We start from the raw sequence: 57671 nt of genomic DNA, 5'->3' as shown, positions 1-57671 counted from the left end.
TATTGAAATTGCCTAGGTTTTCAAGACGGCCCGGAGAGTTGATCGTGACGGTAGGCGCCGTAAAGGAAGCACTGGACCCATTACGAAGCAGCCCGTTCAGCGCCACGCCTTGCTCCAGAATGAGCGTACCTAGGTTGTTGATGGTGATACTGTTTAGATTCAGATTAACAGCTCTGGTCGTTGCGCCTGCACCATTATAGAGCGAGGAGTTATTGTTAGCATTCAGCGAGTTAACGGTTAAGCTGCTGTAGTTGAAGATCCGCGCATCCGGACCATTCAGGTTCAGATTTTCAAATGTGGCAACGGCATTATTATAAATAGTGCCCCGCGTAGGCACGTTCACACTGGCATTGGTAATAGTGCCACTGTTACAGATGATGCCATCCGCATCGTTCCAGGTGATGTTGCCCGTAACGGTAGTGCCCGCGGGGATACAAACGGTTTCACCTGCGCCCACCGCAAGGTTTGAAATTGTGCCTGGCGGAAGTATGCGCGTACAAGTGGAGCATTGTGCCTGTGCGACGGCCACGAAGCCGATCCAGCTCAGCCAGAAAAGGAATACTGGGCGCCACAGCAGATAGATGGAGGTAGAACGGGCAGCTAAGATGGCTTTCATAACTACTAATTGATTTAGAAGAACTTACCTGAGAAGCATCTGAACCAAATGTAGTAGTAATCTTAAGAGACTTGCATCTCTTCACTGTAAAATAATATAAGTTATAATTAAAATAATTATAAAAATATGTAATAATCATACTTAGCTCACAAACCTGAGGACACACTGCAGAACACGCCAAATCAACGTAGGCTAGCCGACAGCTTTCCGAAAGCAAAAAGCCGGATAGTGCATCCGGCTTTTGAAGAACAGTAGGAAAGCTAGGGTTAGCACCAATACGTTTCACCGTACCAAGGCTTGCACCTGCGTGGTCAGCTCGGCCTGCGTAAATTCCTTTTCGAAAGCTAGGTACTTCTTTTTCTGATTGTTGACCATGAGCGTGAACGGGATGGCGCCCGACCACTTACGGTCAACTTTGGTAATCCACGAATTCGGATCGGGCTCATTGAGCAGTACCACTTCCGATTTCAGACCCCGCTTGGCGACAAAGGGCTTCACTTTCTTGTCGAGCAGCGCGGCGTTGTCGATGCTCACCAGGAGCACTTTCACCTTCTGCTTGGCGTAAGTCGTGTTTAGCTGCTCAAAGCTAGGTAGCTCCTTAATACAAGGTGCGCACCAGGTAGCCCAAAAGTTCACCACGTAGGTCGTGTCGCTAGGGCGGGCGAGGCGCTTTTGAAGATCGGGGAGCTTGATAACAGCCACTTGTTGGGCGTGAGCGGCACCAGCACCAAGCAGGCAGCCGCCCAAGGCGAGCATTTTCAAATAGTTCATGCTTGCTAAACGCGACCCTAGGTGCTTTGTTATTGGTTTGGGGCAGCCGGAGTGCGTATAAAATGGTGACATTGCCACCGGCCAAACCTAGCTTACTGTCCGTGCTTGCAAACAGACTGCCCAACAGTAAAGCGCTCAAAGCCAAAAGCCCCGCTGCCATTTAAGAGCCTTCAGGCCATAAAAACGGCAAATCTTGAAACAAAACGAATGCTTAGCGGCTTTCCTTGCTGCTGCCAATCTGTTGGGCGGGCGTTTGCATAGTCTGCAAAAAGCAGCGTTAATTTGAGAAAGACTTACGCCAGCCCACTGGTATAAGCTGCGAAACTTCAACAACCCAAGTCCCCATCTTTATGAGCCAAGATCAGAATCAGAATGGCGCTGCCCAGCCCGCCTCGGGCGACGGCACCGGCACGGCCGTGACGGGCGCCGGTACCTCCCAGGACCAGCGTACGGCTTCCGGCGAGAATGCTCAGACCCTGACCACCCGCCAAGGGCACCCCGTATCGAACAACCAGAACCTGCGCACCGTAGGTAACCGCGGTCCGGCCACGCTGGAAAACTACCAGTTCATTGAGAAAATCAGCCACTTCGACCGGGAGCGAATTCCGGAGCGTGTGGTACACGCCCGTGGCGCCGGCGCGCACGGCGTATTCGAAGCTTACGGTACCGTAGGCGGCGAGCCGATTGAGAAATATACCCGCGCGAAGCTGTTCAACACCAAGGGCAAGCAAACGCCAGTGTTCGTGCGCTTCTCCACGGTGGGCCACGGTGGCCACTCGCCCGAAACCCTGCGTGACCCACGCGGTTTCGCGGTGAAGTTCTACACCGAAGACGGCAACTGGGACCTGGTAGGTAACAACCTGAAGGTGTTCTTCATCCGCGACGCCATCAAGTTCCCCGACCTGATCCACTCGCAGAAGCCCGACCCGGTGTTCAACCGCCAGACCGGCCAGCGCATCTTCGATTTTATTGCGAACACCCCGGAAGCCATGCACATGGTGAGCTTCCTGTTCTCGCCCTGGGGCATTCCGGCTAACTACCGCCAGATGCAGGGCTCGGGCGTGAACACCTATAAGTGGGTGAACGCGCAAGGCGAAGCCGTGCTGGTGAAATACCACTGGGAGCCGCAGCAAGGCATCAAAAACCTGACTGCCCCCGAAGCCGAAGCTATTCAGGCCAAAAACTTCAACCACGCCACCCAGGACCTGTTCGACAACATCAAAAAGGGCAACTTCCCCAAGTGGGAGCTGTGCGTGCAGATTATGTCGGACGACGAGCACCCCGAGTTGGACTTCGATCCGCTCGACGACACCAAAATCTGGCCCGAAGATCAGTTCCCCTTCCTGCCCGTGGGCATGATGACGCTGAACAAGAACCCCGAAAACTACTTCGCTGAGGTAGAGCAGGCAGCGTTCGGTACCGGCGTACTGGTAGACGGCCTCGATTTCTCGGACGACAAGATGCTGCAAGGCCGCACCTTCTCGTACTCGGATACGCAGCGCTACCGCGTAGGCCCCAACTACTTGCAGCTGCCCATTAACGCGCCCAAAAAGCACGTAGCTACGAACCAGCGCGACGGTCAGATGACCTACCACGTAGACGCGGCGCCCAGCCAGAACCCGCACGTAAACTACGAGCCCAGCAGCCTCAATGGCCTGAAGGAGTCGCCTTCGCAGGGGCCTGATCACCAGCCTATGTACACGGGCCGCCTGATCCGTCAGACCATCGACCGCACCAACAACTTCGGCCAGGCCGGCGACCGGTACCGCAAGCACGAAGATTGGGAGCGTGACGACCTCATCAACAACATGGTGGGTGCCCTCGCCGATGCCGAGAAGGTGATTCAGGACAAGATGATTGAACTGTGCACCAACTGCGACGCCGATTGGGGTCGTCGTCTGGCTGAAGGCCTCAAAGCTGCTACCAATGCCGATGGTGGCAACCAGTACAACGATCAGCAAGCCGGCCAAGCCGTGCAGCAAGCCGAAGAAATGGCGCACGACGCTAAGCCTTACTAAGGCCCTTGCCTGACTTGGAAGCTAGATGCTTCTGGTAAATAAACAACCCCGTATCTACCTCCTAGGAGTGTAGGTATGGGGTTGTTTATTTAGGATGAGGCAAGCTGAGTTTTGCCTTTGATGCATAAAAGATCTTACGGAATGAGAAGTGTTGCGAAGCAGACCTAGGTTTTGCTGTCCCGAGAATGAACCGCTTCTTTCGGATACAGATGGTAAAAGCTACCGAATACCTATCCTTAAAAATTGGCACCCATTATCCGGCGCTCCGTTGCAAGCCAGGGACTTGCGCTGCTTCGTAATCAGTTTGTAGAAGGTTAGTGCTAACAGAGTAGTATTAGAATAAAAATGAATGGAAAGCAGGAGTAAAACAGAAGTGGCCGTCAAGGGTATTATCGCGATACAACTTAAGCTTTGCTTTATCAACGAAAGAACTTGTCATGCAAGGCATTGCGAATATCTGCTGGCATCGGTTTTCCTTGTTCGTACGCCTGAAGGAGTGCCTTTTCCTTCGCTCGGTTAAACGATGTTTTTAGAACAATGGCAGGTATCACTGTCCCTATCCCCACAACAACTCCGGCTCCTACGTAGCCAGTATTATCTACTTTGGGGGGCGCTTGGTTTGTCAAGGGATAGCCGAAGTTAACCACAGAAGAAACCGCAGAGGTTGCAGCATAGAGGATGGCGATAGTCGCACCGGCAATCGTTCCTCCCACAATAAACCAGGTTCCCGTTCTGCGCCGGACATGGAACAAGCGCTGGACAGCCCGGATGCTGTCTTGTCGGGTATGGGTCACTGTGGGCGCCAGACGAGCAGCCCTGTTGATGGAGTCGGTAGCGGTCTGAGCTTGGATAGGAAGTGCCAGCAGGCTATTCAACAGCCAACAGACAAGCATAGCATAGCGCATTGTAGTAGGATTTAGCGGACAGGATAATCGTTCAGTTAATATAACGACTTTGTGGTTTTAATCTCAATTTCGTATTGAAAATCAGTTGCTTACCTATAGAAAATATTCTGACCTAGCCTTCAGAAGAGGAAACGACGGTAATCCGGCCAGCGCAAGGGAAGTCCGAACGAAGCCACAGGGCAAGTCTGCGCCATCATTTAAGCACAACGGTGGCGGCATTCAGATGATCGACGGCGCTACGGGCCAGCACCTAGGTGAGTGAGTGGGAGCGGGGCGAGCCGTACATAATCCTGAGCCGCAACACCTACGCCAACAATCGCAAAATCATCGACGAGCTGCTGGTGAGCAACCGGCAATTCATCTAAGAAAATCTTTTTTTACATAAAAATGACCTAAAAACAAAAAGGCCCTTTCTACATTAGAAAGGGCCTTTTTATCGAGGTCAGTGGTCGCGCTAGGAATCGAACCTAGATCAAGAGCTTCGGAAACTCTTATACTATCCGTTGTACGACGCGACCGAAGTGGGGCAAAAGTAGAGAGAAAAAAGTCGGTTGCCAAACCCGAAACGCATTTGGCGCAAACTTATGCTGAGCGCTAGTCCTGAAAGAACAGGTAACCTAAATGGCCTAAAGCTAGTTAAGCTAATCAGAAAATTACTTCTGATTCTATCACCACCTACACCATGAAAAAGAATCTGTATACGGCCGACGCTACGGCCATTGGCGGCCGCAGCGGCCACGTACGCTCATCTACCGGCGTTATTGACATGGATATGTCGGTGCCGGAAGGGCTAGGCGGGAAGAAAGGTGCTACCAACCCTGAGGAACTGTTTGCCGCTGGCTATTCGTCGTGCTTCCAGCAAGCGTTGCTCGTGATTGCCCAGCGGGGCGGCGACAAGCTCGACCCCCAAACTACAGTGCAGTGTTCTGTAACCCTGTTCCAGGAAGGCGAAGGCTATGGCCTCTCGGCTGTGCTGGATATAGACCTAAAGTCATTCGACCACGACAAAACGGTGGATATGGTGCGTCAGGCGCATAAGATCTGTCCGTATTCGGTAGGTACGCGTGGCAACATGGAAGTGGAGTTACGCGTGCAAGGCCAAGCTATACCAGTTGAAGCCGAAGAAAATGCAGGCGTAGCAGAAAAGGGTGGAGTGCAGTAAAAGCATTACCTGGCTTTAGCAACTCTTCGCTAGATGGCTTCAAATTGAGTACAAACAAAAGCCCGTCTGATACGTCAGACGGGCTTTCTGTTAAGCTAGCTTTTCAGAGACTAAGCAGCCTGACCAGCCAGCACTTCTTTCACTTTCTGAGCGGCATCTTTCAGCAACACGGCCGAGAATACTTTCAGGCCCGATTCGTCGATGATGCGGGCGCCTTCTTCGGCGTTGGTGCCTTGCAGACGCACGATGATCGGCACGCGGATGTCGCCGATGTTCTTGTAGGCTTCTACCACACCGTTGGCAACCCGGTCGCAACGCACGATACCACCGAAGATGTTGATCAGGATGGCCTTCACGTTCGGGTCCTTCAGGATGATGCGGAAACCAGCTTCTACGGTTTGTGCGTTGGCCCCACCGCCTACGTCGAGGAAGTTGGCAGGCTCACCGCCCGATAGCTTAATGATGTCCATGGTCGCCATTGCCAGGCCAGCGCCGTTTACCATGCAGCCCACGTTGCCGTCGAGCTTCACGTAGTTCAGGTGCGACTCCGAAGCTTCCACTTCCAAGGGGTCTTCCTCGTTGGTGTCGCGCAGGTCGGCGAAAGCCTTGTGGCGGTAGAGGGCATTGTCGTCGAGGTTCACCTTCGCGTCAACGGCTAGAATCTTGTTGTCCGACGTTTTCAACACGGGGTTGATTTCGAACATTGCCGAGTCGGTTTCGTCGTAAGCCTTATAAAGAGCCGTTACGAACTTCACCATCTCCTTGAACGCCTCACCCGACAAACCTAGGTTGAAGGCAATCTTGCGGGCCTGGAATGCTTGCAGACCTACGCGTGGGTCAACGTGCTCGTGGTGGATTTTCTCGGGATGCGCCTCAGCCACTTCCTCGATGTCCATGCCACCTTCCGTGGTGTAGATGATAACGTTCTGACCCGTTGCGCGGTCGAGCAGCACGCTCATATAGAATTCTTGTGTCTCCGACTCGCCGGGGTAGTACACGTCCTGGGCGACCAGCACTTTATGCACCTTACGACCTTCAGCGCCGGTTTGCTTGGTCACCAGCTGCATGCCAATGATCTGATCAGCAATGTCTTTTACTTGCTCCAGGTTTTTAGCCAGCTTCACGCCGCCCCCTTTGCCGCGGCCACCGGCGTGGATTTGGGCTTTAATTACGTACCAGCTCGTGCCCGTTTCTTCGGTCAGGCGCTTGGCAGCTGCTACGGCTTCTTCCGGCGTATCGGCCACGATGCCTTCCTGCACCCGGACGCCGTAGCTTTTTAAAATGTCTTTACCCTGATACTCGTGAATGTTCATAGGGGGTCAATCAGTGGAAAGTGGTAACTAGGCACGAAAGTAGGTAATAATCCCTGAGCATGGAAGTGTAAAAGTAGGGGCGGGGTTGAACCTAGGTTGTGGCGCCAGCTTAGCGTTGGGCTAAAGGCCGAAACTTCAGCCGCACAATTATCCCGCAACTCCTACCCCCACAACCACCTACAATCCGTAGATTTGTCCTCGACCCGTTCCTTAACGCTGACCTACCTTGTTGCAGGCCATTAACATTCGCAAGCGCTACAATACGCTGGAAGTACTCAAAGGCATCGACCTGACCATTGAAAAGTCCGAAATTGTCTCTATTGTAGGCTCGTCGGGTGCGGGCAAAAGCACGCTGCTCCACATCCTAGGTACCCTCGATAACCCCGATTCGGGCGAGGTATTATTTGATGGTGAGTCGGTTAGCTCGCTGAAGCGCTCCGACTTAGCTAGGTTTCGCAACCGCCATATTGGCTTCATCTTTCAGTTTCATAACCTGTTGCCCGAGTTTACGGCCCTCGAAAACGTGTGCTTGCCGGCCTATTTAGCAGGCCGCTCCGAAAAGGAAACCCGCGTTCGGGCCCGCGAGTTGCTCGGCATGCTGAACCTGGAACGCCGCGCCGACCACAAGCCCAGCGAGATGAGTGGAGGCGAGCAGCAGCGCACCGCCGTGGCCCGCGCCCTGATCAACTCGCCCGAAATTATCTTTGCCGACGAGCCCAGCGGCAACCTCGACTCGCAGAACGCCCAGGAGTTGCACCAGATATTCTTTCTGTTGCGCAAAGAGCTAGGTCAGACCTTCGTGATTGTGACCCACAACGATCAGCTGGCCGAAATGGCCGACCGTAAGATCATTATGAAAGACGGCTACATCTCGGAGTAACCCGCTGAGCTGAAACACGTTAAAAAGGCTGTCAGGACCTAGGCTCTGACAGCCTTTTTCTTTCCCGGAACGCGTCCGAAGCTGCGACGGAACGTTGCTACAGCTGACTGTCTGGGTGCGCACCTAGGTAGTCAGCTGTTATTTTGCTGACTGACAGGTGTGTAGTATGCTGCTGAGCCAAACTTCTTAGCTGAGCATACCTACTCTGATGTTTGTCTAATTCAATTAGTAAAAAGTTTTAAAAATTACTTTGTAAGTACTTGATTTACAATGACAAAAAATGCTAAAAAACAGGTGGGTTTTTGCACCTTTATAGAGTATCTTTAGTTCTATATCTGAACATCACAACGTACTACAGGACACTTATGGAAACCGCCATGAACGAAGCTACCAAAATCACCAAGGAGCCAGCTCGCAAGAACAAAGTTGAGAGCTACGACATCTCCCGTTCCGACGAGACGCTGCACTTGGCTACGGACCTAGCCAAGTTCATCAAGGATAACAAGCTCTCGACGACGGTGCAAGGCAAAGAGTTTGTAAACGTGGAAGGCTGGCAGTATGCCGGCTCGCGCCTCGGCATCGTGCCGATCGTCGACCACGTCATCAACGTCAGCACCGAAACGGAGTTGAAATACCAGGCCAAAGTCACGCTGTTCGATCTGCGCTCAGGGCACACGGTAGGCGCTGGCTTTGCCGTCTGCTCGAACAAGGAGAACGGTAAGAAATTCTACCAGGAGTTTGCCATCATGAGCATGGCGCAGACGCGTGCCATTGGCAAAGCCTACCGCAATATCCTAGCCTGGATCATTCGGGCTGCTGGCTACGAGCCTACGCCTGCCGAAGAAATGGATTACGCTGGTAATACGTCGGAGGTGAAGCCTGCATTGGCGGTTGCACCCGAGGCTACTCCGGTGGCCGTAGCAGCTGAAGCGCCGGCTCCGATGAAAGCCGTGCCCGCCGAACCAGCGCTAGTAGAAACGCCGGCTGTTTCTTACGCCACGGCTTCGCAGAAGGAAGAGATTATCCGCCTGCTGAACCATCCGGTGATTACGCGTCAGGAGAAGACTAAGATGCTGCTCAACATCAACCGCTTGGATGAGGAGCGTGCCACGCAGGCCATCGCCAAGCTGCGCAAAGCCATCGACGACCGTGAAAACGGTGAGTCGGCGGCGGCTTAAAAGCTAGGTTGACTTTATATAAAACGAAAAGCCCGGTTCCAGTTGGAGCCGGGCTTTTTTGTGTTTAGACTTAATTATAATTCTTTAAGACACGCTTCCGCCCAAAGACAGAATCCGGTTCTTTAAATCTGTCATGATTTGGGTAACGCTTTGGATCGGCGTTAGCATCACCGGCGACTTGAACTTGACGCCGCTCAACCAGTCGTAGGCCGATGCCATGTCATCGAAGAGGGCTACTACGGGCGCGGAAAGCTTTTCCAAAGCTACTTCGGTGTCGTTCTGCACCTCCATGCTAGGCGAGTACACCCAGGCCACATACTCGATGCCTACCATGCGCATGTACGGCAAAAACTCCTTTGCCAGCCAAGGAGCTACATCGGGCGTAATCTTCATGATGTTGGTATTGTCGTTGAGGATGCGTTTATAGCGTTTTGTCAGGAAACAACGCGCTACCTGTAGGCAATTTGTGCGGATTAGCTCTAGATCTAGCTCACCATGCCAATCCAGGTAAAGCCAGTCGTTAACGGCATCATAGTAAGCAGTAACGTTTGGGGCGGTAAGCAGTATTTTATCTTCCATAATTGATACTTTGCAAATAGTAGGTGGGTGCGGTGAAGGAGGAGGGAGTAAAAAATGAAATGTGCTGCACAGGTATAGTGCAATTGAGACCCTGTCTTGTATTGGTAAGCTAAAACAAATGTATATATAATACTATATAATGTGAATAGGATTTAGTTTGATCTTGTAAATAGTTATTATAATTTTTTAAAGAATGTTGTTGGGAAGGGTTGAACCTGTCTACCAGAACAATGCCGCAAGTCGGACCTGGTAAAAAGGGAGCGACTCTGGGTAAGCCGTTTAGTTTCCGAGGCTACGGTCTTATCTTCGTTGTTCTGCCAATACGCTTACTGCCTTGCTCGCACCTACCGACGACATTCTGCACTTGCTTCGCCAGCATTGGGGCCATAAGGCGTTCCGACCATTGCAAGAGGATATCATTCGCTCGGTACTAGCGGGGCAGGATACCCTAGCTTTGCTGCCGACGGGTGGCGGCAAAAGCATCTGCTTTCAGGTGCCTGCACTGGCCCGCGACGGCATTTGCGTGGTAGTGTCGCCGCTGATTGCGCTGATGAAGGACCAAGTAGAGCGCCTGCGCCAGCAAGGTATTCGGGCTGAAGCCATCTACGCGGGCATGAGCCACCAGGAAATTGATCAGACCCTCGATAACTGCGTGTATGGGCCGGTGAAGTTCCTGTACGTGTCGCCCGAGCGACTCCTAACGGATCTGTTTCGGGCCCGCGTGGCTCGTATGCGCGTCAACTTGCTCGCTATTGATGAGGCACACTGCCTCTCGCAATGGGGCTACGATTTTCGGCCGCCATATCTCCAGATTGCTGCCTTGCGTGAGCTGCTGCCGAAGGTGCCCGTGATTGCCCTGACCGCCACGGCCACGGCGCAGGTGAAGCAGGATATTGTGGAAAAGCTAGGCTTTCGGCTGGGCTATCAGGTTTTCCAACAAAGCTTTGCCCGGCCCAATCTGTCGTACTCGGTTTTTCAGACGGAAGATAAAATGCGGCGGCTTCTGGAAATCGTGCGCGGGGTGGGGCCAGGCAAAACGGCCATTATCTACGCTCGCACGCGCCGGCAGACGGAGGATACGGCGGCTTTTTTGCAACAATACCAATTGCCCGCCGCCGCTTACCATGCCGGCCTACCCGCCGAGCAGCGCCACCGCACGCAGCAGGATTGGATGCAGGATCGTACGCGCATTATGGTGGCTACCAACGCCTTCGGCATGGGCATCGACAAGCCCGATGTGCGTCTGGTAGTGCACCTCGACGCGCCCGACAACCTGGAAGCATACTACCAGGAAGCCGGTCGGGCCGGTCGGGATGAGAAGTATGCTTTTGCGGTGCTGCTTACCGGGCCCAATGATGCTGAGGATTTGCAGCGCCGCACCGAGCTAGCTCATCCGCCGCTTGATACGGTACGGCGTGTGTATCAGGCACTGGCCAACTTCTCGCGTACGGCCGTGGGTGGGGGTGAGTTAGTAGCTTTTGACTTTGATATTCAGCAATTTGCCGAAACGTACCGTATTAAAGCCTTGGATGCGCACAATGCGTTGCGGACGCTGGAGCGGGAAGGCTTTGTGCAGGTAAATGAAGCGGTGAACAATCCGGCGCGCGTACATATCCCAATTGACCATAATGACTTATACCGCTTCCAGGTCGCGAATGCTCAGCACGATAAGCTGATAAAATCGTTGCTGCGGCTAAATGGAGGCGAGATATTCACCAGCTTTCAGCGTATTTCTGAGAACAGCCTGGCACAGTACCTGCGCCTCAGTGTGGTAGATGTACGCAAGATGCTGCTGTTTCTGCATCGTTCGGGCATTATCCAATACCAGCCCCGCCACGATTCACCGCAGGCGCTGTTCACCACGCCGCGCTACGACGCTGATAAATTGCCCTTGGATCAGAAGCATTTGCGCGCCACGCGGGAGCTGGCTCAGCAAAAGACCGCGGCCGTGGTGCGCTACGCCGCTGGCGGGCGCTGTCGGCAACAACTGCTTCTCGAATACTTTGGCGAGCTAAACGCGCCGGTCTGCAAGGTGTGCGACTATTGCCTGGCGAAGAAAAAACAGCAAAACCCAGCGCCAGCCGCTCCGGAGCTACGGCAGTATCTGCTGACGTTGGTGCGCGCTAACCCGCAGACGCCGCGTGCCATTGTGGGCCAGTTTGCTCCTGCACAAGCGGCGGCAGTTACGGAACTGCTGCGGGAGCTAGTAGATTTGGGCGAGCTGCGCTACGCTGCCGATGGTAGATTGACCTAGGTTTCTGGGTATAAAGCAATTGCCAAAAAGCGGCGTGGATTTCAGTAAGCTGAAATCCACGCCGCTTTTTGGCAGACCTAGCTTACGCCGGGTTCGTGGTGGTGCTCAGCGTCACGTCGATGTTGCCGCGGGTGGCACGCGAGTAGGGACAGATGCCGTGCGCGGCTTCTACCAACTGCTCCGCCTGGGCTTGCTCTACGCCGGGAATGTTCACGTGCAGATCAGCCGAAATGCCGTAGCCGCCATCCTCGGCCTTGCCGAAGCCGATAAATGCTTCTACCGTCACGCCTTCCAGCTTCACGTTGGCCTGGCGAGCGGCTACGCCCAATGCACCTTCGAAGCAGGCTGCATAGCCAGCGGCAAACAGCTGCTCAGGATTGGTAGCACCCGGCTTACCAGGGCCACCCATTTCTTTGGGCGTGCTCAAAGCTAGGTCCAGCACTTGGTTGTTGGAGGTAACATGGCCGTCGCGGCCTCCTTTGGCAAGCGCCTGCGCGGTAAAGACTTTCTCGATTTTCATAACGAAAAGGGAAGGTGTGGGTGAAAGGGAAAAAGGAACAATTAGCGTAGCACGGCCAGCAGCTTGTGCAGCTGAGCACGCAGGTTTTCAAACTCGGTTGGGGTAAGCAGGAGTTTTTCTGCCAGCTGCATGGGAATCTGGCAGGCCGGTGCCTGGAGTGCTTGTCCGGCGGGCAGCAGCTTGATAAGCACAGAGCGCTCGTCGCTGGGGTCGCGGCGGCGACTGAGCCACTGACGCTGCTCCATGCGCTTGAGCAGGGGCGTGAGCGTACCGGAATCGAGCAGTAGCTTTTCGCCTAACTCTTTCACCGTTAGCTCCTGGTGCTCCCACAGTAGCATCAGCACCAAGTACTGCGGGTACGTCATGTCCAAGGCTTGCAGATAAGGCTGGTACGCCTTGGTAAACATGCGCGACAAGGCATAAAGCGGAAAACACAATTGGTTGTCCAGCTTCAGGAGTTCGTTGGCGTCGTTGGCAGCAGGCTGGTTCATGATTTTCGGTGGACAAAGCTAGGTTTAGTTTTGTGAAATTTGATTGTATACAACCGAATAGGGGTAAATAGTTTGCAACTAGCTGATAGAGAAGTATAAAGAATAAGCATGAAAAAGCCCGGTAGCTGTGCACTGCACAATTACCGGGCTCATCAACGCTGATTACTCCGAGGATTACGACTGCTGGTAGGCAGAGAAGCCGCCAATCAGGTTGCGCACGTTGGTGAAGCCTTGCTGGGCCAGAAATGCCTTGGCTGAAGCCGAGCGGCCGCCACCTTTGCAGTGCACAATCACCTCCTGATCTTTCAGCTCTTCCAGCTCATCGAGCTTGGTGGGCAGGGCACCCAGCGGAATATTCTGGCTGCCTTCAATACGCCCTTCGGCGTTTTCCCACGGCTCACGCACGTCGATAATGTTAAGTTCTTCACCAGCTTGCTGACGTTGTTTGAGTTCAGCGGGAGTAATGTCGGACATGGAATTGAAGGAAAGGGAAAGGAATGTAGTGGAGCGTAAAAGGCGCAATTTCGGAAAAATCGGAAGAATGCGGCCACAACTACCGGGCTTATTCCGTCAGAATTAGTCGTTTGGTAACCGTCGAACCGTTAGGTAAGGCTAGCTGCACCACGTACACGCCAGCCCGTAACGCGCTAAGATCCAGCTCTTCCTGGCCTATTTGGCTTGCGGGTTGCACCCAGGCCACACGACCTAGCCCATCGAGCACGGTGGCGTGCGTATAGTGTCCCTGCACGCGCACAATACCGGAGCTAGGGTTCGGATATACGCTAAAGTTAGCCGCCGTAGCTGCATCAGCTATGCCCGTCACGACGCCATTGGTCAGGGCAGGGCGCATCATCACGGCGCCGGGCAGCGGGCTGGTTGGAGCCGCCCAGTTGTCGCTGGTGGCCGTGACGGGGCCGTTCGAAATCAGAAGGTAATTGTCGGGAACGGGGCTGTTATAATCTAGACCCGTTTGCAGAAAGTTGCCGCTGGCTGCGTAGCCGATGTAAAACGTGCCATTCACAGCTACCGGCGAAGGAAAATTCACGTCGACGTAGTTTGCTGCCGGCGAAGTCGGCACAGCGTACGACTGCGTTGCTTTGGGCAGCCCTGCTGGTTTTCCGCTTTTGTCGTCCCAAATGCCAATAGTAAGCGTTCGGCTGGAAGCGGTAGGCGAGGGCAGCATGTACAAGCGCAGGCCGCGCACGTAGTCAGATTTGTTGAGGTCGAAACGGTAAACCAGGTAGCTAAAGGCACTGGTAGTCACCATGGCCTCGGGCGTGCCGTCGTCGTAGGCGTAGTAATCCGTCAGCTCCGTGACGCGGCTGATGGTGTCGTTAGGCAGCGTTTGCGGATTGGTTTCGTTGGTGAGCAGCGTGATGGTGTGACGCACGCGTTTGCCTTCGGCCGACGTGGACAGCGGCGTGTTGCGCACGTTGCCTTCCACGGCGAGTTGCTGCTGGCTAGGTTGCAGGGAGCGGTTGCCGGTGACAAAGGTAGAAGTACCGCCGGCTGGTAGCACCTGCAAAGTGCCCGTCCAAGCCACGGGCGTGTTAGCCGGGCCTACGTCGAAGTTGTTGAGCGTCGTGAACGTGCGGTCGTTCAGCTCGTTAGCCGGGTTGGAGCTAGCATTGTATTGCCAGACCGGGATAGCGGTGTAGCGCTTGAGCAAGCTGGTAAGCGGCGCGCTGGTGGCAATGTCGCGGTAAGAATTGCTGGTCGCCGACCGGTCGCGGTTCAGGTACACATAGTCGATGCTCCAGGTGTCGTTGGTATTGGCCTGATTGCCAGAAGTATGAAAACGGAACTGGAAAGCACTGTGCAGGTAACGCGCATCTGTGACAGCCACGAACTGCTGCTGAAACGCGGTTTGCACGCCTGTGCTCCGCTGCACCCACACCTGGCGCCACACGCCGGTATTATCCAGAAAATCAGCCTCTAAGAATACGGGCCGGCTGCTGCTGTTGCTCGAAGGTGCCCCCACAATGCTGCCAGCCTGCCAGAAGAAGCTCAGGTACACCTGCGCGCTTGCCGTGAGACCACCTAGGTCGATGGGTTGGGAAGTAAGCGTATCGGTGTCGCTGACGGCCGAGCCGTAGGGTTGGCCATTCGCGTTAAGTCCGTCGAAGGTGGCTACGCCCCGCGAGGGGGCCGCTACCGCAAAGCGGTTATTCACCAGAGTGCCGCCCCGCGCAGCCCACACTTGCGAATTGGGCTGCCCTTCGCGCCCCGAAAAATCGTCGAACACGGGCAATGATAGCGCCGTGCCTCGCGCCCCAACGGAAGCAGAAGCAGTTTGTTGAGTTGTACGGCTAAGGTCGGTGGCCAGGGGAGCTACCGTCTGGGCGCGGGTGGCCAGCGGCAACAAACTCAGGAGCAGCAAGAAAGCGTGGTGTAAGTGTTTGGGGTAGGTCATAAGCTCATCGTTAAGCGACTTCCAGTGATTACGCTATGGGTGCAGGCAAGGTAGTAACAGGCTAACCGAAAAGAGTTTTAGTTTAGTATGATACCTAGGTTTGCTACGCATAATTTCAACAAAGAAGCCGTGCTGGAAGGCACGGCTTCTGTTAAATCATACTGTCATTCCGAGCCAAGCGAGGAATCTGGGTTACGAACCTAGGTATCTAATCCAGATTCCTCGCGCTGCTCGGAATGACGAACAAGCTTACTGCACTGGCTTCACCGGTTCCTGGCCCGCTACCCACAAATCGACCAGTTGGCCCATGCGAATAGTGGCGCCGGGGCCGGCTACCGGCCGTTGCTTCACTACGGTGCCATCGGCCTGTCCTTCCTGGGCGGGCTGGTAGAAAATTTCACCCACCTGTAAGCCCTGGCCCACGAGCAGGGTAGTGGCCTCATCAGCCGGCATATTCACGACGTTCGGCACCGGAAACTCCTGATTGCCCAGCCCGTCGCCTACTTCCAGGTCCACGCGGGTGCCTTTGGCAATGGGTGCGCCGGGCGCGATTTCCTTGCCATTCACCAGTTGCTTGAGCACGGCGTTCTGCTCCAGGTTCGGCACCAGCTTGATTTCGCCTACTACCAGGTCGTAGCTGCGCAAAATCATTTGGGCGTTCTTCATCGAGCCGCCGGTAAGGGTCGGCATCTTAATCACCGGTGGGTGTTTCATGCTCACCGAGATGTAGATTTTGCGGTCTTCTTTCACTCGCTCACCCGGTGCAGGGTCCTGGGTCAGCACCGTGAAAGGCTGAATCCTAGGGTTATAGCTGGAGTCGTCGACGAAGTAGCGCAGATCGTGGTCGTCGAGGTAATCTTCCAACGCTTCGAGCCGCATACCGGTCACTTTCGGCACCACAATGGTTTCACCGTGGTGGGTGGTAATGGGTAGGTAGATGAAAAAAAAGGTGAACAACAGCAACGCCCCCACCGCTAGCATCACCAGCAGGTGCTTCGCAACGTCGAGCGGGGTGTCGGATTTAAGAAAAGCCATTTTTTAGGGGAGGAGCTAGGAGCTGGGAGTTAGAAGCCAGGAGGGCGAAATTAGCGTTAAAAGCTAGAAACCTAGGTTGTCATGCTGAGCTTGTCGAAGCATCTGGCGTGCGGTAGTAATTATACACCAATGCACGCCAGATGCTTCGACAAGCTCAGCATGACGGTCATTTACAATCAATTCGGCGCTGAAACCTAGCTTTTCGTTTCCAATTGCAAACGGCTGGTGCGCTCTTTCCCGAACTCCAGAATCCGGTCGATGAAATCGTAGGGCGTGTAGCCGTTCAGGGCCGTTTGGTGGAAGATGCAGGTGGCGGGCGTCATGCCGGGCAGGGAGTTTACCTCGATGATGATGACCTCCACTGCGCCCGTTTCGCGCACGCGCACAAACGCGTCGATGCGGGCGTAGCCTTGGATGTTCAGCACTTCGGCCACGCGGCGCAGTTCGTGCTTCACTTCCTCCGAAATGCGCTGCCGCTCCTGCACATCAGCGGCGTAGCGGGCCGGCGTAATGTTCTGACCTTCACCAGCCAAGAACTTCTCTTCCAGGCTCAGCACCTCGCCGGTAGCTAGGGCTTCCGAAGCTTCAAACACTTCCACGTCGTAGGTGCCATCGGGGCGCCAGTGGGTGAGCAAGCCACCGGTGATTTCGAGGAAGTGCTGGGCGCCGTCGCGCTCAATCAGCGTTTCGACCAGGAAAGCATCTTTGCGCGGGAATTCTTCCTTGAAACCTAGGTGCAGCGTGTTGGCGGCCGTCGTTTCCAGGTCTTCCTGGTCGCGGAACATGAGGTGGCAGAACGCTTCCAACTCCGCCCGGTTCTTGATTTTTTTCACCGCCGAAGAGCAGCCGTCGTCGGCCGGCTTGGCAATGAAAGGGTAGGGGAACTGGGTTTCGAGGCTGCGGTAGAAGCTTTCCGCGTCGGCTTCCCACTCCAGGCGGTTGGCCATGCGGTGCTCCGCCACACGTAAACCTGCTTCACGCAGCCGCTTGTTCGTTTCGAACTTATTGATAGTGACGCTGCTAGATACTACACCCGAACCATTGTACGGCAAGCCGTATTGTTCCAACTGGCGCTGCAATGCGCCGTCCTCGCCCGGCCGACCGTGCAGGGCAATGAACACTTCATCCACCAGTTCGGCTAGCTCCTCGAACAAGATGCGCCGCGGCTGCGCCGTGGGCTGACCAGCGTAGGTGCTAGTAATCGGCTCAGCCTCGCGGCGGATGCGTTGCAAAATCGGGTGCAAATCGTGGCCAGCTTCGGCGTACTCAATCTTCTCGCGAATATCATCCGCGTTGTCCTTGAGCATCACGTTGATAGGCAGCAGATAGAGCTTGTGCTCTTGCGCGGAGCCGGTCAGGAATACCGGCAGCGGCTCGTACTTCACCGAGGAGCTCAGCTTCTCGTAGATGTTGCGCCCGCTTTCCACCGAAATATGGCGCTCCGACGAGTAGCCGCCCATAATCACGGCTACTTTGGTACGCTGTTTCTCTTCGTGCTGACGCGAGGCCACGGCTTCGTCTAGCTGCTGTAGCAGCGAAGCTAGCTTCACGGGGCGCATGCCGGCCCGGCGCCGCGCCGCCAGCGAGGTGCGAATCAGGTAAGTCAGGAACTGCGACGGGTTCAGGCCAATTTCGGCGGCTTGGTGGAAGAAGAACGAGGCTGGCAGCATTCCCGACGTAGTATTGGGGTCGTTGAGGAATAGCTGGTTGTCTTTGCCTAGGAAGCCATCCAGACGCGCATACACCTGGAAGCCAAACGTCGTGAACATCTCCTGGCAAGCTTCGCGAATCCGCTGAATCTCCGCTTCGGGCAGGTCAATAGGCGTCACTTTACGGCTCAGGCCGGGCAGGTATTTCGAGCGGTAGTCGAACAGCTCTTCGCCTTTCACAATCTCCGTGGGCGGCAAAGCAAGCGGCTCGCCGTTCGGGTCTTCCACCACGATGCACGAAAACTCGCGCCCAGCCACGAAGCTCTCCACCAGCACCTGCGTCTCCCCGTCGACGTTGGTCAGGCGTACGGCTTCAACGGTTTGGAATAGCTCGTTGAGCTTGTTGAGCAATGCTTCGGGGTGATAGAGAAGGGTTGAGTTTTGAGTGTCGAGTGTTGAATTTTCGTCTGTTAACTGGTCACTGATAACTGTTAACTGAACCGGTAGGCCGATGCCTTCGCGAATGTCGGTGAGCTGCTGCAACCAGGCTAGCTGTCCTTGCTGACCTAGGCCTTGCCACTCTTCGCGAATCATCGTTTTGCGAAACAGACTACGCTCAATAGCTGCTTCGAACTTGGCCACATCCTGCTCGCGCAGAATGCTCACGCCGATGCTGGAGCCTTGGCGCGGCGCCTTGAACACCAGCGGCAAACCTAGCTCGCGCACCAAATAACCTAGGGTGGCCTCCGGGTCGGCCACGTCCCATTCAGCAGCGGTTATCACGCGGAAATCAGGCGTGGGGCGACCTAGGGCTTTGAGTAGTTTTTTCTGCGCAATCTTATCAATGCCAAACGCCGAGGGCAGAATGCCGGAGCCGGAGTAAGGAATGCCGTACCATTCGAGCAAGCCCTGAATAGCGCCATCTTCGCCGCCGGGGCCGTGCAGAGCCAGGAAGGCAAAGTCCATCAGCAAACCTAGTTCCTGAGGCAGCACGCGCCGCCCAACTTGACTGATAATCTGGTCCTGCTCCGCTACGCTTAGCTCGCCGAGGCTCTCCAGATACACTTGCAGCTTGTGCTCGGAAGCGGGCAGCGCTGCCACCGGCGGGTAGAAGTCGCGGATGGTGCCTTTGTAGATGTACTGCCAATCGAGCAGAATAAAATTGCCGAGGCTGTCCACGAAGATTGGAACGGCCTGGAAGAGCGACTTGTCGAGGTTGTCGTATACGGTGCGGCCACCCGCGAAGGAAATTTCCCGCTCGCGCGACGGGCCGCCGAAGAAGATGCCTATTTTCATACGTAGCGTAAAGGTAGGAAGTAGCGCGGCTACTCCGATTGTAACGCGGAAATCTAGATTTCTGCCCTATAACACAATCGAACCCGAATGGATTTCCACGCTACTGGTACATTGCGGCCGGAAACCCGTATACAGACTTCCTAAAAATCTATTCCTGATTCCATGAGAACCCTCGATCAGTACAACTTCGCCGGCAAGAAAGCCGTGGTACGCGTGGATTTCAACGTACCGCTCGACGAAGAGCTGCGCATCACCGACTACACCCGCATCCATGCGGCGACGCCCACGGTCAAAAAGATTCTGGCCGATGGCGGCAGCGTGGTGCTGCTGTCGCACCTAGGTCGGCCCAAAGGCGGACCCGACAAGAAAAATTCGCTGCGCAACCTAGTGCTGGCGCTGCAACACGAATATGGCCAGGAGGTTAAGTTCGGCGGCGACGTCATTGGCGAAGAAGCCACGGCTGCGGCTGCCGCGCTGAAACCCGGTGAGATTCTGCTGCTCGATAACCTGCGCTTTCACCCCGAAGAGGAAAAAGGCGACCCGGCCTTCGCCCAAAAGCTAGCTCGCCTCGGCGACGTGTACGTGAACGATGCCTTCGGTGCCGCGCACCGTAGCCATGCTTCTACGGCCGTCATGGCGCAGTATTTCGCCCCCGAAAACCGTGTGGCTGGCTACGTGATGCAGAGCGAGCTGGAAAACGCACACCGCGTGCTCACAGATGCTCAGCGCCCCTTCACCGCAATTATGGGCGGCGCCAAGATTTCGGATAAGATTTTGATCATCGAGAAGCTGCTCGATAAGGTTGATAATCTGCTGATTGGTGGTGGTATGGCCTACACCTTTGCCGTGGCGCAAGGTGGCTCGGTTGGCGGTTCCCTGCTCGAAGCCGACAAGGTAGACTTGGCTAAGAGCCTGATTCAGAAAGCGAAAGATAAAGGCGTGAACCTGGTGCTGCCGGTTGATAGCGTGATTGCCAACCGCTTCGCCAACGACGCCGACGTAGACATTGCCGGCAACCTCGACATTCCGTTCGGCTGGATGGGCCTCGACATCGGGCCAAATTCGCGCGAGCAGTTTGCCGCTATCATCCGCGACTCGCGCACCATCCTCTGGAACGGCCCGATGGGCGTATTCGAGATGTCGAACTTCTCGGTAGGCACGGAGTTCGTAGCCCAAGCCATTGCCGAAGCCACTCAGAACGGCGCCTTCTCCCTCATCGGCGGCGGCGACTCGGCAGCGGCTGTGAATCAGCTAGGTTACACCAGCAAAGTGTCGTACATCTCGACCGGCGGCGGCGCGCTTCTGGAGTACATGGAAGGCAAAACGCTGCCCGGCGTAGCCGCCCTGGAAGGCTAGGAGAACCTAGCTTTCGGTCTTCAACAACAGAATGTCATGCTGAGCTGGTCGAAGCATCTCTACTGTGGTAGAGACGCTTCGACCAGCTCAGCATGACGTTCTTTTTATATGGAGGACGTGGCCTAGGTTCTACACCGGCAGCCCATCCTCGCCATCCGGGCGGCTGTACAGATTGATCCAGACGAGCTGGCGGAAGAAGTTGAAGGTGGTGCACTCGGCCGGGTCTTCGGGCGTGGCTTTGCCGCGGGCGTGACGCGCAAACAGGTCGCGGGCTTCGTGGTCGGCGAGCAGTGTGAGGCTGCGCAGATAGGTGACTTCCGGCTTGGGCAAATCACCTAGCTCCAGCAAATCATCGCAGGTCGTCGATTCGTTGATGTCGCGGTGGCTCAGGCCGGCACTGATCATTTCGCTAGCAATACGAGCAGCTAGGTTCCAGCGGTATTCGGGCGTGTTGCGGTCGGGAGAGGACATGAGCTAATATGTTGATTTGCTGATGAGGGTTGATGTGCTGATGTGCAGATTTGCCGGTGTGCTGATAGCAAATTCAATTACCTAGGTCGATTACCGAATCAGCACATCAACAAATCTGCACATCAACAAACCTAGCCGAACGGGGAAGGCGTGAAGCACAGCACAAAAATCGCCAGCATCACCCAGCCCAGCACTTTACGGCCAAAACTCAACGGACGTTCATCAGGTGCGGAAGGGTGAAAAATACCCGTCACCCGGCCCAGCAGCAAGCCGAACACCAGCCACCCCGGATTACCCTGAATGCCCGGCACGGCTACCGCCACCGCCAGCTGCGCCGACCACACGCCAAGCGCCAGAAACAAGCTCCGCTGCTTGGTAGGCATAGCGCGCTGAAACACCACGAATAAGTACAGCAGATACGGCACCCCCCAATAAAGCCAGGTTTCACGGCTCGTATGCAGCGAGAACAAACCTAGGCCTGCATAGAAAATAAACGCAATGAACAGCCCCAGCGAAAGCCGGTTGAACCGCCGGTATCCTAGCAGTCCGTACAAGATATGCCCGCCATCAAGCTGACCAATCGGCATCAGATTAAGGGCAGTGAAGAACAACGCCAGTACACCCGCCAGCAGCACCGGATAGTGCATCAGCTCATTGGGGTGCGGTAAGCGCGCTGGGTCAGCCAACCACGTTTCTAAGATGCGGTAAAGCAGCGGTTTAGCTAAGGCAAGCGCCTCTCCGTCGCGGTATACGTAGCGGGCATAATCGGCACCGTAGAAGCGGTATTCGGGGTGAATCTGGAAGAGGTAATCCAGCGGTGGCAGGTGCGTGAACCCGTACACCAGCACGGGCACAGCCACCAGAAAGCCCGCCAGTGGACCCGCCAAGCCAATATCGAAAAACTCCTTACGCGAGAAAATTCGGTCTTTGATGCGAATAACCGCCCCGAATGTACCGATGGTGTTGAACACGCCCGTGAAAAACGGAATGTAAAACGGCAGCGTGGCCCGCACCCGGTAGTGGCGCGCCGTGAAGTAGTGCCCAAACTCATGCACCGTGAGTACGCCCAAAAACGGCAGCGAAAACCACAAGCCGCGCAGAATTTCAGGCCTGGTAAGCTGTACGGTAAACGGCAGCGAGCTGACCTGCCCAAAAAACGTCTTACCCGTTATCCACTCGGCGCCGGCCAGGGTCGTAGTAACAAGCGTGATGACAAACAGCAGCAGATGAAGCGCATAGGTGCGCCAGCGCGGCGGTCGGTCGGAGGAAGCTAGGTAGAAGTCGGCGTCGTCGGGTGTGAACTCGGGCGCCTCAGGAAGCGGTAGGGGGGAAGGCACGGATGGCGGCAGGAAGGGCTTCGGTAAGAGTAAGCGGCGGCGCCAGGAAGAGCGTGTGTAGTCCTACGCGCCGCGCCGTTTCGATGTGTTGAATACTATCTTCAATGAAAAGAGTTTCCTCCGCCTTCCAGTTCATTTCGCGCAGTACGTGCCGGAAAATCTCCTCGCCCGGCTTGCGCAACCCTACTTCCTGCGAGTAAAACACCCGGTCGAGCGCATCGGCAATGCCATTCGCGAAGCCGTACTGCGTTTTGAGCTGCTGGTTGATGACGTTGATGTGCATGTGGTTGGTGTTGCTGAGCAGGGCCGTTTCGTGGCCTTGCTCGCGCAGCTCGGCAATGAGCGCCAGGCGCTCGGCGGGCACATCCAGCAGCATCGCATTCCAGGCCGCATCGAGCTCGTCGTCGGTGGCTTGCAGGCCGTAGCCGCTGCGCAAGCCGGTGCGAAAATCCTCGCTGGTAAGCTTGCCGGTTTCCAGTAAATCAAACAGTTCCGATTGCGAGGCTTGGGTGAATGCAATCGTGTTGCCCTCACCGCTGAGCAGGCGCATGGCATCCAAAGTGCGCTGGTAATCGATGTTGATGATAACACCGCCGAAATCGAAGAGCAGGTTAGGAAGTTTCTTGGGCATGAGAAAGAGTAACTGAGTAGCTGAATAACGACGGTCAACGATTTACTCAGTTGCTCTGTTACTCAGCCACTCTTTTGGAAATTCGCCGACAAACTTCGTAGTTTGCAGCGCCGAAACCAACCACCTAGGTTTGTTTTGCGCCGGGCCCATAGCTCAATCGGTTAGAGCAACTGACTCATAATCAGTAGGTCCTTGGTTCGATTCCAAGTGGGCCCACTAAAAAACCCTGTTTCTGATTAAGGAACAGGGTTTTTTGTTTTTATAAGGTACACGCTTCAGAAGTTTCAGCCAAGTATTCCTAGGTCTTGTAAAGCATAAAAGGACTGAGCATGACTAGGTGTAAAGTCCTAGGTGTGAGAAACCGTGTTTTAGGTTGTGCAGGAGCCAGATTCTACTTAGGTGCTGGGCGACTCGACCATTGGGCCCTGAAGAGGCTAGGTTAGGTGACAGAAGAAGGATGGATATTTCTTCTTTTATGCCCGTCAGTAAACGCAAAAGAGAACGGGATGGCTCCCGGCACACGGTGCCAGTACGGGCTTAAGGCTTGATGACGAACGCCGTTAACTCGGCCATCTTACCGTCGCGAAAACGCCAGATATCGCAATACGCATGATCGGCTTCTGTGCCCTCTTCATCAGGTAGCGTAATCGTGCCGAGTGCCGTAACGAAGTCGTCTTCGGCGATGAAGTGCTTGACCAGAAACGTAGGCGGCTTTTCGTAGGCCGTTGCCATCCAGTTCCGAACAGCTTCCTTTCCGTGCAGGGTTTGTTGACCTACAAAGGTCCATTCTGTGTCGTCGGTGCAGAACGACAAGAATCCCTCATAATCACCGGCCTTGATGGCCACGTTCGCCTTTTTTAAGATCGTCTTGTTGCTTTTCCGCATAGTAAGGATCAATGATGTTGGTAGGCTGAGAAGGTATAATATGGAAATGGAACAGCTTATGTACCAAACTATTATCACACGGTAAGTCAGTGCAACGCGCTTTTGCCGCCTTGTTCCAACTGCGCGTTGAGGCAACCTTATAAGGCGAAGCGAAAGTTGATATAATTCGATATATAATAATGCTAAAATCATTACTTCTAATTCGTATCTTACTCGCTACACGCTATTATTTGCTAATCAAGGCCTTCTCATGAATCAAAGTATACGCATAGCCGGAGTCACCGGGAGCAAATTGGTCTTATTAGGGCTAGGACTGAACTGGCTAGCCCTGAGCATGGCTCAGGCTCAAGCGCCTTTCGTGACTACCACCACGCCGCCGCGTAATGCAGTGCGTGTAGAACCTTCGGCTTCGATCAATCTCACGTTTTCGCAAGCTCTGAATGCGGCAACGGCAGCCACGATTACGGTCCACTCGGCCAGGGCAGGCGGCTTGAAGCCGGCTACTCATACCGTAGCAGGTACCGTCGTTACAGTGAAGCCTCAGGTTAGTTTTTTGCCGGGTGAAACCGTGACCGTTACCGCACCAGCAACCCTTCGGAGCACGACTGGGAACGCCGCTATGCCGTATCTGTACCAGTTTACGACAGCGGTGACCGGCACAGGCAGCGGCATCTTTGCGCCTGTATCTACCATGCCCGATGTGGCGGTGAGTAATGGCGGGAGTAGTATTGCTTTGGGGGACGTAGATGGGGACGGCGACCTAGATATTGTGTCTTCGAATTACGACAATCTGGGAGCCAGCAACTCCTCTCCACTGAATGTGCGGCTCAACAAAGGGTTGAATTCAGGGAATTTTGTTGCGGCTGCTACTGCGCCTAACCCAGCGGCGGGCACGCGGCCGGGCAACGTGGCGCTTGGCGATGTAGACGGCGACGGCGACCTTGATCTTTTAGCTATCAACTCCGCCGGAGCCAGTAGCAATGCGGTCGTGAACGTGCGGCTGAATAATGGCACAGGTACGTTCACAGCACCTGCCACTAACCCGAACCCGTCCGTGGGGCCCTATACTTGGTTCCTGGTAACTGGCGACCTAGATGGGGACGGCGACCTAGATATCCTAACGGCCGGCAACTCGGCTAGTAATCCTTCCCTAGGCGTGGTGCACATCCTGCTGAACCAAGGATTGAACAGTGGTAACTTTGTGCCGCCCACCAGCGACCCCACTGTGAGCATGGGGGCCAACTCCTTGGGTACAATAGCTGTAGGCGACGTGGACGGCGATGGTGACCTCGACTTTGCAGCGGGCAGCTACACCACCGTGTTGCTGTTTCTGAATAATGGCGCTGGCCGCTTTGCCGCACCAGCTAGCAACGCTACCTTTTCCGTAACAGGTGGTGGTGGGATAATCAGCGTGGCGCTAGGTGACGTAGATGCTGACGGGGACTTGGACCTGCTTACGGCCAATGCTACGGTGGGCAGCAACGGAAGGGCTACCGGCCTCGTGAACGTACGGCTAAATAGTGGCCTGCATACCGGCCACTTTGTGGCTCCCTCTACCCAAGCGGAGGTACCAATTGATAATGTGCCCCGCAACCTGGTGCTGGGTGATGTGGATAGCGATGGTGACCTAGACTTAGTGACGGCCAACGAGGGATATTCGCCCTTCGCTACAACCATGAGCGTACGGCTGAACGACGGAATAGGCCACTTCATGGCGCCCGCTACCAATGCTGACCCCACTGTGGGCGGCAGCCCCCGGTGCGTAATGCTGGGCGACGTAGATGGCGATGGCGACCTGGATGCCGTCACCATCAACACTGTGCTCAATGGAGCCCAAAGCACCCTCAGCATTCGGCGGAACGAGCCGGCTGCTTTGTATAGCGCGACTGTTGCGCCGGCAACAGGTACGTCAGGCAGCAAAATACTGTTGACGGGGACCAACTTTACAGGGGCAACAGCCGTCAGCTTCAATGGCGCGCTGGCCCCAGCCGGCACGTTCACCGTGACATCGGACAATAGCATTAGCGCGACGGTGCCCCAGGACGCGCGTAGTGGCCCCGTGTACGTGACGACCCCACATGGCGTGCTCACCACTGCCACCCCCTTTGGCGTGACGGTACTGGGCGCCTCCTCCGCTATGGCTATGAATGTTGCGCTTTATCCTAATCCCACCCGCACGTTCTTTACCGTAGAGGTGCCCGCACTAGCCGGCGCCACTCAGGTGCAGGCTACCTTGCTAAATGCGCTGGGTCAACCCGTAGCCACGCACACTAGTGCACTGCCTGCAGCGGGAACTCGGTTCACGCTGCCCGTAGCGACCATGAGTAAAGGGATCTATCTGTTACGCCTACAAGCCGGACTGGTCACGATCATCAAACGAGTGGTAGTGGAGTAGCTCGTGCGTCAGGACACCCGAAGTGGGGCGTTTCCAAATCTGGAAGCTGCTTTGCTGCCGCGTGTGCTCCAGCAGACCTCTGGTAGTATGAACCTGAGCACGGTTGGCCGCTACCTGCTCCAGAGTAGCTTGGTGGAGCTTCGGCAAGCATAGGGCATGCTCGTAGGTCACTGCATGGATAATACCGCGACCTCCAGCAAACGGACCAGTGCGGGACTATGATTGATGATGGTGCTGGCCTCGTTGGACTCTGTGAGTAGCTCCATTACCTCGTCGCTATTGCTGGATCGAAGGGTGAATACTGCTCAGAACCTACTCGAAAGATGGCTTTTAACATCGTTCTAATTCCATCTTAACATCACTTTAATAAGAGGGTCTCACCTTTGTCCTGCTGGAAGAAGGAGTAAAGAGAGTCAGCGTGTATAGGGTTTAGCGGAGTACCCTCATGCTACTATGGCTGAGGGTACCCTATAGCGAGGCTTTCGCAAGGGAGTGGGTTGTTATCAGCAAAAGAAAAGCATGCTCCACAACCTGCTTCGTAAAGCAGATAGCCGTTCGCAAGCTATTACTCTGACGCTCTCGCCTATTCCTTTGACCGCATATTCCACTCTATTACCTAGCCCTCCACTCCTCATTTGACTTATGTTATTAAAGACGAGAATCCCTCTTTCCTACGTGTTCGGCAAGATAAAATGGGAAACCCTGTTTGTGTTTGTCTATGCTTCCTTAATTGCCTTGGAGGATAAGTTCTTGCACGTAATGGAAGTTTCGCTGCCCTTGAGTGTACCCATGGTACTCGGCACGATTCTGTCGCTGCTGTTAGCGTTCAAGTCAAATCAAGCCTATGACCGGTGGTGGGAAGCCCGCATTGCCTGGGGCTCCATTGTCAACGATTCCCGCTCCTTAATCCGACAAGTGCTCTGCTTTACGGAGGCGCCGTATAGTTCTGAAGAAGCCCGGGATTGGGGAAAGCGGCTGACTTACCGGCAGATTGCGTGGGCTTATAGTGTGGGAATGTCGTTGCGCAAGCAAATGAACCTAGATAAAGTCCGTCGGTTTCTGTCGCCGGAAGAGGTGGCTTTTGTGACCAAGCACGATAATGTTCCGAACGCACTGTTGCAACTGCACGGCCAGGACCTGCGGTATGCGCTGCAGCAAGGATGGGTTAATCCTTATCAGCAGGTAGAGATGGAGGGCATCCTGACGCGACTAACAGACTCGATGGGTCGGTGTGAGCGAATCAAAAACACGGTGTTTCCGGCTACTTACACCTTGTACATCCACTTCTGCCTCTTCTTTTTTGTGCTGCTACTGCCTTTTGCTCTGTTGGAAGCATTTGGTATGTTGGAGGTCCTGATGGTAGTAGCTATTTCCTCCGCCTTTTTCCTGATTGAGAAGATGGCCATTCACCTGCAAGACCCCTTTGAAGGCAAGCCAACGGACACGCCTGTTACTGCTATTGCCCGAACCATTGAAGTAAACCTAAAACAGATGATCGGCGACAAACGTGGGGAAGGGGAGCCCGCGCCAGCAGAAAGCACCTTCTACGTGCTGTAGCATCCTAAATAAAGCCAGCGTTTTATCTGCCTGGCCTGAGCTACGGGAAGTACAGCAAGTGGCAACTCTCGATTGGGGAGTTGCCACTTTGCTTAGTAATGAGCCGGTCCTGCTTGCTGCCAATCAGAAGGCGTGCATTGCTCACTACCCCGGCGAAGCAGCAACGGAGCTATGGCTGGTGTTATCAGATGGGTTTAGTACGCTAGTGGCAGTAACCCAGCCTAGCGTTGATAATAGCCCCATGGCCTAACTGACCTAGAGTACTGACTGGGTTAAATCCTGCGCTTCAGCTGCAAGGAAGTGCTAAACAACTCCCCATCTTCCCGCCGCACAACCAGGAGAATATTCCGACCATCCTGGGAGTGGAAAAGTTGGCTGATCTGGGCCAGCGTGAGGCCCTCAGCCGGCATCACGCCAACCAGTACCAGCTTGTCGTTCTGGCGTAAACCGGCCGCCGCGGCCGAGGAGTTGGGCTCGATACTCGCAATCGTATACTCCCGGTAGTCGGGGCCGGAAGCCAGCAGACGCACGCCACTCATATCGTGTTCGAAAGGTTGACGTTGCAGGCCGTTCGGGCGCAGCAGGAGCTGGTTATGTGGGTAGTCAATAACTATATCGAAGCGGCGCAGCGTTTCGAAGCCCAGGGTGCCGTTGCGGGGCACCTGAATGCGGTGGGCCAGGTTGCTCGAATCCGGAAACGAGGTCAGGAGCGAGCGTACTTGGTAGCAGCCTAGCTGCAAGGCCTGCACCCGGCCTAGGTAGCCCATGATGGGGCCGCTCAGGCTGCGCCCCAGCTCCGAGCGCACCCGGTTGGCGGGTAGTTGCAACCTAGGATCGGAGGCGGTTTCCAGGGAAAGCGCATGGCCGGCACCCGTATCCACCACCAGCTTGAGCGGAACCGTCTGAGAGTCGCCTAAAACAACGTTGGTCGTGATATACGGCTTGGCATCCTCCAGCCGTAAGGGCAGGCTGGTCCAGCGCTTGCCTTTGGGAGGCTGCGCCAGGGCCGGATCGGTGAAGGTGACGCGAGACAACCTAGGTTGAATCGTCACCACAAAGCTGCGAAACAGGTCGTAGCCCAGAATGCCGTGCACGGGCGTACCCATCAGGCTTGCCAGATCGAGCACGTTTTCCGTGACGGTAATAAATGTGAAAGCCGGCGCCTCAATACCCGCCAGATCCACGCGGACGGGCTTGGTGCGGTATGCCGTTACGGGCGCCTTCGTGCCCACGCCCGCCAAGCTATACGAGTTTTTCGATTGCAGCCCCAGCGCCTGACCTAGCTTTGGGTCGGTGATAATAGAAGAGGCTGCGCCAGTATCGAGCAGGAAGTTGAAAGGACCTTGGCCATTCAGCTTGGCCGAAACGATGATCAGGTCATTCTGCGCTTTGTACGGGATGGAAACCTGTTGCAGCTTCGCGCGCTTGAACCGGAAAGGCATGCTTTCGGGGTTCCGCGCCGCCTGGCCGGAGTAGCTCAGGAGCAGCATACACAACCAAAACAGCCCAAAACAGCTCCATTTAACCCGGCCAACCAGCCACAGGAGCGTGGACCGAAATTGCCACTGCGTTTCCTGCCCCACTTCAAAGTCGTTCAGCCGACGTGCGTTACTAGCCATAGCACCCAGGAGTTTAGCGTACCGGACCGGCACCGCCGACGCCCCCATGGCGCCTTTCGGCCGAAATCCGGTGCTATACAATCACCTGGGGGCGCGGCCTTCAACGGCTATTGTGTGAAGTGCCCGAATCTTCCTGTGAGACGTCGGATTGCCTGCTGAAAAATGCTGGTCAGAAGAACCTCACTCCCGGCCCTTCTCCTCAGGGGAGGGGTGCCACACATCAGCTAGTAGTATTGCTATTACCTAGGTCCTCTGGCATCCCTCTCCTGAGAAGAGGGGCTAGGGGTGAGGTGAACGATAGAGTGGCTATGCGCTTTGCACCGCAAAAAGCACAGCTTAAATAATGGCTTGAGCAGCCTGTACAATAAGGCGTGCCTGCGCTGAAGAAAGTTCATTCCTTGTCCGACTGTCGATTTCAAACGGCGGCTCGGTTCCTTCCTTCACTCCAGCCTATTGCTCCATGAAAAAAAGCTTACTGATGAGCATTGTGCTCATATTCACTTTATTGCAGCAAGGGCTGGCGCAGAGTCGCACCATAACGGGCCGCGTGACCGACCGCCAGTCGGGGGAGGGGCTGCCCGGCGTGACGGTGCTGCTGAAAGGCACCAGCAACGGCGTTTCGACTGATGCCGACGGCCGCTACAGCCTCACGTTGGCGAGTGGCGGCGGCACCCTAGCTTTCAGCTCCATCGGCTACGTTAGTCAGGAGCAGGTTATTGGCGCTGCCAACCAGATCAACGTGGTGCTGGCTACCGATGCGCAGCAGCTGAAAGAAGTGGTCGTGACGGGCTACGGCGGCTCGCAGGACGTGAAGGACATCACGGGCTCAGCGGCCAAGATTTCAGAGGAAAAGTTGCTGAACCAGCCCGTGCAGAGCTTCGATCAGGCGCTGACGGGTCGGGCGGCGGGCGTGCAGATTACCAACGCCAGCGGCGCACTGGCCGAAGGCGTTTCGATTCGGATTCGGGGTGCTAACTCCATCAGCAACAGCTCGCAGCCGTTGATTGTGGTGGATGGCGTGCCGACTAACTCCCTGGAAAACGCCAACCAGTTCAACTCCGGCAACGGCACGCGCTACAACACGTTGGCCGACATCAACCCCAACGACATCGAGTCGGTGGATGTGCTGAAGGATGCTTCGGCGGCGGCCATTTACGGTTCGCGGGCTGCCAACGGCGTGATTATCGTGACCACCAAGCGTGGCAAATCGGGCCAGAGCCATGTTTCACTTAACTCGTACGTGGGCATGAATGAGACCGTGCGTCGGCCCAAACTGCTGAACGGGGATGAGTTTATCACCATTCAGAACGAGAAGGCCCTGAACCGCTTCGGGCCGGGCACGCCCAACTCCGTCATTGCCCGCGATGTAGATTTCAACGGCGACGGCCAGCCCGACCGCACCGATTGGCTAAAGGAAATCTTTCGCCGCGGCTTCTCGCAAAACTACCAAGTGTCCATTTCGGGCGGCAGCGACAAAGCTAGCTATTACGGCTCCGGCGACTGGACCGATCAAAAAGGTGTGTTGGTAGCCAACCGGTTGCGCCGGGGTTCGGTGCGACTCAACCTAGATTTGCAGCCGATCAAGTGGCTGAAAACGGGCATCAGCACGAGCTACTCACAGACGCTGAACAACGGCGTGCTCACGGATGGCTACCTAGCTGGTGCAACCGTATCGGGCTACAACGCCGCCCCAATTTATCCGGTGCGCGACGCCAGCGGCAACTACTTCCTCGATTCATTCGGCAACCTAGGTGGCGACGTATTCACGATTGGCGGCACTTCGTATCCGTTCTACCGGACGTATCGCCTGAACGCCGTCAACCACCCGAGCGCCGTGCTGGCGTATCAGCGCAACGACAATACATCGCAGCGCCTGCTGGCCAATGGCTATGCGACGGTAGAGCCGATTACGGGCCTGAAGTTTACCACCCGTTTTGGCGTCGATTACCTCCAAAACTTTGAGGATCAGTACAGTGACCCGCGCCTCTCGGGGCTAGGTCGGGTGCTGGGCTCGGGGCTGGTGCAGAACAACGACCTGCGCCAAAACCTCTGGAACTGGGCCAATTTTGCGAACTACACGCATACGTTTGGCGTCAATCACAACCTGGACCTGACCGTGGGCTTGGAGTACCAGGTGGAAGCGCAGCGCCAGCTCAGTACCTACGCCGCCAACTTCGCCGATCCTAAGTTCAAGGAGATTCTAACGGGTTTGTCGACGGAGGCCATCCAGCCCGATGGCTCGCGTTACACCCAAGGCTTCGACTCGTACCTGGCTCGCGCCAACTACTCTTTTGGCGACAAGTACTATGCTTCGCTCAGCTTTCGGGCCGATGCCGATTCGCGTTTCGGCGCGAATAATCGGCGCGGCTACTTCCCCGGCGGCTCGGTGGGGTGGCGCCTCTCAGAGGAAGATTTTCTGAAGAGCATCACCGTTATCAACGACCTGAAGCTGCGCGCCAGTTACGGCGTGGTGGGCAACTCCAACGGCTTGCTGCCCTACGCCGCCCGCACCCAGATCGGGGCCGGACAGTACGCAGATATCAATGGCCTGAGCATCACGCAAGTTGGCAACCCCGACCTAGCTTGGGAAAAATCCCGGAAGTTGGACATCGGTCTGGATGCGTCGGTGCTAACCAACCGCATTGGTCTCACGCTTGATTACTTCAACAACAACATCAGCGACCTGATTCTGGATGCGCCCGCACTGCGCACTACGGGTATTCCGAACTCCATCGACTACGTGCGCACGGTGGTTACGAAGAATATTGGCTCGATGTACAACCGCGGGGTAGAAGCTACCTTGAATACCACCAACGTGCGGAGCAGCAACGGCTTTCGCTGGACTTCCGCGCTCAACTTTACGGCGCTGAAAAACCGCATCACCACGCTGGCAACCGACTTGCCTATTCCGGAAGGTCAATCAGCTAACCCCAACGACGTGGTAGCCGCCAACCAGCGGGCCAGCGTCGGGCGGGCACTGGGCGTGTTTTTCCTGCCCCGCTGGGCCGGTGTAAATCCCGAGAACGGCAACGCACAGTTCCTCGACGCCAACGGCAACATCAAGCAGTACAATGCCGTGGCCCAGCAGTGGCTCACAGCCACCGGCGACGCTACCACGCCCATCAGCACTTCCGACTACAAATACACCAGCAAGAGCGGCTACCCGACTTGGTACGGCGGCTTCGATAACACATTCTCTTTCAAAGGGCTGGAGCTAGGTGTTTTCCTGCAATACAGCGGCGGCAACCTGCTCTACAATGCAACCCGCGCCGGCCTGCTGACCAACTATTACAACAATAATCTGACGGAAATTTTGGACCGCTGGCAGCAGCCCGGCGACCAGACCAACGTACCAAAGCTGGTGTTGCAGGATAACGTGTCGACGCAGGCCTCAACGCGCTGGCTGGAGAAGGGCAACTTCCTGCGGATGCGGCAGCTGAGCCTAGGCTACAACCTGCCCAAGCCCGTGCTGGAGCGGCTGAAGCTGAGCAACATGCGCGTGTATGCACTGGTGCAGAACGTCTTCGTGATTACGGGCTACAACGGCACTGATCCGGAGGTGAACTCCAACCGCAACAACACGAACCAAGGCACCAACGGCAACATCGCCTACGGCGTCGATAACCGGGCGGTGCCACAGGCCCGCAGCTACACCGTTGGTCTTAACCTCAGCCTCTAACCTAGCCATGACGACGATGAAAACCCTGACGCTGGCTTGGAAAGCCGCCGCGGCGCTGGTACTGCTCCTGACCCTAGGTTGCGATGTGCTCAATCAGGAACCCCCCGCCAGCCTCACGCCCCAGGAAACGTTCAGCACGCCCGACCGCATCGAAAAAGCCGCGCTCGGCATGTACGACGCGCTGCAAAACCCGGAGTTCCTGGGCGGCCGGGCGCTGATTTACAGCGATGTGCGCTCCGACGATACCGATCCTTCGCCGTACTTCAACACCATTGCGTCTTCTACGGCGCTAGCCAACGACATCCAGATTACGAATGGCTGGACGGGTGGTTACCGCACCATTTACGGGGCCAACTTCTTCCTGCAAAACTTCGAGCCGAATGCTGGCCTCGTAGCGCCGGAGCTGGCGGCGCAGTACCGCGGCGAGGCCAGGTTCATCCGGGCGCTGGCGATGTTTCACCTGGTGAACCTCTTCGCGCAGCCCTACAACTTCACCGCCGACGCCTCACACCTAGGTATTCCGATTCAGCTCACGGCGCCTGATGCAGCCTCCGCCTACGAAGCGTCGCAACGGTTGTCGCGCTCCTCGGTGCGCGATATTTACGCGCAAATAATCAGTGATTTAACCGAAGCTGCCAACGGCTTGCCTGCTACCTACGACGACCCGGAGTTCTCGAACGTGGCTCGTGCTACTAAAAGCGCCGCACAGGCATTGTTGTCGCGGGTATATCTATACCAGGGCAACTACGCGCAGGCGGCTACGCTGGCTAGTACGGTCATCAGCTCAGGTAATTACACATTGAATCCGGACCCGGCTACCACGTTTGCGCCGCCTTATAACACGCCGGAGTCGATCTTCTCGGTGGCCATGAACACCAGCGACAACCCCAACACCAACAACGCCATCGGCCAGCACTACAGCCCCAGCGGCCGCGGCGATATTACCATTTCGCCCTACGTTGCCATCCCAACGTCCTTGTTCCCAGCCGACGACAAGCGGCGCACGAACCTCGTGACGGTTTCTAGCAACATTCCGTACACGGCCAAATACAAAGCCGTGGGCGACTGGGTGCCCATCGTGCGCTACCCGGAAGTGCTGCTGAACCGGGCCGAAGCCCTGGCCCGCACCAACGGCCTGAACCAGGAATCGGTGGATCTGCTGAACCAGGTTCGGAACCGCTCGAAGGGTGCTGGCACGCCCGCTTATACGCTCGCCGGCTTTGCCGATGCGCCGGCCCTGATCAATGCCATTCTGCTGGAGCGGCGGCTGGAGCTAGCTTTCGAAGGCCACCGCTACTACGATCTGCTGCGCAACCGCCTGCCCATTCCGGCACACGGCACCATTCCCACCATTCCGTACGGCGACAACCGCGTGGTGCTGCCCATCCCGCAGGTCGATTTGCAGAACAACCCGAATCTGGTGCAGAATCCTGGTTACTAGCTACGAAAGAACAGAAAGTAGGCCGTTATTCCGACCAGCGGGAGGATTAATGACCTAGGTTACAAGCCGCTTCAGCCACTTGGCTGGGGTGGCTTTTTGGCTATTGGACATGAATATGGGTACTTGCGGGTAGAGCGTTTTGGCGGCATTGGTCAAATTGCTTTCTTCGCTGGGAAGCCGTGTCTCACTTTTCGAAGTCGGCTGTCGTACTCAACTCCCACTTTATGAAGCACTATCTACTACTATCAGCGACCTTAACTGCGCTGGCTGCTTTATCTGCCCGCGCCCAAAAAGCGGTTTACATTCCTTACACCGAGCAGCAGGTGAAGGTAGAGAAGCAATTGTGGGACAGCCCGGCCTGGAAAACGCCGTATCAGCCGCAGTTGAGTGAGGATGAGAAGGTGGCGGGGCTCTCCAAATTTTGGTCGGAAGCCAAATACAACTTTGCCTTCTTCGACAAGATACCCAAGGTGTCGTGGGATAGTCTCTACCTAGCCTACATTCCGAAGGTAAAAGCCGCGCCTACTACACTGGCCTACTACCAGTTGCTACAGGAAATGTGCGCCCAATTGCACGACGGACACACCAACGTGTACCCGCCGCGTGAGCTGATGAACGAGGTATACGAGCGGCCACCTCTGCGCATTGCTCTCATCGAAGACAAAGTGCTGATAACCGAAGTTGGGAGCGAAACGCTACGTCAGCAGGGCTTCGTGCCAGGGCAGGAGGTGCTGGCTGTAGATGGGGTACCCGCGCGCACGTACGCCGAGGCACGGTCGGGGTGGCAGAGTGCCTCCACGCCCCAAGACCGCACCATGCGCACGTACAACACTATACTAGCCGGTGCGGCTAGTAAGCCCGTGGAAGTGACGTTGCAGGATGCCAAAGGGCGTACTCTTCGCAAAACCGTTGCCCGTAGCGGCTACACCGACGAGCAGACACGCCCGGTGCTGGAGTTCCGGCTGCTCAAGGACAACGTAGGCTACCTAGCCCTGAACGGCTTCGATAAGGCCGAAGTGGTGCAACGTTTTGCCGAAGTCTACCCGCAAATCAGCCAAACCAGCGCCCTCATCATCGACGTGCGTGCCAACGGCGGAGGCAACAGCGACTACGGCTACGAAGTACTCAGCTACCTTACCGACCAGCCTTTCCAAACGTCTCGCTGGATAACCCGCGACTACCATCCCCCGTTCCGCCCCTGGGAGCGGGCGCCGCAGTGGTATTCTGAGCCTCAAGAATCGGTGAAGCCCAAGGGTAGCGGTGTGTACACGCGGCCAGTGGTGCTGCTCACCAGCGCCCGCACCTTTTCCGCCGCCGAAGACTTTGCCGTGGCTTTCGATATAATGAAGCGCGGCCTGATCATCGGGGAGCCAACGGGTGGCAGCACCGGGCAACCCTTGCTTTTTAGCTTGCCCGGCGGCGGCATGGCCCGCATCTGCACCAAGCGCGATACCTACCCCAATGGCAAAGAATTCGTTGGGGTAGGGGTGCAGCCGCAAGTGATGGTACACCCCACGATGCGCGACATTCGCAGCGGCCGCGACACCATATTGGAAGCGGCGCTGAAACAGTTAAAGCTGACGGCCAAGCGTTAGCAAGTACACGCAGAGCCTCGAATTAGGCTTGGCTGGACCTAGGTATAATGAAGAAGCTCCGCTCAATCTGGCGGAGCTTCTTCACTAAGATTAACCTATTATTAGCGGTTTTTGGCCAGAAAGGCTTTCACATTGTCGCGGTAGAAGCGGGTCCATTTCAGGGTGTGGCCTCCGGTGAGCTTCACCAGGTACTCGCCGTTGAAGTAGCATTCCAGCTCCTCCACGTAGTTCAGGTTGATGATGTAGGAGCGATTGATGCGCGTAAAATCGGCCGGGTCGAGGCGCTGCTCCAACTGCGTCAGGCTTTCGTAGAGCGTGTAGTTGCGCTTGGCCGTGTGCAGCGTGATGTAGTTGCCGTCGGCATCGAAATACAGAATGTCTTCCGTCTTGATAAAGAACAGCTTATGGCTGTCCTTCACCAGCATACGCTTCAGGTAGCTAGGTTTGGCCGTATGCTCTTCGCTGAGCAGCAGGCGCATGAGCAGATCGACCGGCTCCGGTGGCTGCGGGTGGGGAGAAGCTAGGTTTGTTTTCACGTGGCAGAGAGTTTGGAGGAACTGAGACTTCGTAAACGCTTTGGGCAAAAAGGGCACGCCGCTTTCTTCCAGGGCGTGCAGCGCCGGCTGATCGGTGCCGCTGAGAAATACCACCTGGGGCTGGAAGTGCGGCCAGATTTCCTTCAGCACCCCGAAGCCGTCGAGGCGGGGTAGCTGCAGGCTGAGAAACACGACTTCGGGGCGATGCTGAAGCAGAGTCACCAGCGCTTCCGTGCCCGTAGCCGCTTCCGCCGCTAGCCGGAAGTCGGCGCTCTGTTCCAGATGGAGGCGGATCGTCTGGCGCGTAACCGATTCGCTATCAGCAATAACAGCCTGGTAACTCATGCGGATTGAGCGCTGAGAGAGCGAAGAACAAGAAGAGGAGGGAGGTACGGCCACGGTTCCGCCCACGAGAGGCGGCTCTTGCTTACGGGAGCGAGCAGTAGCGCCGGACTACTGCCTAAACCGCACGAGAGCTATTAGCAAGCGTCAATTCTTTGATTCGCTTTTGCAGAGAAAAATGAGGTTGAAAACGGCTGCGTTGAATAGATGTGTTTTCCTCGGGGATGGTTGCCTGCCCAAAGACAACGTATTGAATGCTAGGCTGCATAGCCATACGAATTTTTTCGTATAAATTATTCAGATCGTCTTTTTGCCTTGCGCTGAAGGTAGAATCTTTGGATGATGAAAGGAGGGAAGGGAGTAGTTTCCGCAAACTTTGCCAGCGGAGCTGTCCTGAATACCGACCGAATCTTCAAACGTTACAGACCTAGGTAACTTTATTTATCCATATTGTTGAACCGACCCATGTAGCGCGGACTACAAAGTCCGCGCTACATCGTGCTAACCCGCCCGACGCTTCTCATCCTCGGCGCCACTCTGCCGCCGTTTGGTAGGCGCTACTTTCTCATTGCCAAAGCGATACGTAAACGCCAAAGTTGCCATACGCGTATCGCGGCGCTGATAAAAACGCTCCACGTAGTTGTCATAGGTGGAAGTGGCGTAGGTGCGCTGGGTGAAGAAGATGTCGGCTACGTTCAATTTCAGGTTGGCCTTGCGGTTCCAGAGGCTCTTCTGCACGCCGGCACTCACCTCGCCCAAGGGGCGCTGCACCAGGAAGCCGTACACTTCGCGCGACTGATAATTGCCGTTCAGCTCGGCGCTCCAGCCTTTGCCAAAGGTGAAGGTTTGGTTGGAAGTCAGCTGAAAGGAAGCGCCGCCGCGGTTGAGGTTTGTGCCAACCAGGTCGCCCTTGAAGCGGGTGTAGAAGAGTACCGCGTTGTTGTAGATACTCCACCACTTGGCCACTTCCACCGGCGCTGTGAGCGTGAGAGCGTAGTAATGCTGCTGGCGCAGATTGCGGGTTGTGGAAAGCACGGTGCTGTCGGTTTCGGGCTGCACCACCCCGATAAGCGGCAGACTAGTAATACTATAGCTCAGACCTAGGTTGTACTTCTGCTTGAAGGTGTGGGTCAGCTCCACGTTGTAGCTCGTCTGGGGGCGCAGGGTGGGGTTGCCGCTGCCGAAGGTGGTTTTGTCGATGATTTCGCGGAACGGGTTGAGTTGCCGGTACGACGGCCGGTCGATGCGGCGGCTGAGCGAAAGGCTGGTCTCGTGCAGCTTGGAAAACGTGCGTTTGATGGCCGCGCTCGGGAACAGCTGGAAATAGTGGCGCGAAAAGTCCCGGAACTCTACTTCGCGGTCCTGCTTGCCCACGGCGTTGGTTTGCTCGCCGCGCAGGCCCGCTTGCAGCGTCAGCTTGGGCTGGGTGTAGTTCAGGCTGAGGTAGCCCGCGTTGATGTTCTCGTCGTAGCGGAAGCGGTTGGACCGACCTAGGTCGAGCTGCGCATCGGTGAAGAACTGAAGGTCGTTGTCGGCCGTGACGAGGCTGGTTTTGGCCCCGGCTTCCAGGCGCACCGCCTTGCTCAGCGGGTGTGTGTAGTCCACCTTGGCCGATTGAATCGTGAGCCAGCCTTGCTGGTCGCTGCTGGTGGCGTTGGTCGGTTCGGTGGCGCTGTAGGTTTGCAGCAGCTGGTTGCGGCTGGTGCGGTAGCGCGCATAGTCCACGTCGGCGGTCAGCTCGCGGGTGCCGAGCGAATCGTCGAAGGTGTGGCGGAGGTTCACGTTACCCGACAAATTTGGAAAGCGCCGATTGAGGTAGTTGGTGGAGTTATAGGCCTGCGTGGTGCCGCGCAGCACGTCCTGCAACACCGATTCGTTGGTGCCATCAGCCACGATATGCACTGCTTGGCCACTCACCACCGCACCCACCGTCGTGCGCTTCGACAAGTTGTAATCGAGCCCAACCCGGCCAATGTGCGAAACATTGTGCGTGGGCAGGCGGTTATCCTGGTCAGTAATGGCGGTTTGCTGCCGCTCGCCGCCAGCGGTGCGGTTATAAAAGTCGCGGTGAATGGTGAGTTTGGCAATGCCCTGCCGGTCGGAGTAGGTGTAGGAGCTGAACAGATTAACCTTGTTCTTGCGATGATTCAGGCTCAGTCCGGCGGTATATTTATTATACTGGCTGCGGCCGTAGCTCAGGTTGGCGGTGCCGTTGGTGCCCTGGCGCTGATCCTTTTTCAGGTTGATGGCGATAATGCCGGCCCCGCCCTGGGCATCGTACTTGGCCGGCGGGTTGGTAATCAGCTCGATGCTCCTGAGCTGCTCAGCCGGCAGAGTGCGCAAGTAATCAGCCAGCTCGGTGCCGCTCATGGGCTGGCGCTTGCCGTCGATGAGCACCAGCAAGCCCTGCTTGCCGCGCAAAGCTAGGTTGTCGTTGCTGTCGATGGTCACGCCCGGCGAGCGGCGCAGCACATCCAAGGAGGTATTGCCGGCGGCCAACGTCAAGCCTTCCACGTTCACGATGGTGCGGTCGGCAAGTCGCTCGTACACTGGCTTTTGCCCGACTACCGTCACTTCTTTCAGCTGCGTAGCCGCGCTGGTAGTCAGTGCGAAAGCCGGGAGCATAACGGCTGTTCCCGCCACTTCGAACGGCTTCGACCATTGCCGCCGGTAGCCCACCTGCGAAGCCGAAACCAAGTAGCGCCCACTCGCCGTGCGCTCAAACCGAAAAATGCCCTTCCTATCACTAAACTCCGTTTTGACAACCGACGAATCGGTGACCCGGTGCAGCGTGATAGTGGCGTAGTCAAGAGGAGTGCCGGCGGTGCCTTGTACGGTGCCCTGCACGTCGGCCTGCGCCTGGGCGCTGTGCGCGCCAGCGGCGAAAAGGAGAACAAGCAAGTAGCGCGTCGTGGCAGTTGCCGATTCAGTAAGCTTCATCTTGGTAGGTAGTTAAAGGTTTTAGGCAACAATGTTCAGGCAGGGCAGCCAGGCTGCTGCGGAGCTGCGATAAACAGAAAGCACGAGCTTTAGATGATATATCATTGAAATTTAGCTGAGCGTGAATTGCGAGGACAGAGTTTTTCGGGAAGCGTCAGGAGGTAAAAGATGCACGATGCTGGTAAGTATGAGGCAGCAGCTACAACAGGAGAAGGATCGTAGTCAATACGAACTATTTCGTAATAAACATACGAAGTAATTCGTATAATGAAATGGGTTTGGCTTGTTTTTTATTTTTGCTTGGCTCCGAATGTTTTATCAAGGATTAGATCATGCTGCTGATAGTTGCTGAAGGCTTTACCGGATTAGCGAAAACAAGTAAGAAGTACAGAGGAATTATGCTGTTTATTAAAGATAATGATATATCATAAAGGTTACTTGGATTAGTTGATACTATTTACTGTTCTTCAAAAACTCTTTACTGCTTTCGCAGAACTCACCAAACGCGAAAATCCCCGACCTAACCTAGGTCGGGGATTTGTAAGAGCTTGCCGGCAAGCGTTCTAGTGACGGTAGCCGTAGTTGTGGCCGTGAATGTTGTGGTGGCGCTGAGCTTCCAGACGAGCCCGCTCGGCAGCGAGCTTGCGCTGTCTTTCCAATTCGAGTTTGCGCTGAGCCGCTTCGCGCCGGGCCCGGGCCAGCTCTACTTTGCGGTCGTATTTGATGGCAGCTTTGCGGGATTTGTAAGGATCGGAAGCGGCAGGAGCGGCGTAGGAACTGGTGGCGGTCAGGAGGGTGAGAGCGGCAACAAACGAAAGCAGGGAAGTTTTCATAGCGAAGAGGAGGGTTGAGGGTTGGTGGAAAAGATTTACTATAAAGTAGTTAAGCTATTTTTTGAATCATTAAGCGCTTGTCTGACAACTTGCAAGCGCAGTGCCAGCCCCTCACTTTTGGCGCCCTTACGCACTCTTCGCCTACGAACAGCCCGAGTTCCTCTACAGTCGTCGGGTTCTCCTCTACCAACAGCCAAACCTAGGTTAGCTCACGCAAAGAATAACCGGAATACACAAGCTAATCATCGTAAAGCCCAATGCTTGGCTGGCTGCTAATCGAAAACATAGCGGCTCTTGCGCTCCGGGGTAGCGGGCGCTTTCTCGCCGATCATCTCCAGAAGTGTCGACTCAATCATGTGGCTCATCGTGTTCAGCGCTAAGTCGTTAGCACCTAGTCCGAATGGTTCTTCCAGGTCGCGCACAATGGCATCCAGGGCCATAAACGTGTAGCCCACGAAGGCCACGATGACGGGCGTCATCCAGCCGATACTATCCACCAAACCGAAGGGCAGCAGGAAGCAGTAGAAGTACACGGTGCGGTGTAGCATCACGCTGTAGGTGTACGGTATCGGGGTGCCGGCCAGTCGCTCACAGCCACCTACGATATCGGAGAGCTGATTGAAATTGTGGTCGAACGCCAGCTGCGTGGTTGTGTCGAGGTGAGCGGCGACTTGGTTTTGCTGAACCCAGCGTCCCATTTCTAGTAGCAGCATAACCGGCTTAAACGTAGCACTTTGAATACTCAGCGCCAGGTTTGCGGGCAGCAACCGACCTAGGTCCGCCGCAGGATCGGTGCGCCGAAGCTGATGTTTCAAGGCGTATGTGAAGGCAATCAGGAGCCGGACGAAGTAGTGGATTTCTGGCGCACTTTCGGCCCGGCTGCTCAAGGTCAGGGCTTGCCGGGCTAAGGAGCGGGTGGTGTTCAGTAGGGCGCCCCACAGCTTACGACCTTCCCAGAAACGGTCGTAGCTGGCATTGTTGTAGAAACCCAGGAAGATGGCCAGGGTAACGCCGAACAAGGTGAAGGGCGCCGCATTCAGCGGTACTTTGTAGTAAAGCAGCGTGCCGTGCGCATACACGACTACCACCGACAACCCCAGCAACACAAGCAGGCGCGGCAGAATTTGGGGCAGCACCGAGCCCTGCCACACGAATAGCAGCCGCAGCCAGTTGTCTTTTTCGCGAATAATCATAGACCAGGTACCGACAACCTAGGTCGAAGGTTGACCCGTGCCAAGTCATTCTGCGGCAGCGGTGGCTAGCTTCGATGGGCTTTTTTGCCGCGCAGACGCTGTAATATGCCTTTGAACCACCTGCTACTCTTGGTTTTACGCCGAACGGAGCGGCGAGCCTTGGTTGCTTTCGTCGTGCGGGTATGCGCTGGCGCTGCGTGGGCCGCTGTAGCCGACGCTGCTGCCGCCGCCGCTACTGGCATTGCTGCGGCTGGTACTTTGGCCGCCGTGAGAGCACCCATGTTATCAAGCACTTGCAAGCTGAGGCGCCGGTTCAGGGCCCGGCCTACAGGGCCAGCATTGGAAGCCACAAAATGCTGGGCACCATAGCCTTCTGCTTGCAGGCGGTTGGGGTCGACTCCTAGCTTTACAAGCGCCTGCATAGCCGTGGCCGCCCGGCTCTGGCTTAGTAGCAGGTTTTTCTGCGGGTCGCCGATGCTGTCGGTGTAGCCGCCTAGCTTGATGCGCGCTTGCGGGAAGGCTTTTAGGATGCTGGCCAGGTTTTGCAGCTGCTGCTGCGACTCGGCCGTGAGCGTGGCTTGCCCCGGCGTGAAATACACCCGGTCCACGTTGATCCAGCCGGAAGCTAGGCTCTGGCCGTCAAAGCGTTGGCTGGGGTCCGTGAGCAGGCGATAGAGCCGGTATTCGGTTGAGTTGGTGCCTACGCGCTGCTTGCTGCCATCGGGCAGCGTGAGCACCAGCGGCTGCCCAATGGTGTAGATGTAGGTGTCGGTGCTCGGGTCGTAGTGACCCGCCGGCACGGCCGTGGCGAGTGGCTCCGAAACAGGCGCATTCGGGTCGTTGTAGCTGGCTGCCACTACGTTCGCGGCCTCCAGCGGGGCCTCGGCGGGGGGAGCACTGGCAAGCGCAGTAGTCGGTTCCGACTGATTCAGGTAGGAACTGGCCAGGTACCCCACACCGAGCACGAGCACCACCAACAACGCCAACTGCCAGCGCCGCCGTTTCGTGAGCCAATTGCCGCGCCGACTAGGGGTGAAGGTGATACCGCCGCCCACTTTTTCCCAAGTGCCGGCTCCGGCCACCGTAAACCGGTGCAGCACATCTTTCTCCGGTGAGCTAGGTTTTGGTGCCGAAGCAGGCTTGGTACGCGGCGTAGGCGATAGGGGAGGGGGCACAAAATTACCGGCCTGCGCGGGCGGCAGCACCGGCACCACGCTTTGCTGCTGGCGTAGCCACCGGCTGAGGCGGGTTGCATCGAGCTGATGATCAGCGGCATACTTACCGAACGTGCCCAGCACCGTTGCCACGGCTACTTCCATCAGCAGGGCAAAGGACGCTTCGGATAAATCAGCCCCTGCACGCAGCGGCGAGATGATGCCCATGTAGGTGTCGCCCAACAGATCCTGCATCAGCCGCCCGCCGCGGCCCTCGAACGCCGCCGGCGTGTGCAGCTGGTTCAGAAAGCTAGCTTCGTGTGCGTGCCGGGTTAGGTTCCACAGCACCTCGACGCCAGTTGGCCGGGCCACCCAATTTTGTAAGCTGTTAATTACCAGCGGAACTACCCGATCGAGCGCCTGCCGGATAACGGACGGGCTCGGGCCGAGTGTGGCACTCAGGCGCTGAAGCAGCTCCTCCGTAAAGCAAGCGCTGATTGATTCAAGTATCGTTCCTTCCTCGCGCATGATGTTCTTCCAAATGACTTTTGCTCGCAGTCGGGACTTGTACGAAAAGATGATAACAAATAGCTAGGTTCCCAGTCGGCAGCAGGCGGGCCAACGCGCCAGCCAAGAACGCTCTTCTTCAAAAATACAGTATAGCTGTGACCTAAACCTAGGTCGATACGCATCACTTTTCTGCCGATAAGTTCTATTATTACAGCCTGACCTCACCAAAATCCTACCTCAACTATGAAGCTTTCTACATCAGTGCTGCTGGTTCTGGGCCTTGTGCTTGCCGGGCTGAGTGCTCCTTTGCGCGGCTTCGGCGCAGCACCGAAACGCGACTTTTACCAGCTCAAGATCTATCACCTGCAAAACCAGGAGCAGGAGCAGCGCCTCGACACGTATTTGCAGCAGGCCTACCTGCCGGCTTTGCATCGGGCGGGCATTGGTAAAGTAGGCGTTTTTAAACCCATTGCCAGCCCCGACGCCAGCGCACCGACCCCCGCCGAACAGCTGGTTTTCGTCTTTATTCCGTGCAGCTCCGCCGAGCAGTACCTGAAGCTGGAAGCTGATTTAGAGAAAGATAAGCAATACCAAACCAGCGGACAAGACTACCTGAATGCGGCCTTCGACAAGCCCGTGTACAGTCGCATTGAAGCCGTATCAATGCTGGCTTTTACGGGAATGCCTGGCTTTCATATGCCGGCCTTGAAGTCGGGCCCGGCAGAGCGCGTGTACGAGCTGCGCAACTACGAAGGCGCCACTGAAAAGCTGCACCAGAACAAAGTAGCGCAGTTCAATAATGGCGAAATCGGCATCTTCAAGCGTCTGAATTTCAATACGGTTTTCTGCGGCCAAGTCGTGTCAGGCAGCAAAATGCCCAACCTGATGTACCTGTCAGCCTTCGAGAACAAAGCCGACCAGGAAGCGCACTGGAAAGCCTTCGGCGCCGACCCCGAGTGGGTGAAGATGAAGGCCATGCCCGAGTACGCGCACAACATGCTGCGCATGGATGTATATCTTCTGCACCCAGCCTCTTACTCGGATATCTAGGTATTGTAGCTGGAACATGTAGCGCGAAGCTCTGCTTCGCGCTACATGTTCCAGCTACAATACTATCAAGCAAAGTTGTACTCAGGCCGCCACTTTTCGATAGTGTGATTGTAGATAGCCTGATTCGCCATATGCACGGTGCAAGCAGCCCGAGCCCCGGTAAGTACGTTGGAATCAGGTACTTTTTTCTGCATAACAGCCTGGTAGAACTCACTTAGCGCGTACCAGGAGCCATCTTTCAGGGGTTCCGCGCCGGTCGTGATAGGTAGGCCACCGTTCTTGTCCCAGGTGATTTTGGTGGCGCCGGTTACGCCATCTACGGTGCCGTATTGCTTCAGCGTATCCTTTTCCGGGTAGTACACGCCCTCGTCTACGAGCAGCGAAATCGTGCCTTTCGTGCCTTTCAGCTTGAACAGGTAGCCGTCGCGGGCGTTGCCGCAGGTCGCGCCGAAGTTGCCCACCATGCCCTCGTTAGCGTAGCGTACCATCACCTGCACGTTGTCGTAGGTTTCGCGGCCATCTTTGTAGAAATCGATGCCGCCGGTACCAAACACTTCGTCGGCGTGCGTTTCAAAAGCCCAGTTAATGAAGTCAATTTGGTGCGAAAGCAGCTCGGCGGCCAGCCCACCCGAGTACTCACGGTACATGCGCCAGTTGATTTTGCGCTCCAAGCTAGGTTCCGGCACGGGCCGCCGCCAACTGCCGTTCCGGTCCCAGCGACAGTCGATCTGCGTTACCTTACCTAGGTAGCCCTGCTTGATCATCTCCTTAACGCGATAATAAAGAGGCGAGTAGCGGTACTGATGACCCACTTGCAGCGTCTGGTTTGGGCGCTGCTGCACCAGCTGCACCAGCTCCAGCGCCTGCGGAATGTTGTAGGTCATGGTTTTCTCCAGGTACACCTGCTTGCCGGCCAGTAGCGCATCTTTTGCCACCTGAAAGTGCATATTCAGCGGCACGGAGATAATAACGGCGTCCACGGCCTTGTTCTCCAGCAGGGCGCGGTAGTCGGTGTAAGTCTTGGCTTTGCCGGTGCCACCGATTTTCTGAGCGTCGCGCAGGCGGAACGGCAGCTCGTCGCAAAGCCCCGTTACCTCAAACTTGTCGGTCAGGTCCTGCAGAATCTTCAGCAGGCCCGTGCCCCGGTCGCCGCAGCCAATAACCGCAATTCGCAGCTTGCCAGCTGCTAGTGGAGCGCCAAAGGCGTCCAGTAAGCCGTTGTTCAGGAGCAGGCTACCCGTCAAGAGCCCCGTTTTCTTGAGAAAATCTCGTCTTGGAAATTCCATCATTCGTGAAAGATTAGCTTTTGAAATTCTTGCGTACATGTATCGGCAACAGCACCATCGGGGCGCTGATAAATCAGGTAAGCCTGCAAGTCGCGGTGCCGACCTAGGAAGGCCAGGGCATTCGTCAGGCTCATGCCCATCAGCGCGTTGTCGTAAGCATCCGCCGTAAAAGCGTCGGGTGCTACGACTGTCGCGCTAATCATATTATTTTGAAAGGTGTACCCTGTTTTGGGGTTAATGAGATGCGCACTTTTCACGGCGCCCCACTGCTTGAATTTCCGGTAGTTGCCGGAAGTCGTAACGCCGCCTGCTTTCAGTTGAATAATCTGCTGCATGCCCGCGCCGGGCAAGTCGTTGGCTTCGGGCCGCTCGATACCAATGCGCATCGGATCGCCACCGGGCCACTTGCGGCCTCGCACCCGGATTTCACCCCCTAGCTCCACCAGGTAGTCGCGGATATGCTTATCCTCGAGCAGCTTAGCCAGCACATCGACTGTATAGCCCTGGGCGATGCCGTTCAGGTCGAGGTGCACGCCTGGCCGGTCCTTCACCAGTGAGTCGCCTCGCAGATGAAGCTTATCGGAGCCGACCTGCGGCAGAATCGCCTGGATGGCAGCAGGCGAAGGCGGCGTTGCAACCTTTTGATTGCCAAAGCCCCATGCTTGCACTAAGGGCTCAACGGTAGCATCGAAGAGCCCGTCGGTAGCCTGGTACACCTCCAGCGCCTTGCGCACCACTACCCGCAGGTGACGATCGGCCACCACACCGTGCGGCGAACGGTTGAACTGATTGATGAGTGAGGTGGGAACGTAGAGAGACAGGGAAGCATCAATCTCAGCTAGCTTCCGGGCTATATCATCGGGGGTAACGGTGCTGTCGGGGGCGTAGTACGTAATGCTGTAGGTAGTGCCTTGGCCATAACCGTTGAGGTAGAACGCGCGCAAGGGCACCCGCTCAGGCGGAGAGAACCACAATCCAATAAGCACCAACAGCAAGCGTATCAATGGATTACGGGAGGAAATGATTTGTGTGGTTCAAAGAAATCAACCTGGATTTTAAAAGCTAGGTTTGAGAGCAGCATACCCCTAATCAAGAATTTTAATTTCATTGCGCCTTCCTGCTTTCGGGTGGTAGTGTTTACTTAAAGTGCAGTTTGAGTTCCTGATGAGTCAATTCTTTACTGGAATAATTATAGTGATGAGGATTGTCCCTCCTCTTTCTGCGTTTGCCACAGCTTGCTTTTAAGGATATTGTTCGCTTTTAATAACCAGGACCTAGGTTCTGAGCAGGAGGGTACAGAAGAGTGAATTTTGCAGATAGGGCTAGTATGAGATGAAATTGTAGCATCGAACCAAAAGCAGCTTATTCATCAGGTTCTGATCTTATCTATTTGGCTGTTAGAAAAGGCTGAACGTTTCGTTTTCTGCCTGTTTACCTAAGCTTGTTATAGTTCTGCTCAATCATTGACCTGTTCTTTTAATTATTTTGCAAACGTTAGCACAAACGTTTGCAAAGTCAAACTAAAATATACCTTTGAGCTAACATCTCTGCTCTATCTTACCCAGACTTTCTGTAGAAAGACGCACTGGCTGTAGACCTAAGTAGATCACCTTCTTGGAGTTAAGTGGCACCTTGAAAAGATAGGCTACGCAAGTGGCCATTGGCATTGCTCTCTTTTTCCCCCACCAATTCATTCCTGCTCACATGATGGTACTCTACTCTGGTCACTTACGGCAAGTGACCTTTCTACTTTTACTATTGCTGGCCCTAAGCTCAAGAGTTTGGGCGCAGCAAACCACCGATATCAGCGGCCGGGTGCTTGATGAGAAAGGCGGCGGCCTGCCCGGCGTCACGATTCAGGTGAAAGGTACTACAGCCGGTACCAGCAGCGACGGCGAAGGCCGCTATACGGTGAAAGTGCCTGCCGGTGGTACTACGCTGGTGTTTTCCTCCATCGGCATGGCGGCGCAGACAGTAACCATTGGCAACCGTCGGCAGATCAACGTGACCCTGAAAGAGGATGTGCACGCGCTGTCCGACGTGGTGGTGGTGGGCTACGGCACGCAAAAGAAAAGTCAGACCACCGGCGCAATTTCCTCGGTTACTTCCAAAGAAATTGCCGAACAGCCACTTACCAACGCACGACAAGCTTTGCAGGGCCGCGCAGCTGGTGTCGATGTTATTCAATCGGGGAGTGAGCCGGGCGGCAGCGTAACGGTTCGGATTCGTGGTCGTCGCTCCATCAACGCGTCTAACGACCCGCTGTATGTAATAGACGGTATTCCGGTCGCCGGCGGCATCGACGACATCAATCCGCAGGATATTGCCTCGCTGGAAGTGCTGAAAGATGCCTCAGCTACTGGTATTTACGGTTCGCGCGGTGCAAACGGTGTGGTCCTCGTGACGACGAAGCGCGGCAAAGCCGGCAAAACTGTAGTAAGCTATGATGCCTACGGCGGCTTCTCGAAAGCCCTGGGCCGGGTAGACGTGATGAACGGCTCTGAGTTTGCCGAATACAAGCGGGAAGCCTACCGCGCCGCCGGCATCTACGACGACAACGACCCGACTGCCTCCGATCAGAAACTCTTCTCAGCCATTGAGTTAGATGGCATTGCGCAGGGCCGCAGCACCGACTATCCATCCATGCTGCTGCGCACGGGCTCCATTCAGAGCCACCAGGTGGGCGTGCAGGGTGGTAGCGAAAAAACGCAGTTTGCCATCTCCGGCAACTACTTCCAGGAGAAAGGGATTCTGAGGCGCACCGACTTCACGCGCTACACGTTCCGCGTCAACCTCGACCACCAGATCAGCGACCATATCCGGGTGGGCACGTCTACGTTTGGGGTGTATAGTGTTAATAATGGGGCCGATAGCCCGATCAACAATCCTAGCTTCGACGGTTTCCCGAACCCGAACTACACCGCCCGCGGCTTTCACCCTTTTGGTGGCTCCCTGTCGGAAAACCCGCTGGGCAAGCCGTATGATGATCAGGGTAACCTGATTTTCCTGCCAACACCTGACGGGCTGCGCTCCAACCCAGCGGCGGAAGTGGTGCCGGGTGCGCATATTGCGGAAACCAAAACCGTCCGCATTTTCAACAGCGTCTACGGCGAGTGGAAGATTGTCGACGGCCTGAAATACCGCGTCAACTTTGGCCCAGACTTCACCAATCAGCGTTTCGGGCGCTTCACGGGCACCTTCACCAATGCCCGCCGCTTGGGTGCCCCAACGGGCCGCGTCGAGAATGGTCAGCGCTTCAACTACACGGTCGAGAACATCTTAACCTATAATAAGAAGTTCAACGGGGTGCACAACCTAGGTTTTACTGGCTTGCATTCCATTCAGCGCGACAATTACGAAACGTCCTTTATTGATGTAAATGCCGTGTCGGCCGAGTCGCAGGGGTTCTATAACCTAGGTCAGGCCGGCTCCTTCAACGCACCCGGTACCGACCTGCAAACCTGGACGTTGCAGTCGTTTATGGGTCGCGTCAACTACGACTTCAAGGAGAAATACCTGCTCACGCTCACGGGCCGCTACGACGGTTCCTCGCGTTTTGGCTCTAACAACAAGTATGGCTTCTTCCCTTCGGTGGCCGTGGGCTGGAATGTGGGTGATGAGACTTTCTTTAAGGGCCTTACCTGGCTCGATCAGTTGAAGATCCGCGGTAGCTACGGCTCAATTGGCAACACCGGTATTTCTCCTTACCAAACGCAGAGCTTGCTGGCGCGCACGAGCTATGCCTTTGGCACAGCACCGGGCTACGGCTATCGGGTGGGCACGCTGGGAAATAACGACCTGAAGTGGGAAACCACCAGTACCGGCAACATCGGTGTAGATTTCAGTCTGTGGAAAGGCCGCGTTTCTGGTTCGGTAGAAGCGTATCAGGCTGACACGCGTAACCTACTGCTTTACAACCAACTGCCAATTTCCAACGGTTTTGATCGGGTGCTGCAAAACGTAGGGCACACCCGCAACCGCGGCGTGGAAGTAACGCTGACTACCGTGAACGTGACCTCGGCTAATGGCTTCACGTGGTCGACTGACTTGCAGTACACCCGCAACCGGGAAGCCATTATCGAGCTGTTCAACGGCAAATCAGATGACGTTGGCAACCAGCGCTTTATCGGGCAGCCGCTACAAGTGTATTACAACTATGAGAAAATCGGGATCTGGCAGCTAGGCGAGGAAGATGCGGCCAAAGCGTACGGCCAGAAAGTCGGGCAGATCAAGATCAAAGACCAGAACGGCGACGGGAAAATTGATGCCGTCAACGACCGGATCATCCTAGGTTCAACGATACCAGACTGGTCGGGAGGTATCACCAACCGCTTCGCTTTCAAAGGGTTTGATCTGTCTTTCTTCATCTACGCCCGCATCGGCAACATGATCCGCAGTGATTTCCACATTGCTACGAACCACTTGGCCGGTCGCTACAACAACCTAGACGTCAACTACTGGACGCCTAGCAACCCCACCAACGAGTTTCCGCGTCCTAATAAGGACCAGGAAGATCCGGTGTACGGCACGACCTTGCAGTACTTCGACGGCTCGTTTGTGAAGGTGCGCAACATCAACTTCGGCTACAACTTCTCGCCCGGCCTTGCCCAAGCTCTTAAGCTCTCAGGCCTACGCCTTTACACGAGCATCCAGCAGCCCTTCATCTTCGCCACATTCCGCTCGAAGTACAAAGGCATTGATCCGGAAACCTCGGACGTGGTGAATGGCGACCAGATTCCGTCAACGCGCCTGATTACATTTGGCATCAACGCAAAATTGTAAGGCCAGAACCTAGGTTTTTCAACAGCATCGACGATATGAAGACTTTGAAATACAGCAAACTAACGCTGGCCGCCACGCTGCTCATCCTGGCTACTTCCTCGTGCAAAGATCTGCTGGACGAGAAGGTTGTCTCGCAGGTGGGCGCCGACTACATTACAACTTCCGCCGGCTTTGAGGCGGGTGTGAAAGCCGTTTACTCCTCCCTGCGCGATTTTTACGGGCGCGAAAACGGCATGGACGTGACAGTATTTGGCACCGATACCTATACGTTTGGGTCGGATGGGAGCTACAAGTATATGAACCAGTATACCACGCAGTTGGATAGTCGCACACAGCCTATTGTCGACATCTGGAATGCGTTTTACGTGGGTATCAACACGGCCAATGCCGTGATTGACCAAGCGCCGAACGTGGCGGGCCTCGACGAAGCCACCAAGAAGCGCCGGGTGGCGGAAGTGAAGTTTCTGCGGGCGCACCACTACTTTGTGCTGGTGCAACTCTACGGCGCCGTGCCGTTGGTGCTGAACCAGATCAAAGTCGCAACGAAAGAGTCGAGCCGCACGCCGGTGAAAGAGGTATACGCCGCCATCGTGCAGGACCTGGAATCGGCTTTACCCGACTTGACGGCTACCACTACGGAGTACGGCCGCGTAACCAAAGGCGCGTGCGAACACTTGCTGGCTAGGGTGTACCTCACGAAAGCCACCTCCGAAGCCGCCGCTGCCGACGACTACAACAAAGCCGCGACGTACGCTCAGAATGTCATCAAGAACTACACGTATCGGTTGTTGCCTGATTACGCCAGCGTGTTTCAGCAGGGCGCGGGCGAAATCAACGACGAAGTAATTTTCGCCACGCAGTACACGTCCGATCCTACTACCAACGGCGTCGGCAACGAGACGCACCTGTACTACGTGATGGAATATGACACGCAGGCCGGCATGAAGCGTGATGTGACCATCGGTCGGCCGTTCCGGCGCTTCCGGCCCACCACGTACATGCTGGAAACGGTGTTTGCCATTCCGCAACGCGTGAACGACTCGCGCTACCAGAAGAGCTACCGGACGGTATATTACTGCAATAATCCCGGTACGTTCACCAACGTGTTCGACACGTCCAAAAAGTCGGTGACGCTCAAAGTTGGCGACACGGCTATCTACCTGCCCGGCTATGAAATGCCGCTGGAGCAGCGGGCCAAAAAGCCCTACCAGGTGCTGGTGCCTAGCTTATACCGACCTAACTTGTTTCCGACGCTGACCAAGTTTCTGGATCCCCTCCGGCCCGATTTGCAGTACCAGCCCGGCAGCCGCGACTTCCTGATGTTCCGCTTGGGTGAGACATATCTGATTGCCGCCGAGGCACTACTGAAAAGCGGCAAATCCGCTGATGCTCTAACCTATATCAACACGCTTCGGCGACGGGCGGCTTTCCCCGGCAAAGAAACGGCCATGCAGATCACCGCTGCTCAGTTGACGATGGATTTCATCATGGAAGAGCGGGAGCGAGAACTGCAAGGCGAGATGTTCCGCTGGTTTGACCTCAAGCGCTGGGGCGTGCTCATTGAGCGTGTAAAAAAATATAACCCCGATGCACAGGCGATTACGGCTGGTAAACACGAGCTACGCCCGATTCCGCAGGACCAGATAGACCGGACAGCAGGCGGCATATCCGCCTTCCCGCAAAACCCTGGTTATTAACCTTCTGCTACTCCGTCGTCATGGCCCGTTCAGCACGACGGAGTAGCATTTTTTACCAACCCAATTTCCCCTAAACCACTTGAAACCACGTGTATACTTAGGTGCCAGCCTGTTGGCAGCGCTGGCTTTCGGCCAACCTAGCCTAGCCTTGGCACAAGCCAACGACGGCTGGCAGAACCTGTTCGACGGCAAAACCCTGAACGGCTGGAAGCGCGTCGCCGGCACCGCCGATTACAAAGTAGAGAACGGCAACATCGTCGGGACCACCGTGATGAACTCCGGCAACACGTTCTTAGTCACCGAGAAAGAGTACGGCGACTTTCAGCTAGAGCTGGACTTTATGCTGGAAAGCAACGTCAGCAACTCCGGCGTGCAGACGCGCAGCCATTTCAACACGCCTGGCTTCGAGAACCGAGTGTATGGCCGACAGATCGAGTTCGATCCATCAGAGCGGGCTTGGTCGGGGGGCGTGTACGACGAGGCGCGTCGACAGTGGCTTTACCCGCTCGACCTGAACCCCAAAGCTAAATCGCTCTTCAAGCTAGGTCAGTACAACCATCTCAGGATTGAGTGCATCGGCAACGAGACGAAAACGTGGCTCAACGGCACGCCCGTGGCCTACGTGGTCGACCCGGTGGACCCAAGCGGTTTTATTGGCTTGCAGGTGCATGCCGTCACAACGGAGGATCAGGCAGGCAAGAAGGTCTTTTTCAAAAATATCAAGATCAAAACCACAGGGCTGAAACCTAGCCCTTTCCCGACGGATATCTACGTCGTCAACTTCGTGCCCAACTACTTGACGCCTTATGAGAAGCAACACGGCTGGAAGCTGCTGTTCGACGGCAAAACGGCCCAGGGTTGGCGTAGCGCGAAGGGACCAAAGTTCCCCGGCTCGGGTTGGAGAACAAGCGACGGTACCCTGACCGTCCTCTCCTCAGAAGGCAAGGAATCGGCCAATGGCGGCGACATTGTGACGAATGACGAGTACAAGGCCTTCGATCTGTCCTTTGAGTTTAAGCTCACGCCCGGCGCAAATAGTGGAGTGAAATACTTTGTCACGCTGAAGGAGAAGTCAGACGCCTCCGCCATCGGGCTGGAGTATCAGGTGCTCGACGACGAGTTGCATCCTGACGCCAAGCTAGGTCGTGATGGCAACCGCACCCTAGCTTCCTTGTACGATCTGAAGAAAGCCGACAAAAACCCGCGCTTTATTCATAAAATAGGGGAGTGGAACGTCGGCCGCGTGGTGGTTTACCCCGACAACCGCGTCGAACACTATCTGAACGGATCTAAAGTGCTTGAGTATCAGCGCGGATCCAAGGACTTCAAGGATCTGGTTGCCATCAGCAAATACAAGGTGTGGCCTAACTTCGGCGAAGCACCCAGTGGTCATATTCTGCTTCAGGATCATGGCAATGAAGTTTCCTTCCGCAGCATCAAGATCAAAGAACTGAAGTGATGCCACCGGTGGTGCTAAGACCGCTGAGCCATAGTGCCATCCCAGATCAGACAACTTTCCAGAACGCTAACTTTTTAGAATTTCTTTCCATGTCAAACGAATCTAACCCACGTCGTAATTTCATCAAGCAGGCTGCCCTAGCTAGCGCTGGCGTTATGTTCTCGCAAGTTGCTTGGTCGGCTAGCAGCTATAAGCGCATTATTGGCGCCAACGACCGGGTACGGGTTGGCGTTGTTGGCTTCTCCGACCGCCATCGTGCTACGCACATTCCGTGCTTCATGAACCACTACAAGGAGTTAAACTTCGATGTGGTGGGTGTTTCCGATATCTGGAAAATGCGTCGAGAGGAAGGAGCAGCAACCTGGAAGTCGAAGATGGGCCACGACGTAGTGGCCTACCGCAACAACGAGGAGATGTACGACAAGAAAGCCGTGGATGCCGTGTTCATCAGCACCGCTGATTTTCAGCACGCTTTGCACGCCATCGAAGCTGTGAAAGCCGGCTGTGATGTGTACTGTGAAAAGCCGTTTGCCGAAACCATGGAAGACAACCGCGCCGCGCTGAAAGCCATTAAAGCTTCCAAGCAGATCGTGCAGATAGGTTCGCAGCGCCGCAGCGGCTCAAACTACCATGCAGCTGAATCCTTCATCAAGTCGGGTAAATTTGGTCCTATCACGATGGTAGAGCTGACCTGGAACGTAAACCAGCCCGGCCGGTGGCGCCGCCCCGATGTAGTGCCACTGCTGAAAGAAGAAGACACCGACTGGAAGCGCTACCTGATGAACCGGCCCAAGGAAGCCTTCGATGCCCGCAAGTACCTAGAGTTCCGCTTGTTCTGGCCTTATTCCTCGGGGCTGCCCGGCCAATGGATGTCGCACCAGATTGATACCGTGCACTGGTTTAGTGGCCTACAACATCCGCGCAGCGTGGTGGCCAATGGTGGCATTTACATGTGGAAAGACGGCCGTCGCAACTGGGACACCATCACGGCAGTATTCGATTACGGCCCTACCAATGACCTGTCTAATGGCTTCCAAGTAACATTCAGCTCGCGTATGCACAACGGCGACGAACATCCCGCCGAAATCTACTACTCCAACGGTGGCGAGCTAAATCTCAACACCAACACCGTTTCGCCCAAAGGTGGAATGATCCAGAAAGCGGCTGATGCCATGAAGATGAAAGCCAATCTGCTGCCGGAAATGAGCTTATCGGAAGTTGAGCCAGTCATTGCATCAGCTAATACGGGGGGTGATAAGCTCACCTCCAACCACGTTCGCAACTGGATGGAGTGCGTGCGCAGCCGCAAGACCCCTAATGCGCCCGTTGAGGCAGGCTATAGCCACTCCATTGCTACCATCATGGCCAACGCCGCCGTGCACACAGGCCAGAAGGCCACCTTCGATGAAAAGACCCAGGAAGTGATGGTTGGTGGGAAAGCCTTTATTGCTTAATTAGTTAAATCGACGCACGATGCTAAAACTAGCCTTGCCCTGTGGAAGCGCACTGTTGCTGACCCTAGGTTGTTTTTCGGCCGCCAATGCCCAGAAGGCAGAAATGGTCCGGGTTGTGAAGGATGCGAAAGCGAAGAAGATTGACGTGTACGTTGGCAAACAAGTGTTTACCACGTTCATGTACCCCGATACACTGGAAAAACCCGTTTTATATCCATTACGCGCCGCCAACGGTACGGTCGTTACCCGCGGCTTTCCCGTCAGCCCCAAGCCCGGCGACCCTACCGACCACCCGCACCACCTAGGTTTGTGGCTCAACTTCGAGAACGTGAACGGTCTGGATTTTTGGAATAACTCCTACGCCATTCCGCAAGAGAAAAAAGGCTCTTACGGCTGGATCAAGACCGATAAAATCCTGACAACCACCAGTGGCCCGACTGGCACCCTGGCTTACCACGCCAACTGGACCAATCAGAAAAACGAGGTGCTACTGGAGGAAACTACTCGCTTCGAGTTTAGCGGCACGGAGCGCGAGCGGACCATCGACCGCGTCACAACGCTGAAAGCCGTGATGGATGTAGTGACATTCACCGATGCCAAAGACGGCCTGCTAGGTTTGCGCCTAGCCCACGAGCTGCAAATTCCTTCCGATAAGGATGAGAAGTTCACCGACAGCAAAGGCATTGTCACGGTGGTAAAAGCTGGAACGGACAAAGTCCCGAACGGTAATTACCTGACCAGCGCCGGCAAGCGCGGCAACGAGGCGTGGAGTACGCGGGCTGCTTGGTGCAAGGTCTACGGCAAAATGGGCAAAGATTCGGTGAGCATCACCATCATCGACCACCCGAAGAACGTGAACTATCCCACCTTCTGGCACGCTCGCGGCTATGGTTTGTTTGCCGCTAACCCTCTAGGCGAGAAGATTTTCACCAACGATAAGTCAGCCAAAAACCTACAGCTGAAAAAAGGAGAGTCAGTTACGTTCCGCTACCGCGTTCTTATCGATGAAGGCGGCAAAACCTTATCGCCAAAGCAGCTAAACGATGCTGCCGCAGACTTTGCGAAGAAGAGCGTAGCTACTGCCAAGTAACGAAGGGAGCTATCAGGTAAAAGCGTGCAGGATTCTGCATAAGTAGCTAGTTCACAATCAAATAGTGTGATAAGCCGCTGGAAGTATCTTGGGTTTATCATACTATTTGATTGAACGCTCCTGTCGTCGGAGCAACATAAACGCTTATCCTGTTGTATAATGAAGGTACTGTTGCTGTTTATCACCATGAGCATCCTAGGTACGCCGCACCTAGCTTTCAGCCAATCGAAAGGCGACCTTCGTCTCACGTTAAACCACGCAGCCATATGCGTACGTGACCTCAAGAAGAGCACAGATTTCTATCGTACTGTATTAGGACTGGAAGAGCTACCTAATCCCTTCCAGGATGGTATTCATACGTGGTTCAAGATCGGGCCTGCCCTTCAACTGCACATTATCCAGCGTGACTGCAACCCTGTACCAAACAAGAATACCCACTTATGCTTCAGTGTCGCGTCACTCACCGCATTCACAAACCATTTGGAAAAAGCGAAGGTAGACTACACCAATTTAAAAGGCGATGGTAAAGATACTACATTAAGAATAGATGGTGTGAAACAGATCTATCTTCAAGATCCTGATGGCTATTGGATCGAGATCAATGACGCTAAGTAGAAACTAACTGTGCGCTAATGTATCTGACGAGAACAGCAGCTTTTAAAATACGGAGCGAGGCAACACTTGAGTAACGAGTTGTATCATACAATAGAGCTTCCTGAACACCTTAATTATAGATAGCTAAGGTTAACACGATATCTGTTTAGTTACTTATACCCAACTAACAACGTTACTCGATACACATACTTTGCTCTTGTATAAGCCTTAGTCTACCTAAACAGAGTTCTTGGCTATGTAAACTAACTAGATCTTCCTAGCCGTTTGCCTATTAACTGCACACAACATCCTACGCTTAAAAAAAACAGGGGGTAGGTATTGCGAATATGAAAAGGCTTTGTACTTTTGCAGCCCCCTTCAGCCGGAAGGGCGCACGAGTTACCGAGTTAAGAAAAATATTTTTGCTCTCTGCTTGTTTTTAGAAAAGAAGCTGCTATCTTTGCACTCCCAAAACGAACCAAGGCTTCAATCGGAAGCTAATTAGAGTAGCCGCGGGAACAAAAGTGTGCCTTGCTACAGTTTCGCAACGGGTGCTGCTGAGCAGGCAAAGAGGTAGTGAATACATGGGCTAGCGTGCTAGCCCCACGTTCATCTGATTGGGATGAGCAGACGTTCTTTGAGTGATTGGAAAAGACAAATTGGTAAGGTGCTGTGCCTGCTTCGGCGGTACAGCGCACATAGCGT

Annotated in this window: 42 protein-coding genes and 2 tRNA genes (1 of these 44 running past the window's edge); 19 read left to right on the top strand and 25 right to left on the bottom strand. The window is 55.4% G+C overall.

The annotated features are described in order from the left end of the window. Both IEX74_RS16195 and IEX74_RS16190 read right to left on the bottom strand, forming a co-directional pair. Positions 1-616: the start of a T9SS type A sorting domain-containing protein gene (locus IEX74_RS16195; RefSeq protein WP_188815066.1), read on the bottom strand. Its footprint begins 920 nt before the window's first position; only the first 616 of its 1536 coding nucleotides appear in the window; its start codon is at positions 614-616; the stop codon falls past the left edge of the window. A gap of 282 nt (positions 617-898) precedes the next feature. After that, positions 899-1387: a TlpA disulfide reductase family protein gene (locus tag IEX74_RS16190; protein WP_229755332.1), complete on the bottom strand. Its 489-nt coding sequence runs from the start codon at positions 1385-1387 to the stop codon at positions 899-901. A 350-nt stretch (positions 1388-1737) separates the two neighbouring features. Between IEX74_RS16190 and IEX74_RS16185 the strand changes: the two genes are divergently transcribed. Continuing rightward, complete coding sequence (locus tag IEX74_RS16185; protein WP_188815065.1) at positions 1738-3405, top strand: catalase; 1668 nt, start codon at positions 1738-1740, stop codon at positions 3403-3405. A 419-nt stretch (positions 3406-3824) separates the two neighbouring features. Here IEX74_RS16185 and IEX74_RS16180 read toward each other — a convergent pair whose 3' ends face one another. Together IEX74_RS16180 and IEX74_RS16175 are read right to left on the bottom strand one after the other, a co-directional pair. Next, on the bottom strand, positions 3825-4310 hold the full coding sequence (locus IEX74_RS16180; RefSeq protein WP_188815064.1) for a hypothetical protein: 486 nt from the start codon (positions 4308-4310) through the stop codon (positions 3825-3827). Positions 4311-4756: 446 nt separating this feature from the next. Next, a tRNA-Arg gene (locus IEX74_RS16175) sits at positions 4757-4828 on the bottom strand. Between the two features lie 164 nt (positions 4829-4992). On the opposite strand from IEX74_RS16175, the gene IEX74_RS16170 reads away from it, so the two are divergent. Beyond that, positions 4993-5472, top strand: a complete 480-nt coding sequence (locus tag IEX74_RS16170; protein ID WP_188815063.1) for an Ohr family peroxiredoxin — start codon at positions 4993-4995, stop codon at positions 5470-5472. A gap of 110 nt (positions 5473-5582) precedes the next feature. On the opposite strand, the gene sucC is transcribed toward IEX74_RS16170, so the two are convergent. Then, positions 5583-6785 (bottom strand): ADP-forming succinate--CoA ligase subunit beta, encoded by a 1203-nt coding sequence (gene sucC / locus IEX74_RS16165; RefSeq protein ID WP_188815062.1) that lies wholly within the window; start codon positions 6783-6785, stop codon positions 5583-5585. A 226-nt stretch (positions 6786-7011) separates the two neighbouring features. Here sucC and IEX74_RS16160 point away from each other — a divergent pair, with 226 nt between their 5' ends. Both IEX74_RS16160 and IEX74_RS16155 read left to right on the top strand, forming a co-directional pair. Beyond that, positions 7012-7665, top strand: coding sequence for an ABC transporter ATP-binding protein (locus tag IEX74_RS16160; protein WP_086596343.1), 654 nt, complete (start codon positions 7012-7014; stop codon positions 7663-7665). A 377-nt stretch (positions 7666-8042) separates the two neighbouring features. Continuing rightward, positions 8043-8843: a hypothetical protein gene (locus tag IEX74_RS16155; RefSeq protein WP_188815061.1), complete on the top strand. Its 801-nt coding sequence runs from the start codon at positions 8043-8045 to the stop codon at positions 8841-8843. A gap of 84 nt (positions 8844-8927) precedes the next feature. On the opposite strand, the gene IEX74_RS16150 is transcribed toward IEX74_RS16155, so the two are convergent. Further along, the gene (locus IEX74_RS16150) at positions 8928-9422 is read right to left on the bottom strand and encodes a hypothetical protein (RefSeq protein WP_188815060.1); all 495 of its coding nucleotides are present in this window, start codon (positions 9420-9422) and stop codon (positions 8928-8930) included. A gap of 334 nt (positions 9423-9756) precedes the next feature. Here IEX74_RS16150 and IEX74_RS16145 point away from each other — a divergent pair, with 334 nt between their 5' ends. Next, the gene (locus tag IEX74_RS16145) at positions 9757-11676 is read left to right on the top strand and encodes a RecQ family ATP-dependent DNA helicase (RefSeq protein ID WP_188815059.1); all 1920 of its coding nucleotides are present in this window, start codon (positions 9757-9759) and stop codon (positions 11674-11676) included. Positions 11677-11758: 82 nt separating this feature from the next. On the opposite strand, the gene IEX74_RS16140 is transcribed toward IEX74_RS16145, so the two are convergent. From IEX74_RS16140 to IEX74_RS16115, 6 genes are all read right to left on the bottom strand, one after another. Beyond that, positions 11759-12196 carry an organic hydroperoxide resistance protein gene (locus tag IEX74_RS16140; RefSeq protein WP_188815058.1) on the bottom strand — a complete coding sequence of 146 codons (438 nt, stop codon included), beginning with the start codon at positions 12194-12196 and terminating at the stop codon, positions 11759-11761. Between the two features lie 41 nt (positions 12197-12237). Continuing rightward, positions 12238-12687 carry a MarR family winged helix-turn-helix transcriptional regulator gene (locus IEX74_RS16135; protein WP_188815057.1) on the bottom strand — a complete coding sequence of 150 codons (450 nt, stop codon included), beginning with the start codon at positions 12685-12687 and terminating at the stop codon, positions 12238-12240. A 174-nt stretch (positions 12688-12861) separates the two neighbouring features. Further along, entirely contained in the window at positions 12862-13161 is a 300-nt protein-coding gene (locus tag IEX74_RS16130) for a rhodanese-like domain-containing protein (RefSeq protein WP_188815056.1), read from the bottom strand. An 88-nt stretch (positions 13162-13249) separates the two neighbouring features. Next, positions 13250-15100, bottom strand: coding sequence for a T9SS type A sorting domain-containing protein (locus IEX74_RS16125; RefSeq protein WP_188815055.1), 1851 nt, complete (start codon positions 15098-15100; stop codon positions 13250-13252). A gap of 249 nt (positions 15101-15349) precedes the next feature. Continuing rightward, positions 15350-16135: a PASTA domain-containing protein gene (locus tag IEX74_RS16120; RefSeq protein ID WP_188815054.1), complete on the bottom strand. Its 786-nt coding sequence runs from the start codon at positions 16133-16135 to the stop codon at positions 15350-15352. A 194-nt stretch (positions 16136-16329) separates the two neighbouring features. After that, positions 16330-19080 (bottom strand): D-alanine--D-alanine ligase family protein, encoded by a 2751-nt coding sequence (locus tag IEX74_RS16115; RefSeq protein ID WP_188815053.1) that lies wholly within the window; start codon positions 19078-19080, stop codon positions 16330-16332. A 162-nt stretch (positions 19081-19242) separates the two neighbouring features. Between IEX74_RS16115 and IEX74_RS16110 the strand changes: the two genes are divergently transcribed. Then, positions 19243-20436 carry a phosphoglycerate kinase gene (locus tag IEX74_RS16110; RefSeq protein ID WP_188815052.1) on the top strand — a complete coding sequence of 398 codons (1194 nt, stop codon included), beginning with the start codon at positions 19243-19245 and terminating at the stop codon, positions 20434-20436. Between the two features lie 129 nt (positions 20437-20565). Here the strand turns inward: IEX74_RS16110 and IEX74_RS16105 are convergent, their stop codons facing one another. The 3 genes from IEX74_RS16105 to IEX74_RS16095 form a co-directional block, all read right to left on the bottom strand. Next, positions 20566-20907 carry a hypothetical protein gene (locus IEX74_RS16105; RefSeq protein WP_188815051.1) on the bottom strand — a complete coding sequence of 114 codons (342 nt, stop codon included), beginning with the start codon at positions 20905-20907 and terminating at the stop codon, positions 20566-20568. A 131-nt stretch (positions 20908-21038) separates the two neighbouring features. Then, a complete protein-coding gene (locus IEX74_RS16100; RefSeq protein ID WP_229755331.1) occupies positions 21039-22244 on the bottom strand; it encodes a site-2 protease family protein in 1206 nt (401 codons plus the stop codon). After that, complete coding sequence (locus IEX74_RS16095; RefSeq protein ID WP_188815050.1) at positions 22219-22875, bottom strand: HAD family hydrolase; 657 nt, start codon at positions 22873-22875, stop codon at positions 22219-22221. The genes IEX74_RS16100 and IEX74_RS16095 overlap by 26 nt, the downstream gene beginning before the upstream one ends. Positions 22876-23017: 142 nt before the next feature. Between IEX74_RS16095 and IEX74_RS16090 the strand changes: the two genes are divergently transcribed. Continuing rightward, positions 23018-23091 (top strand) — tRNA-Ile (locus IEX74_RS16090). 321 nt (positions 23092-23412) lie between these two features. Here IEX74_RS16090 and IEX74_RS16085 read toward each other — a convergent pair. After that, positions 23413-23760 (bottom strand): nuclear transport factor 2 family protein, encoded by a 348-nt coding sequence (locus IEX74_RS16085; RefSeq protein WP_188815049.1) that lies wholly within the window; start codon positions 23758-23760, stop codon positions 23413-23415. Positions 23761-24094: 334 nt separating this feature from the next. Between IEX74_RS16085 and IEX74_RS16080 the strand changes: the two genes are divergently transcribed. Next, positions 24095-26155: an FG-GAP-like repeat-containing protein gene (locus IEX74_RS16080; protein ID WP_188815048.1), complete on the top strand. Its 2061-nt coding sequence runs from the start codon at positions 24095-24097 to the stop codon at positions 26153-26155. Here the strand turns inward: IEX74_RS16080 and IEX74_RS16075 are convergent. Further along, the gene (locus tag IEX74_RS16075) at positions 26108-26302 is read right to left on the bottom strand and encodes a hypothetical protein (protein ID WP_188815047.1); all 195 of its coding nucleotides are present in this window, start codon (positions 26300-26302) and stop codon (positions 26108-26110) included. The genes IEX74_RS16080 and IEX74_RS16075 overlap by 48 nt on opposite strands. Before the next feature lie 495 nt (positions 26303-26797). Here IEX74_RS16075 and IEX74_RS16070 point away from each other — a divergent pair, with 495 nt between their 5' ends. Next, complete coding sequence (locus IEX74_RS16070; protein WP_188815046.1) at positions 26798-27712, top strand: bestrophin family protein; 915 nt, start codon at positions 26798-26800, stop codon at positions 27710-27712. Positions 27713-27984: 272 nt separating this feature from the next. On the opposite strand, the gene IEX74_RS16065 is transcribed toward IEX74_RS16070, so the two are convergent. Continuing rightward, positions 27985-29331 (bottom strand): aspartyl protease family protein, encoded by a 1347-nt coding sequence (locus IEX74_RS16065; RefSeq protein ID WP_188815045.1) that lies wholly within the window; start codon positions 29329-29331, stop codon positions 27985-27987. A gap of 460 nt (positions 29332-29791) precedes the next feature. On the opposite strand from IEX74_RS16065, the gene IEX74_RS16060 reads away from it, so the two are divergent. The 3 genes from IEX74_RS16060 to IEX74_RS16050 all read left to right on the top strand — a co-directional run bounded on the left by IEX74_RS16060 (position 29792) and on the right by IEX74_RS16050 (position 36046). After that, positions 29792-33010, top strand: coding sequence for a SusC/RagA family TonB-linked outer membrane protein (locus tag IEX74_RS16060; RefSeq protein WP_188815044.1), 3219 nt, complete (start codon positions 29792-29794; stop codon positions 33008-33010). Between the two features lie 16 nt (positions 33011-33026). Then, positions 33027-34451: a RagB/SusD family nutrient uptake outer membrane protein gene (locus IEX74_RS16055; RefSeq protein WP_229755330.1), complete on the top strand. Its 1425-nt coding sequence runs from the start codon at positions 33027-33029 to the stop codon at positions 34449-34451. A 224-nt stretch (positions 34452-34675) separates the two neighbouring features. Next, positions 34676-36046, top strand: coding sequence for a S41 family peptidase (locus IEX74_RS16050; RefSeq protein ID WP_188815042.1), 1371 nt, complete (start codon positions 34676-34678; stop codon positions 36044-36046). A gap of 101 nt (positions 36047-36147) precedes the next feature. Here the strand turns inward: IEX74_RS16050 and IEX74_RS16045 are convergent, their stop codons facing one another. From IEX74_RS16045 to IEX74_RS16025, 5 genes are all read right to left on the bottom strand, one after another. Next, positions 36148-36927, bottom strand: coding sequence for a LytR/AlgR family response regulator transcription factor (locus IEX74_RS16045; protein WP_188815041.1), 780 nt, complete (start codon positions 36925-36927; stop codon positions 36148-36150). Positions 36928-37425: 498 nt separating this feature from the next. Continuing rightward, positions 37426-39864 (bottom strand): outer membrane beta-barrel protein, encoded by a 2439-nt coding sequence (locus tag IEX74_RS16040; RefSeq protein WP_188815040.1) that lies wholly within the window; start codon positions 39862-39864, stop codon positions 37426-37428. Positions 39865-40427: 563 nt separating this feature from the next. Beyond that, complete coding sequence (locus tag IEX74_RS16035) at positions 40428-40697, bottom strand: hypothetical protein (protein WP_188815039.1); 270 nt, start codon at positions 40695-40697, stop codon at positions 40428-40430. 272 nt (positions 40698-40969) lie between these two features. After that, positions 40970-41890, bottom strand: a complete 921-nt coding sequence (locus IEX74_RS16030; protein ID WP_188815038.1) for a bestrophin family protein — start codon at positions 41888-41890, stop codon at positions 40970-40972. A gap of 65 nt (positions 41891-41955) precedes the next feature. Further along, complete coding sequence (locus tag IEX74_RS16025; RefSeq protein WP_188815037.1) at positions 41956-43572, bottom strand: OmpA family protein; 1617 nt, start codon at positions 43570-43572, stop codon at positions 41956-41958. A 225-nt stretch (positions 43573-43797) separates the two neighbouring features. Between IEX74_RS16025 and IEX74_RS16020 the strand changes: the two genes are divergently transcribed. After that, complete coding sequence (locus IEX74_RS16020; RefSeq protein WP_188815036.1) at positions 43798-44604, top strand: NIPSNAP family protein; 807 nt, start codon at positions 43798-43800, stop codon at positions 44602-44604. A gap of 65 nt (positions 44605-44669) precedes the next feature. Here the strand turns inward: IEX74_RS16020 and IEX74_RS16015 are convergent, their stop codons facing one another. Both IEX74_RS16015 and IEX74_RS16010 read right to left on the bottom strand, forming a co-directional pair. Then, positions 44670-45893: a Gfo/Idh/MocA family protein gene (locus tag IEX74_RS16015; RefSeq protein WP_229755329.1), complete on the bottom strand. Its 1224-nt coding sequence runs from the start codon at positions 45891-45893 to the stop codon at positions 44670-44672. Beyond that, positions 45890-46894: an FAD:protein FMN transferase gene (locus IEX74_RS16010; RefSeq protein ID WP_229755328.1), complete on the bottom strand. Its 1005-nt coding sequence runs from the start codon at positions 46892-46894 to the stop codon at positions 45890-45892. The genes IEX74_RS16015 and IEX74_RS16010 overlap by 4 nt, the downstream gene beginning before the upstream one ends. 700 nt (positions 46895-47594) lie before the next feature. On the opposite strand from IEX74_RS16010, the gene IEX74_RS16005 reads away from it, so the two are divergent. From IEX74_RS16005 to IEX74_RS15980, 6 genes are all read left to right on the top strand, one after another. Continuing rightward, complete coding sequence (locus tag IEX74_RS16005) at positions 47595-50672, top strand: SusC/RagA family TonB-linked outer membrane protein (RefSeq protein ID WP_229755327.1); 3078 nt, start codon at positions 47595-47597, stop codon at positions 50670-50672. 35 nt (positions 50673-50707) lie between these two features. Continuing rightward, positions 50708-52369, top strand: a complete 1662-nt coding sequence (locus IEX74_RS16000) for a RagB/SusD family nutrient uptake outer membrane protein (protein WP_188815035.1) — start codon at positions 50708-50710, stop codon at positions 52367-52369. Positions 52370-52448: 79 nt separating this feature from the next. Continuing rightward, the gene (locus IEX74_RS15995) at positions 52449-53828 is read left to right on the top strand and encodes a 3-keto-disaccharide hydrolase (protein ID WP_188815034.1); all 1380 of its coding nucleotides are present in this window, start codon (positions 52449-52451) and stop codon (positions 53826-53828) included. An 89-nt stretch (positions 53829-53917) separates the two neighbouring features. Next, the gene (locus IEX74_RS15990) at positions 53918-55282 is read left to right on the top strand and encodes a Gfo/Idh/MocA family protein (protein ID WP_188815033.1); all 1365 of its coding nucleotides are present in this window, start codon (positions 53918-53920) and stop codon (positions 55280-55282) included. 19 nt (positions 55283-55301) lie between these two features. Continuing rightward, positions 55302-56372 (top strand): DUF6807 domain-containing protein, encoded by a 1071-nt coding sequence (locus IEX74_RS15985; protein WP_188815032.1) that lies wholly within the window; start codon positions 55302-55304, stop codon positions 56370-56372. A 159-nt stretch (positions 56373-56531) separates the two neighbouring features. Further along, complete coding sequence (locus IEX74_RS15980) at positions 56532-56987, top strand: VOC family protein (RefSeq protein WP_188815031.1); 456 nt, start codon at positions 56532-56534, stop codon at positions 56985-56987. Positions 56988-57671: the final 684 nt, after the last annotated feature.

It is taken from the genome of Hymenobacter cavernae (genome assembly GCF_014641455.1).
In the GTDB taxonomy this organism is placed as follows: domain Bacteria; phylum Bacteroidota; class Bacteroidia; order Cytophagales; family Hymenobacteraceae; genus Hymenobacter; species Hymenobacter cavernae.
The sequence above is the reverse complement of the archived record's forward strand: the minus strand, read 5'-3'. Positions and strand labels throughout refer to the sequence as shown.

Coding starts and splice junctions, on each gene's coding strand:
- IEX74_RS16190 (WP_229755332.1), bottom strand. CDS start 1,387: ATGAACTATTTGAAAATGCTCGCCTTGGGCGGCTGCCTGCTTGGTGCT.
- IEX74_RS16185 (WP_188815065.1), top strand. CDS start 1,738: ATGAGCCAAGATCAGAATCAGAATGGCGCTGCCCAGCCCGCCTCGGGC.
- IEX74_RS16180 (WP_188815064.1), bottom strand. CDS start 4,310: ATGCGCTATGCTATGCTTGTCTGTTGGCTGTTGAATAGCCTGCTGGCA.
- IEX74_RS16170 (WP_188815063.1), top strand. CDS start 4,993: ATGAAAAAGAATCTGTATACGGCCGACGCTACGGCCATTGGCGGCCGC.
- sucC (WP_188815062.1), bottom strand. CDS start 6,785: ATGAACATTCACGAGTATCAGGGTAAAGACATTTTAAAAAGCTACGGC.
- IEX74_RS16155 (WP_188815061.1), top strand. CDS start 8,043: ATGAACGAAGCTACCAAAATCACCAAGGAGCCAGCTCGCAAGAACAAA.
- IEX74_RS16150 (WP_188815060.1), bottom strand. CDS start 9,422: ATGGAAGATAAAATACTGCTTACCGCCCCAAACGTTACTGCTTACTAT.
- IEX74_RS16140 (WP_188815058.1), bottom strand. CDS start 12,196: ATGAAAATCGAGAAAGTCTTTACCGCGCAGGCGCTTGCCAAAGGAGGC.
- IEX74_RS16135 (WP_188815057.1), bottom strand. CDS start 12,687: ATGAACCAGCCTGCTGCCAACGACGCCAACGAACTCCTGAAGCTGGAC.
- IEX74_RS16130 (WP_188815056.1), bottom strand. CDS start 13,161: ATGTCCGACATTACTCCCGCTGAACTCAAACAACGTCAGCAAGCTGGT.
- IEX74_RS16125 (WP_188815055.1), bottom strand. CDS start 15,100: ATGACCTACCCCAAACACTTACACCACGCTTTCTTGCTGCTCCTGAGT.
- IEX74_RS16120 (WP_188815054.1), bottom strand. CDS start 16,135: ATGGCTTTTCTTAAATCCGACACCCCGCTCGACGTTGCGAAGCACCTG.
- IEX74_RS16115 (WP_188815053.1), bottom strand. CDS start 19,080: ATGAAAATAGGCATCTTCTTCGGCGGCCCGTCGCGCGAGCGGGAAATT.
- IEX74_RS16110 (WP_188815052.1), top strand. CDS start 19,243: ATGAGAACCCTCGATCAGTACAACTTCGCCGGCAAGAAAGCCGTGGTA.
- IEX74_RS16105 (WP_188815051.1), bottom strand. CDS start 20,907: ATGTCCTCTCCCGACCGCAACACGCCCGAATACCGCTGGAACCTAGCT.
- IEX74_RS16095 (WP_188815050.1), bottom strand. CDS start 22,875: ATGCCCAAGAAACTTCCTAACCTGCTCTTCGATTTCGGCGGTGTTATC.
- IEX74_RS16085 (WP_188815049.1), bottom strand. CDS start 23,760: ATGCGGAAAAGCAACAAGACGATCTTAAAAAAGGCGAACGTGGCCATC.
- IEX74_RS16080 (WP_188815048.1), top strand. CDS start 24,095: ATGGCTCAGGCTCAAGCGCCTTTCGTGACTACCACCACGCCGCCGCGT.
- IEX74_RS16070 (WP_188815046.1), top strand. CDS start 26,798: ATGTTATTAAAGACGAGAATCCCTCTTTCCTACGTGTTCGGCAAGATA.
- IEX74_RS16065 (WP_188815045.1), bottom strand. CDS start 29,331: ATGGCTAGTAACGCACGTCGGCTGAACGACTTTGAAGTGGGGCAGGAA.
- IEX74_RS16060 (WP_188815044.1), top strand. CDS start 29,792: ATGAAAAAAAGCTTACTGATGAGCATTGTGCTCATATTCACTTTATTG.
- IEX74_RS16055 (WP_229755330.1), top strand. CDS start 33,027: ATGAAAACCCTGACGCTGGCTTGGAAAGCCGCCGCGGCGCTGGTACTG.
- IEX74_RS16050 (WP_188815042.1), top strand. CDS start 34,676: ATGAAGCACTATCTACTACTATCAGCGACCTTAACTGCGCTGGCTGCT.
- IEX74_RS16045 (WP_188815041.1), bottom strand. CDS start 36,927: ATGAGTTACCAGGCTGTTATTGCTGATAGCGAATCGGTTACGCGCCAG.
- IEX74_RS16040 (WP_188815040.1), bottom strand. CDS start 39,864: ATGAAGCTTACTGAATCGGCAACTGCCACGACGCGCTACTTGCTTGTT.
- IEX74_RS16035 (WP_188815039.1), bottom strand. CDS start 40,697: ATGAAAACTTCCCTGCTTTCGTTTGTTGCCGCTCTCACCCTCCTGACC.
- IEX74_RS16030 (WP_188815038.1), bottom strand. CDS start 41,890: ATGATTATTCGCGAAAAAGACAACTGGCTGCGGCTGCTATTCGTGTGG.
- IEX74_RS16025 (WP_188815037.1), bottom strand. CDS start 43,572: ATGCGCGAGGAAGGAACGATACTTGAATCAATCAGCGCTTGCTTTACG.
- IEX74_RS16020 (WP_188815036.1), top strand. CDS start 43,798: ATGAAGCTTTCTACATCAGTGCTGCTGGTTCTGGGCCTTGTGCTTGCC.
- IEX74_RS16015 (WP_229755329.1), bottom strand. CDS start 45,893: ATGATGGAATTTCCAAGACGAGATTTTCTCAAGAAAACGGGGCTCTTG.
- IEX74_RS16005 (WP_229755327.1), top strand. CDS start 47,595: ATGATGGTACTCTACTCTGGTCACTTACGGCAAGTGACCTTTCTACTT.
- IEX74_RS16000 (WP_188815035.1), top strand. CDS start 50,708: ATGAAGACTTTGAAATACAGCAAACTAACGCTGGCCGCCACGCTGCTC.
- IEX74_RS15990 (WP_188815033.1), top strand. CDS start 53,918: ATGTCAAACGAATCTAACCCACGTCGTAATTTCATCAAGCAGGCTGCC.
- IEX74_RS15985 (WP_188815032.1), top strand. CDS start 55,302: ATGCTAAAACTAGCCTTGCCCTGTGGAAGCGCACTGTTGCTGACCCTA.
- IEX74_RS15980 (WP_188815031.1), top strand. CDS start 56,532: ATGAAGGTACTGTTGCTGTTTATCACCATGAGCATCCTAGGTACGCCG.